Origin of the sequence: Pontibacter sp. MBLB2868 (assembly GCF_051904785.1) — a bacterium.
Classification (GTDB): domain Bacteria; phylum Bacteroidota; class Bacteroidia; order Cytophagales; family Hymenobacteraceae; genus Pontibacter.
Genome location: NZ_CP196710.1, coordinates 2,361,703 through 2,419,373 on the forward strand (window position 1 = coordinate 2,361,703; position 57,671 = coordinate 2,419,373).

Below are 57,671 nucleotides of genomic sequence, written 5' to 3' on the forward strand. Positions count from 1 at the left end.
AGCCAATCTGGAAGTTGCCACTGGAGTAGAAGTCATCATTAGAAAGCCCTTCTACAACTACTCCCTGCCCCTCTTGCTGCACCTGAAGCAAGGGCCACTTTAAATTTTTGTCTTTTGTTAAATGAATAAGCGGCTGAACAAATTCCGGTTTCATGTTTCCTGAACAGCCTACAAGCCGTGCCTCCTTTCCAGAGCCACTCAGCAAATAAATCAGATTAAAAGGTATGTCTTTCGAATCATGGTACAGGGCTGTACTTGCTGCCTGGCAAGCCTCCTCCAAGGTTTGAACCAGGTTCATGGCATCGGATATTTCTTTCAGCGTTTTTAGCCTTCGCTGGCCCAAAACAGTGCTCGTAACCTCATTACATGCACAGAATACACCTGCTACTTCTCCCTCATCGTTAAAGATTGGGCTATAGGAAAAAGTCCAGTAAGTTTCTTCAATAAAACCTTGCCTGTCCAGTAAGACCAACATCTCTTTGGCATAAAACTGGTTCGCGTTTTCCAGTATACCTTCGGCTACAACGCCCAGATGCCCCCATATTTCTGCCCACATATCTCGTGCGCTTGCACCGAGTGCCTCCGGGTGCTTTTTCCCGAGGGCAGGTAAATACGCATCGTTATGAAACATGTAAAAGGAATCCGACCACCAGATAAACATTGGGAAAGCCGAATTTAACATTAACCGGATATTTGCCTGTAGGCTTATAGGCCACTTAGCTGCAGAACCAAGAGGATGATTATCCCAGTTATAGCTTCGCATCAGAGTGGCCATCTCCCCATCTCCACTAAACATGTTCGGAGAGGTGCGATCGCTTGGTTGGCTTGGTTGCTGTAACATGTACTAAGTAGAGGATGGGTTAGAGGATGGGTTAAAGGATAGTAGAATCTAAACTATCGGCTAGTCTAAGGTATAAAAAATAAGTGGCATTCGGAAGAATTAATTAAATGCAGGCACATGACAGGCTAAATGAAATTGACTGCTAAAAAGTTTATCTTTCTTTTACATAAAACTAATTTTCAGCATAAATTTTGTTGTTTTGTATGTTTAAAGATTTGAAAGAACGTTTTTATTTAATATGAAAAGAATATTTAGCATTTTTTCGCTTTGCCTGTTAATGGCAAGCCAGGCTTTTGCATGGGGACAGAATGGACATCGTGCCGTAGGCCTTGTTGCAGAGCAACACCTTAGCAAAAAAGCGAAGAAAAATGTCCTGAAATTGCTGGACGAAAATACATTGGCAGAGGTGTCTGTCTGGATGGATGATATCAAAAGCGATCATGCTTATGACCATACTCATGACTGGCATTGGGTAACTGTACCAGACGGACAGACATATGAGCAGGCTGAGAAAAACCCTAACGGCGATGTAATTGCTGAGATAGAGGAAATCACAAAGACGCTTAAAGCAGGTAACCTGAGCAAAGAGAAAGAGCAGGAATATGTAAAGTACCTCGTTCACCTGGTAGGTGATATCCATCAGCCACTACATGTGGGAGGCGGAGACGACCAGGGCGGTAATGCAGTTAAAGTACAGTGGTTCTATCAGCCGTCAAACCTTCACCGCGTTTGGGACAGCGACATGATCGATAATAAAAACCTGAGCTTTACTGAAATAGTACGATTTTTGGGTGAGCCGAGTAAAGACCAGATAAAGAACTGGCAATCTTCTACTGTTAGAGATTGGGCGAAGGAATCTATGGGATACCGGGAGCAGGTTTATACCCTGCCAGAAGACAAGAAATTGAGTTACCGATATGCCTACGACAACTATGACCTGGTAGAACAGCGCCTGTTACAAGCTGGTATTCGCCTGGCAGGTTTGCTGAACGAGATATATGGATAAATACAAGAAATGAAGTATAAACTGGTTAGAAACCCTCATAAATTTTAGCCATACTTCGAAATAACATCTTAAAAGGGCCGTTCCATACTTATCTGGGCGGCCCTTTTTATATAGTGTACAGGCCCGGGGCAATGTATTACGTAATGACTTGCTGCAGTTAATTATATGTATTTATAACGAGCAAAAGCAGTAGTTATACATTTCAGTATTGCGTTTTATTTTGCAAATTCACACAATTTACCACGCGCCAAAAACAAACTTAAATGCCTAGATTCCTAATGCCCGCTTTAAAAGAATTCGAGTCTTTGGTCACTGAAGGCAAGATCAGCACTTTTCATGTTTTCATCAGGCCGGATGGCATACTGCTCAGGTCAGCCGGAAACGAGAAAAAAGTTAAAATACCTTTACACAAAGACATCTTATCATCTTTAAGAGATTTCTTTCTAGGAATAGACGTGATCGAGTTCGGTTCATTCGATTACACCAACCTTAACTGCTTTATGGCGTCTCTCCGTACTCCTCAGTTAATCAGGAAGTAGCCGTTGAGTATTTGTTGATTCGCATGGGAGGGTTACTACTTGTCCGTGTCCTGCAATGCTTTTTTGTAATCTATCACAGCCCCAATAAGCGAGGCATGCACAAATGTCTGTGGTATGTTGCCTAGATACTCCCCTGTATCCGGGTCACCTTCTTCCGGCATAAGCCCGACATCGTTCATAAAAGCAAGCGCGGCCTCCATTGTGGTTTTAAATTTCTTCCAGTTTTTACGCATTACCCAATACTGAGCTACCCAAAAAGTGCCGGCCAAAAAAGCTCCTTCTTTTCTGAAGTCAAAATCAACCAGGTGGCGCCGAAACAGGTTGTTCGTGCAATAATCCCGTTCCAGTACTTCTATTGTTTTCAGTACTTCGGGGGTGTCAGCTGCTGTATAATCCCATATCGGAAAAAGGATGGCACTTATGTCTACAGCTTCTGCTCCGGCATAAACGGCATATGCCCCTTCCGAAGTGATACAATTAGCCTCAACAAAAGCACGGATATTTGCCGACGCTTCGAGCCACCGTTTTTTTTCACGCTCATCCTGGCTATGCGCTGCTATAAATTTCAGACTGACAGCAGCCACTACCTTGCTCGATGTATAGTGCTGCTTCTGTGTTTCTTCCCACAAACCATGATCTTTTTCCATCCAATGGTCTGCCAGGTAATCGGCCAGGCCGCTTACCGTTTCCCAATGCTCATTGGTATCAAAACTATTGTAGATAAGCTTAGCTGCCAGCAACACATTACTGATTGCGTCCAGTTGTAGCTGGTCGTTTGCATTGTTGCCGATCCGGATGGGCTGGCTATCAGCATACCCCGAAAAATTTTGCAGGACACTCTCACCAGGGGCAGGCTTGAAATCAAGCGTAAAAAAAGGTACTACAGGTTCTTTTACCTGATGCATGGCCGAACAGATAAAACTGAGAAATTTACGTTCCTCTACGCCATCTGAACCAGCGCGGGTTAGTGCGCTCACAATCATGGCAGCGTCACGGAGCCACACGAAGCGGTAATCATAGTTGCGTCCCCCTCCTTTTACCTCTGGCAGCGAGGTGGTGCCGGCGGCAATTATTCCTCCATTTTTAACATACGTCATTAGCCTAAGTACACGCAGCGAACTTTTTACTTCCTGCTCATAGGGGCCTTTGTAAGTTATGTGCGAGGTTACCTCTTCCCATTTCTCTCTGGTAGTCTTTCGCGCTTCCATTAAAACCTGTTCATTTACCTGCTGCCTGCGGTTGCATAACATAAACCAGGATGCTTCTCCTGCCGGGACACTACAAATGATATGGTTACCCTCTATTGCCAAGGGGTGGGAAGCGTACAAAAATTGCTGGTCGTTTATACTTACAACACTTCCTTCAAAGGCCAATTCTGGTACTAGCTTCCCATAATCTGGTTTTGGCGCAAGTATCACTTTAACGGCCTCCGGCGCACTGGACAGGTTACGGCAAATTCCGGACAAGCTGCCATTCATGGGCATCCAGTCTTCCAAAAGCAACTCTCCATGAGGGCTTTTAAAACAGGTTCTCAGAATGGTGCTGTCCTCTAAGTAATAGCGATACGAAAAGCTGAGTTCGTTACATAAAATTTGCCACGCACCTCCTTTTACTGTGTCCAGTAAGCTGGCAAACAAAGAAGGTGCATCAAACCGAACCGGGCAGTACCAGACCACGCTTCCATCTTTTGAAATATAAGCGCATGTCTCGCGGTCTCCGATCACTGCCAGATCTTTAATATTTATTTCTGATCTAGTCATAAGCATCACAGCGCATAAAAGTATACCACAGTTTAAATGTAGCCGTACCTGGGGACATGTTGGTGTAGATCTATGTACGCAGGAAAAACAACCGCTCCTTTTTTTACCTTTTACTTCGTTTTAATCCTTACCTGTTATTGAGCTTTAGCTGGTCGCGTAACGGGCGGAATTCATTTCGGTTTTTTGTCCAGTAATCTATCATCATAGTCGCTTTCCGGACAGCACGGCTTACCTCCTCTTTTCCTCCATCCAGTATCCGTACTTCCTCCCAGCCGGCTATTTGGTACGGGAAAGCAGCAGTGTAAAACACACGAAGTATACGAGGGTAGTTTTTATACTTTACGGTAAGTGCCATCAGATCATTCGCAGCAAAACCAGCAATGCTATCGCGGGCATTGCTTATACTGATCGTTGCTTCTTCAGCTTCTAGTTTCTCATGAGTGAAGCGTTGATCGAGCAGCCCCGGAATAAGCTTGACCTCGCCGGTAGGCACCTGGTTTGGATCAAGCCGCAGCAGAGTCCATAAGTTATCTTCCGGCATGGCATCAATCATCAGTTCCTGATCGCTTTCGCTTTCAAAATAAGACAATAACTTCGCTTTATACCCTTCGTTCTGCCGGTTAAGCTGAGTAAAAGTATGTCCGCACCACTCCTGCGAGCTAGCTGATACTTTTACTGCCGGAATACTATCATATACTGGTGTAAAAACCGAAAGCATCATGGAGTATGGGTAAATGCCAGTAACGAACTTCTTGGTCATGTTCATTTTTAATACCTTCTGGGCATCTGCCTGGTTTGCTTCAGGATTATCGAGTTTTACCTGTTTCTCTCTGGAGAAATCCTCTGTTACAAAAATTAATACTGATTCGGCATTCCGTGGCTCTCCATACCTGTACTGAGTCAGGTCATAAGAATTAAGCTCAGCTTTGCCTTGATACCAATACGCTCCAAAGGCATCATAATTCAATTGCCTTTTAGTAAAGCTGGTAGTGTTTGAACCAGACGGCTTACAACTAATCAAAGAGGTAAAAAGGATGAAATAAAGGAAGTATTTTAACATTTGTCGCAATATTTTTCTAGTAAACTTTAACGAGGTTTAGATCCGTTCGCGCAAAAGAGCTGCATCTATTTGTGCTTTCAGGCCATCCAGGGTACGTATCTGGTTCAGTTCAAGTGCATCCAAAAGGATCTTTATCTTCCCCTCCCCGTTTTGGAGCGCTATCAAAGGGAAATTCTGTACCAGAGAAGCGTGTTCCCACTCATTCCTGTACACAAACTTAACTTCCAGGGGTAGTTGTGACAGGTAATCCGCCCACTCCTGCCGCATCGAAAAATTACCGTGCGTTAAGGCGCATAAACTACAGCTATAGGTAGTTGGTGATATGATCTTGTGGGCAAAATCTGTTAATTGGCTGAAGAGCCCCTTATCAGCATTATATATGATAAACAGTACCTGTTTCATAGTTTGTTATTGCCTCCTGTATGATTGCCATGACTGAAAAAACACCAGCAGATAGCCTACCGCCAGCATCACATGAAAGATCAGTAACCCATACTCCTGCTGCACAATGCTCCAGATGGCTACGGCTAAAAACAGCAAGCCCAGTATACCTTCCAAATAGGTTGTAAGTGACATTTTTAACGTGAGATAAAAATTGTCCTGCCACTTATACTGCCCTTCTTCCAGGTTGAATTTTGGAGTTCGGATAAAAGGTGATTTCCGCCCGCTCCAGCCTTCCCAAACTGCTACAGCATTATGCAGTGCCAACCCCATAGATACCGACAAAAAAAGCGGGAAGTAGAGCAAAAACTCCTTAACCCGTTTAGGTCTGTTTCCTGATGTATTGACAATTGTATTAGCCTGGAAGTACACCAGACTAAGAATAAGAAAGCTTAGCAATGTAAATACCCCTACCTCAAAAACGACAGCAGGAAGCTCCTTGTTAACTTTAGCCCACAACAGGGGCACGCTCACCAGCGAGGCCACTAACACAGCAACAAAAACAGTGCTGTTCAGCAGGTGTGCCAGGGCATGATACTTTGTGCGTAAGGAGGCTCCCGAGGCAAGCACAGCCCCCAGGTGCTTTACAGCTGCCTCCGCCCCTCCTTTTGTCCAGCGGAACTGTTGCGACTTAAGTGCGCTCATTACCGGAGGCAGCTCCGCAGGTGACTCAACATCAGGTAGATATATAAACTTCCACCCTTTTATCTGAGCCCTGTAACTAAGATCCAGGTCTTCAGTCAGGGTGTCGTCCTGCCAGTTACCTGCGTCAAGTATGGTGCTTTTACGCCAAACACCTGCTGTGCCATTAAAATTAATATAGGCTCCCTGGCTGTTTCTCCCTACCTGTTCGATGTAAAAGTGCGCATCAAGGCCAAATGCCTGAAGTCTGGTGAGCACAGAATAATCTTTGTTGAGATGCGTCCAACGGGTTTGCACCATCCCTGTCGACATCTTCTTAAAGCACGGCACTACCCGTTTCAGGAAATAAGGCTGAGGCACAAAGTCAGCATCAAAGATGGCTATTAGTTCCCCTTTAGCTAGATCAAGGCCATACTTTAAAGCACCTGCTTTAAAGCCGCTCCGGTCTGGCCTCCGGACATGATGGAACTGTAACTGAGGATAGGCTTTTATTTTCTGCTGTATGAGGTCAGAAGTCTCATCATCACTATCATCCAGAAGTTGTATTTCAAATTTATCAGCAGGATAATCCAGAGCGGCAACAGCATCTATCAAGCGCTCAACAACATATTTCTCGTTGTACACCGGCAATTGCACCGTTACCATTGGCCAAATTTCCGGTACATGTGCAGCGGCAGGCGTTGCTTTCTTCCTGGCTTTCCGAAACCGGTACAGCAAATGTGCTTGTGCAACACTATAAAAAAGTATAAATAGCATGGCAAGGGCATAAAGTAGTACCAGCACTAGCAAGAGCAGCTTCATTAACTCAGAATGTTTAAAGAATCATTCCCGGTTAAAACAGGGATATCATTAATTCGGTTGTGTTCAGGTCCGTTTTCAAGTTTCAGCACGCCTCTCGGGCAAACAGAAGCGCATACCCCACATCCCACACAGGATGCCCGCACGATGTTTTGTCCTCTCTGAGCATACCAGCGCACATCAATTCCCATTTCGCAATAAGTAGAACAGTTACCGCAGGATATACACTGGCCGCCATTTGTAGTGATGCGGAACCGTGATTTAAAACGCTGAACAATTCCAATATAGGCAGCCAAGGGGCACCCAAACCGGCACCACACCCTATTACCCATCAATGGGTAAAAACCTACGCCAATAACACCGGCAAAGGCTGCACCAATTATAAAGCCATACCATTCATGCAGCTTATTGGTCCACTGGCCTACCAGTTCAAAACCTGAAAAGTAGTTGGCAATGGTAACGGCCGTCATTACCACGGCAAATACAAGCACGCCATACACCATCCAGCGCTCCACACGCCATGCAGTTAAAGATTTGTCTGAAAGCTGGCGGTAAGGATCACCGGCAGTTTCGGCTAAGCCGCCACAGCCGCAAACCCAGCTGCAGTACCAGCGCTTACCATAAAAGTAAGTCATCAGGGGTACTCCTAAAACGATCAGCAAAATCCCCCACACCAGCATAAACATGCCGATACTGCCGCTGTTAAGCATACTTTCAATCCGGTAGTCGTAAAAGAAAGTATAATCCAGGGGCCAGATATTCTTAAAATCATGCCAGGGCTTGTTAAGCAGCACCAGTATTTCAGGGATAAGAAATGCAAAGCTCAACTGGAAGAACATAACGGAGGAAGTCCGGAGCAACTGGTATTTATTACCCCTGTACTTTCTGAACATCCTGACACCCATCACCAAGATGGCCAATGTATAAATGGTGCCGTAGAGGAACCACTGACTGGCCGGACTACCTGACAATACTTCACTTAGCGGGTCCACGAGAAGCGTCCAGTTTACGATGTACTCCGGAAACCAGTAAAGCACCACGTAGATAAGTATAAGGTAAGTACCTAAGGTTATCCCGATCAGCCCCCTGGACTTATTAGAGGAAAACATTACACCATTATGTTTAATGCCTGCAGGGTCATGGCTATACTTAGGCAGGATGTTCATGAGAGCGCCAGCAGTACCAATGACCAATGTAAGCAAGAGTAGCAAAAGCTTATTGTTTTTTACAAAGCCTTCACTTGCCGCTTTCGCCACTGCAAAAGAATAGTCATCCCAGATCACCCGGTCCCATTGCTCGTTCAGGCGCTGCTCTTCATTGTAAGCATCAAGGTAATGGTTAAAATCGTTCGCAAAACCGATGTTGGATATATATGTTTTCCCTAACATTGGCTTCAGTTCATGTTGCAGCACCTCTGCGTGTTCTTGTTTCAGTACACCTTCTAATTTCTCCGCAGTTAGCCTGAACTGCCCCATAAAGAGCACCACATTAAACAGCACCAAAGCCAACAGAAATATACCTAACCCAACTTTTTGTATCGGTCTCATGCTTTTTACTAAAATCGGAGTGAAGCAAACAGCCCCCTTTTTGTTGCTTTTACAGGCTTCAGATCAGCATTAAACTGCTGGTTGTATGCCTTCAGAATCTCCTTATGATACTTATCGTAAAATTCAGGGTCAAAATCTGCCAGGTGCAAACTTCGCATCACTTCCTCCACTGTCCAATGCTTACGCAATGCTTCATCAAAAAAATCGTGCCTCAGGCGCATACCGAATGTATTTACACCTTGCATTTGTCCGCTAGTGCTGTCAAACACCACCCTGAAAGCTATCTTGCCACTCTCGTGTTCCCAATAAAAAGAAGTCAGGGGTGGCTCCCAGTGGTTGGGAACAATGCCGTATGTCTGGTATTCGATATCCAGGAATTTAGCAGAGTTAAACCACGGGCCGGGCGTATATGCCACTGGCTCATGCGTCAGGTTATGTGCAAGTGTTTCGCCGTGCATGCGCCCTGTATACCAAACCTGTTCTATACTTTTACGCTGGAGTGGCTGTGTCCTGAACTCAGCGCAATCTCCGATAGCAAACACATTCGGAATATTGGTAGCAAAATAAGCGTCTACTAATATCCCCTTGTTCACCTCCAGTCCTGTATCCCGCACCAGGTCAACGTTCGGGCTTACCCCTACGGTAAGTCCTACAAACTGACAGGGTATTTCCTCACCCTTTTTTGTTACAACTGCCTGTACGCCGCCGGTTCCGTCATCCTGAATACGGATGAGTTCTTCCTCAAGCCTGAGGTCAATGTCGTGCTCACGTATATGGCGGCCCACAAGCTTTGCTTCCTCCAGAGGCAGTACGTTATGCCAGAATTCCTGCTCTCTTACCAACAGGGTAACAGGTATGTTACGACTGCGAAGCATCTCGGCCATTTCGATACCGATCAAACCGCCTCCAACCACCACGGCACGGTTACAGTTCTTTGTGTGGGTATCCATTACCTGCAGGTCCTGATAGCTGTAAAGCCCCTGCACACCCTGAAGGTCCTGCCCGGGCCATCCGAATTGATTTGACTTTGAGCCTAAAGCCAGCACCAATATATCGTAGCTCAGCGGCTCCCGGCTTTTAAGCGATAGTTTTTTTTGTTCAAAATCTACCCCTGTAACCCAATCATGCACCAGGTGCAGGCGGTTCTTCTCCCAGAACCAGTCTTCGTAGGGTTTTGTATGCTCATACTTCATGTGGCCCATGTAGATGTACATGAGTGCCGTGCGGGAAAAAAAATGCTCCGTTTCACCGGATATTATGGTGATCCTGGCATTGCTATCTCGCTTGCGTACATGCCTGGCACAGGTTATGCCAGCAATACCGTTTCCAATAATAATAATGTGACGGTTACCGGATTTGATACAAAAATTATCCGTTCCAGTTTTATCTTTCATGCATATTGAGTGTTGCGCCAGGTTATAAGCTAGCCGAAGTTAAGTCATTTAAAGCTCACATGTATGTTTAGCCACAAAACCATGTGTTGCTTTTCTTTATTACAGCGTGCCGCCTGTAACCCTACCCCGTTAACAATAGAAACAGTTTGCTTGTTACAACTTTACTGAAGACCTCCCTGTACAGTAGCCCAAACAGGCAGAAACAATCCGGGGTAAGCTGTTAAAATGTGTCCGCAGAAAGTGGAGTATCACTGTGCATGGTGGCCCTCCTTTAAGTTACGTTATGCCCCATATAATTGGATCTGTGCACCTGCAGTCTCTCATTTCACAACTTGCTAAACTGATTGCATCATGTTAAAGTATAACACTTAAAATAGTAACATTCAACGTAAAACGATGAACAAGAAAAAGCACGACTTCGAATATTACGAAGAGGAAACAGTATCTACTACCTCGCGCGTAGCGGGGGCAATTGGCAAGGGGCTCGTTGCTGGTTTGATTGGAACAGCTGTGATGACAATTGCCCAGGTGATCGAAATGCAGTTGTCAGGCAGAGAGTCAAGCGACACGCCTTACAAAGCTGTAAAAAAGGTATTTGGGGTGAAAGCAGAGACAGAAGAAGATAAAGAAACTATTACCAACTTAACACATATTGCCTACGGTACATTATGGGGAGTTCCGCGGGCTTTACTGGCTGAATTTGGTGCTGGTGGTATTGCCGGTACGCTAACGCATTTTGGTGCGGTATGGGGCACAGAACTCACCATGCTCCCTTCTATGGACGTAGCAGAGCCTGTTACCAAATGGGAACCAAAAGCGATCAGCGAAGATGTTCTGTTCCATGGCATCTATGCCTTAACAACAGGATTAGTTGCTGATGCACTAGTAGACAGTGAGGACGAAGCCTAAAGCTACACTCTAAACCTGTTGAGGATATATTTCAGAAAGCACGCTTTGCAGCGTGTTTTTTTTATTACCGTACCACTCTTAAACCTGTTCTTAAATGCTGCATTTTTAAGATATAATAGAAACCCTATACCTTTCAGGCACAATCCTTTCTCCCTTAAATTCTGAAAAACTACAGCTTATGTTAATAAATCATTAACTATATATAAATATTGAGATAGGTTGTGTTACTTCGTTTGCTTTATCTCACTTTAAAAACGAAAAAATGAAACACAACTACTTGTTTAGATGGCTCTTTATCTTCACAGCCTTCGTCAGTTTTACTGCCTGTGCGCCTGAGCAGGATACGGTTCAACCAAAAGAAAATTTATCCGCTTACCAGGTACAGAATGTTACATCCACCATCTCTACAGAAGATTTTGAGACCGGCACCAAAACCAGCTATGGCGCTGCATCTGTTAACTTCACTAACGGTTCATGGAATTTTGATGAGGCCCTGATCGGCACCAGTTCTTCCGATAGCAAAAACGGAGCTCAGTCAGCACGCATTCGTGATCTGGGTAAGTTATCGATGGAGTATGACTTACCGGATGGCGCTAAATCTGTTTCATTGAGTTACGCCAAGTTCGGACGCGATAAGAACTCTGAATTTGAAGTATACTACTCATCTAACGGCGGCACCAGCTGGACATTGGCCGGGCCTCGCACAATAGCAAGCAAAACGAACCTTACTGCTGTAACCTTTACGCTGGATGTGCAGGGGCCTGTGCGTTTCGAGGTGCGTAAAGTAAGCGGCGGTAGCAACAGGATAAACATTGATGACATTACTGTTGAATCTAACCCTGCTCCGGCACCAGGCACTACAGGCGATGTGATAGAAGATTACGAAGCTGGCTCGAAAGGTAGCTATGCGGCTGGTTCTGTAAGTATGGCAACAGGCAGCTGGTACCTTAACGAGGCACTTGTTGGCACGCTGGATAGTGACAGAAAAACAGGAACAAAGTCAGTACGTATCCGCGACCTTGGTACGCTTGAAATGGAGTATGATGTTCAGGGAGCGCAGTCAGTTTCAATTAGCCATGCCGTGTATGGCACCGATGGCTCCAGCACCTGGGAGTTACAGGCTTCTACCAACGGCGGCACCAGCTGGACAACGGTTGGCAACACAGTCACCTCCGCTTCTATTGACCTGGCGACAGTAAGTTTTAGCGTGAGCTATACTTCAGCTGTTAGATTCCGTGTAGTAAAGCTTAGCGGCAGTGGTAACAGGATCAACATTGATGACTTCATGATCAGTGGCACTACAGTAGATACAGGTGGTGGCAGCACAGGAGGCGGTAGTACAGGTGGCGGTAGTACAGGCGGTGGAGATACTGGTATAGGCGCAGTACACCTGACCATGGGTAATCCTTCAAATGCCTTAACAGATGTGAATCAGCCAAACAATTACCTGCTCCGCAAAGATCAGTATGTGATGTCCTATAGCCGCGACAGAGGCACAGCCAACTGGGTAAGCTGGCATTTGGATGAATCGTGGCTAGGAAGCACGCCACGACAGGATGACTTCCGCGCCGACATCATATTACCTAGCGGCTGGTACCAGGTAGGCGCTACAGACTATTCTTTAAGCGGATTTGACAGAGGCCACATGTGCCCATCGGCAGACCGTACCCTCACAGTAGAGGATAACTCTAATACTTTCCTGATGACAAACATGATCCCGCAGGCACCAAACAATAACCGCCTGGGCTGGGCAAGTCTGGAAAGCTACTGCCGTTCACTGCTTGCAGGTGGCTACGAGATTTACATTGTATCTGGTGGCTACGGTGTAGGCGGAACAGGCTCCAATGGGTATGCTACTACTATAGCCAACGGAAACGTAACAGTTCCATCTAACACCTGGAAAGTGGTTGTGATCATTCCTGATGGAGACAACGATGCAGCCCGTGTAACAACCGGTACCCGCATTATTGCTATTGATATGCCAAATGATCAGTCTGTATCTTCTGACTGGAGAATTTTCAGAACATCAGTAGATGCTATCGAAGCAAAAACAGGGTATGATCTACTGAGCACAGTAGCTGACAATGTTGAAAATGTGATAGAGGCATCAGTTGATACGTTATAATCAATAAGTTTTAACTTAACAGAGATAAAGCAGGCACGCTCCATAAGGAGCGTGCTTTTTTTGCCCCTATAGCCATTACCGTATGCCACTTTCTTTATTTTTAACGCCTTGGCGCATTTTTTGCTAATTTCACTGCCGTTGCACCAAAAGCCATACTTTTTCGTTTGTATGCAACGTGGCTTTTAATTGTGCCAACAGAGCAAACCTGGTACCATACAGAACATGAGGCGTACGCTGAAAAAGATCATAAAATACTTCATCACAAAAATTTTTGTACCTATCATACGGTTTCTGCATGCCGAGTTTTCGGCTTTCTTTCAGAGCCAGAGACCAAAATTAACCCGTACATACTGGCGTCAGAAATGGACGCACTGGCAGGAAAGCCATCAGCGTTCTGATTATAAATTCCTGTTACGTGGTTTTTATAAGCTTGCCCTTGTGGGGCTGTTGGCTTTTGTTGTGTTTTACCTCTCCGTATACATGGGGTTCTGGGGCGAAATACCTTCAAGACGCGAATTAAAAAGTATACAGAACAATACCGCCTCAGAAGTATACTCTGCAGATGGTGTGCTACTGGGCCGTTATTACATTCAGGATCGCACCAATGTAAAGTATGCCAATATCTCACCGGCTGCTATCAAAGCGCTTGTTGCCACCGAAGATGCCCGTTTTTATGACCACAGTGGTGTTGATGCACGCAGCATGGGCCGCGTTTTGGTAAAATCGCTGCTTATGCAAAATGAAAGCTCCGGAGGGGGAAGTACCTTAAGCCAGCAGCTTGCCAAAAACCTTTTCCCGCGTAAGGATCACTGGTTTTGGGATATGCCTGCCAATAAGCTTCGTGAAATAATTATTGCACAGAAATTAGAAGCTGTTTATACTAAAGATGAGATCCTGGAGCTATACCTGAACACGGTACCGATGGGTGGTAATCTGTATGGCATAGAACGCTCTGCCCAACGCTTTTTCAGCACTTCGGCAGAATCATTGAAAACAGAAGAAGCTGCTGTGCTGATCGGCATGCTGAAAGCTACCACAACCTATAACCCACGCCTTAACCTGGAGCGGTCCGTTCAAAGGCGCAATGTGGTACTGAGCCAGATGGCAAAGTATAACTACCTGACCACCGCCCAGGCAGATTCTTTAAAAAAATTACCACTCAAGCTAAAGTATAACTACACCACGCATAACGACGGACTGGCGCCATACTTCAGAGAGCATCTGCGGCAGGAGCTGGTACAATGGGCAGCTAGCCAGGAAAAGAAGAACGGGCAGCCTTACAACCTGTACACGGATGGCCTGAAGATCTATACGACCATTGACGCTGGCATGCAGCGGCATGCCGAAGCCGCTGTGCGAAAGCGCATGGCACTGTTGCAAAAACAGTTTGATGCCCATTGGCGCGGACGCTCTCCCTGGGGACGTAATTCTGACGTAATTCAGGTGGCGATGCATCGTTCTGACCGTTATAAAAAAATGCAGGAGGCAGGCTTATCAGAGGCTGAGATCAATGAGACTTTCAGAAAGCCTGTGCCCATGCAGGTATATGGCTGGAACGGCACTGATAAAAAGACGATGAGCCCGCTTGATTCCGTTGCTTACTATCAGCGCTTCCTGAATACAGGTTTGTTTGCGGTAGAGCCTCATTCTGGTTTTGTACGTGCCTGGGTTGGCGGCATTAATCATACTGTGTTTAAGTATGATCACGTGAAGGCCAAACGCCAGGTGGGTTCTACTTTCAAACCCATAGTTTATGCCGCAGCCCTTGAAAAAGGCATGAAGCCATGCGACTACTTTCCGAACGAGCGCGTTTCTTATCCCGAGTATGATGACTGGTCGCCACGAAATGCTGATGAGCAGTATGGTGGGGAATATACGATGCGAGGTGCTTTGGCACATTCTGTAAACACGGTTTCTGCCCAGCTTATCATGAAAACAGGAGTCGACAGAACCGTAGACATGGCGCATCGCCTGGGTATAAACTCAGATCTGCCAGCAGTTCCTTCGCTGGCATTGGGAACTGCCGACCTCTCTTTACAGGAAATGGTTACCGCATACGCTACATTCGCAAACCGTGGATATCGGGTAAATCCGGTTTATATCACCAAAATCACAGACCGGAACGGAAAGGTGCTGCGGGAGCACCATGATGGAGCAAACTCAAAAAGAGTATTGTCAGAGGAGACAGCTGCTATTATGCTGCAACTGATGCAGGGCGTAGTAGAAGAGGGCAGTGCAGTTAAGCTGCGTTCTCAGTTTGGCCTGAAAATGGACATTGCCGGTAAGACCGGAACTACACAGGACCATGCTGATGGATGGTTTATCGGCATCACACCAAAACTGGTAACCGGTGTATGGGTAGGTGGAGAAAGTCCGGAGGTGCGTTTCCGTACGCTGGCACTGGGGCAGGGTGCACATACTGCCTTACCAATCTGGGGCGAGTTTAACCGCAAAGTCGCCATCGACCCGGTTTATAAGGGATATTATTATGCACGCTTCGATCCACTGCCACCTCACTTACAGGATATACTTAACTGCCCTTCGTACCGGGCTGAGCCTCCTCAGGAGAACTTTTTAGAGCGCGTGTTGGATAGGGTTACAGAAAAAGTTGGCCAAAGCTATGAAGACTGGAAAGCCAAATGGAAGCAACGTAGAAAAGAACGAAAGCGAAATAAAAACAGGAACAGATTTTAATACATAGCAACAGAAAGCCCACTGTAATAGATACAGTGGGCTTTCTGTTGCTGCCTGACTCACTATTTTAAAGCAACTTTCTCTTTCTTCATGGCTTGGTATACCACCTCCAGCACATTGGTGCGGGTATTTAGTTTGCTCAGTTTCGGGTTCTCCCTTGTCGGGTTCACGCGGTTAGACAGGAATACGTAGACCAGGTTGTTCACCGGGTCTATCCAGGTATAGGTGCCCGTGAAGCCTGAGTGTCCGAAACTCTCTGCCGGGGCGCTTGGCGCTGCATTCGAGTTCTGCGCCCCCGGCTTGGCGGGCCTGTCAAAGCCCAGGGCACGGTAGTTACCCTGGTCGCAGAACTGACACTTGCTGAACGCACTCACCGTGTGGTCTCCGATGTAAGTTCTGCCGGCGTAGGTGCCGTCATTTAAATAAAGCTGCATCAGCTTGGCCAGATCGTTGGCCGTACCAAACAAACCAGCGTGTCCGCTGATGCCACCCAGCATGGCCGCCCCCTCGTCGTGCACCGTGCCGTGCAGCAGTTGCTTACGGAAATGTGGCTCGTACTCCGTTGGCACGATACGGGAGAGTGGGTAGTGCTGGTAAGGGTTAAACGTGAGTGTAGAAGCGCCAATCGGCTCGTAAAAGTTCTCCTTCAAATAGGTCTCAAAATCTTCTCCTGTAATGTTCTGCACCACCAACGGAGCAAGTATAAAGGAGAGGTCGCTGTACACGTAGCCCGGCTTTTCGTTGAGCGGCGAAAGGGCAATGCTCTTATAAATTTTGCAGGCATATTTCCGGTGGATGTACAGGTTATCGGCTACCTTGATCGGGAATCGCTTCGAAGGCTTATCTTTGAAAGTACGCCACTTGAACTTGCCGTTCTTTTTCACCGTCTCTTTCCAGAAAGGAATCCAGGCCTGCAGCCTGGCCTGGTGCGTCAGGATATCTCTATACTTTAAATCTGCCTTGTTAGTACCCTGCAGCATGGGCAGGTAGTAGCCCAATGACTTGTCCACATCAAATTGCCCCTCACTCTCCAGCTTCATAAAAGCTGCCAGCGAAGTGCTGATCTTGGTCACAGAGGCTAAATCGTAAAGGTCAGTATTTTGCACCGGGGTCTGGTTATCATAGGTGTGGTAGCCGAAGGCTTTCTGGTAGATCACCTTGCCGTCTTTAGCTACCAAAACCTGTGCGCCGGGTGTGGCTTTTTCTGCAATGGCCTGCGCTACCAGCGAGTCGATCCCTACCAGATCCTGCGTTCTTAAGCCAACAGCCTCCGGTGAAGTATAAGCAAAGCGTAATCCGCCATTTGTTGCCAAACCATCATTTATCTGAAAGGCATTGCTCACGGTAACTGGCAGCTTGCCCTTAGCTCCTACTCCACCAAAAATCATCTGCGAGGCGACATCCTGCGTCAGGGCGGTTTCCTGGTAAGCGGCTAGCACGGCATCGGCATTCTTTAGATCCTCAAACTCAGCCAGGCTGTACACATTCCCGAACACACCCACAATAGTTGGCTTGGAACGGATCAGGTCCTTGAGGAACAGGTTCATCTCGGCGGTTACACCGAAATTACTACTTCCCGCTTTCAGGTTTAATCTGTGCACGCCAGCAATGACCAGGTTATAAGCCTGCAGCTTTCGCTTCAGCTCCAGTAACTCGGAAAGAGAACTGTTTGGTGACAGGAAGAAGGTATCTACCTTAGTATAGCGGGCAAGTCCGCGCTGGAAATCCGTTTCTTTGTTAGTGCCAATGGCAAGAGCAGCTACTTTCAGTGTATCAAGGCTCCGTATTGGCAGGATGTTATTCTTATTTCGCAACAGCGTAAGAGAGGCCTCTACCAGTTCCCGGTTCAGGTACTGGGCCTGCGGGTTGTTGAGGTCCTCGATCAGGTGCTCCGTCTCGATTGGCTCCCAATTATCCAGCCCCACCCACTGTTTGGCGGCCAGTACTTTGCGGCAGCGCGCATCCACCTCTTCCTGTGTGATCTCGCCATTGGCAATCGCTTTCTTCACTTCAGCAATGGTGGTTTTTACATCCATGGTATTCAGCAGCACATCGTTTCCGGCCAGCAACGCCTTCACATCCACGATGCCCGGCGGATAGAATTTGGCCACTCCCTGCATGTTCAGGGCATCGGTAAACACCAGTCCTTTAAAGTTAAGCTCTTTTTTAAGTAGGTCACTCACGATAGGGCGGGATAATGTGGAGGCAAGATTCGGGGTATTGTCCAGCACCGGGATGTTCATGTGCGCCACCATTAAACTACTCAGGCCACTTTCCATCAGCTCACGGAACGGGTAGAGCTCTACTGAGTCAAGTCGGATCTTAGAAAAGTTGATCACAGGCAGCCCCACATGCGAGTCTACGTCGGTATCCCCGTGGCCCGGGAAGTGCTTGGCATTGGCCAGCACGTGCTCATCCTGCATCCCGTGCATGTAAGCCAGTGCTTTTCTGGTCACGTTATATTTGTCTTCTCCAAAAGAGCGGAAGCCGATCACCGGGTTGTTGGCATTGTTGTTGATATCCACCACCGGGGCAAAGTTTACGTGCACCCCCAATCGCTTACACTGCCAGGCGATCTCTTTACCCATTTCGTAGATCAGGCGTAGGTTCTCGATTCCCCCAAGTGCCATCTGGTACGGAAACTTAATGGTACTGTCCAGTCGCATGGCAAGCCCCCACTCCGCATCTATACTTACCATGAGCGGCACCTTGCTTTCCTGCTGGTAGCGGTTGGTCATCTTCGCCTGCCTTACAGGGCCTCCCTGGAAGAAGATCAGGCCACCCACTTTATAGGTGTTAATGATGTTGCTGATCGAGTCGATGTGGGCCTGGTCCTTGTTGGAGTACACCGGGATCATGATCAGCTGCGCGATGCGCTCTTCCGGCGTCAGGGTGTTAAAAACAGAATCTACCCACGGGGAGTGCAGGTCGTTCAGAAAGCCCGGAGTAATGGCCGGTGCTTCGGCTTTTGCATTCGTTTTGGTAGCAGCGGCTTTTCCCTGAACCACTTTTTTCTTCTGAGCCTGCACTTGTAAGAAGCCAAGCATCAGCAGAAAACAAAGGGTGAAGAATTTTACGTGAGGATTTTTCAAAATTGAAACTGATATTAGAATATAATGGTTTTGTACAAGTTATAGTTATTCTGGAAATCATTCAGGAAATACAAATACCTGCCTGAAATCATGTTCAAAGTATGATACTACCTGAGAATTTCCTTTTTCATTCCGCAGAAAATATTACATTTATGGCTGAGTTTTTGCAACTGTTTGCATAGCTCAACTAACACTAACCTAAATTAAGCTAGCTAACACTTTAAAACCAATGACTAAACTACAATCAACAAAAAGCATCCCAAACTGGAAAAACCGTTTAACGATTCTGCTGTTTGGTGCTGCTTCCTTGTTTGCTGCTGAGGCATCTGCCCAGTACAACCCTGATGCTCCTAAAACGAAGCCTTTTATTGATAAGGCTAACATGGACCTTAGCGTAACACCAGGTAATGATTTCTATACTTATGCCAATGGTGTATGGTTAAAGAATAACCCGGTGCCGGCAAAAGAAACCCGCTGGGGTAGCTTTAATGAGCTCCGTGACTTTAACATCAACGCTGTAAAAACAATTCTGAACGAGGCTGCCAGCAACAAAAACGCAAAGGAAGGCTCTATCGAAAAGCGCGTAGGCGATTTTTATGCGGCTGGTATGGACAGTGCCGCAATTGATAAATTAGGTTATAGCCCTATCAAAGGCGACCTGAAAAGAGTACGCAAAGTAAAGGATGTAAAAGGACTGCTGAACGAAGTAGCTTACCTGAGAACATCGGGCGCGGCTTCACCAATGTTCGGCTTCTATGTAGGCCAGGACCGCAAGGACCCTAACACCATGATCCCGCAGCTGAGCCAGGGTGGCACAACCCTTCCTGACCGTGATTACTACCTGAAGGATGATGCCAGAAGCCAGAAAATACAGGCTGCTTACAAAGAGTACATTACAAAGCTTTTCACGCTGACAGGTACTTCTGAGGCTGCTGCGAAAAAGAACGCAGAAACCATTTTTAACATGGAGAAGAAACTGGCAGCTGCGCAAATGGCACGTGTGGAAATGCGTGACCCATACAAAACATATAACAAGTTTGCAGTAGCCGATTTCAGCAAGACCACTCCGAACATGGACTGGAAATCGCTGATGGCGAAGATGAAAGTTACAGGTGAGGACACCATCCTGGTTAACAACCCTAAGTTCTTCACAGAACTAAACGGTCTGTTAACAAGTGAGCCAACCGCAAACTGGAACACTTACCTGCAGTGGAACGTGCTGAAGTCTGCCGCGCCATACCTGAGTACTGATTTCGTGGATGCAAACTTCGCCTTCTCACAAGTGCTGTCAGGCCAGAAAGTACAAACTCCTCGCTGGCAGCGCATGTCGTCTTTAACTGACGGCACGATCGGTGAGTTGCTGGGCCAGCTGTACGTGCAGAAGCACTTCAAGCCAGAGGCTAAAGCCAGAATGAACGATATGATCGCTAACCTGATCAAGGCATACGAGATCCGTATAAACAACCTGGAATGGATGAGCGATGTGACAAAGGAAAAGGCACTTGCTAAGCTACACGCTTTCAGACCTAAAGTTGGTTATCCTGATAACTGGAAAAACTACGATGGCCTGGCTATCAACCGCAAGACTTTCTTCCAGAACGTGCGTAACTCAGGCCAGTGGGCTTATAACGACATGGTTGACCAGCTGGGTAAGCCAGTCGACAGAACTAAGTGGGGCATGACACCTCCAACTGTTAACGCATATTATAGCCCGGTAATGAACGAGATCGTGTTCCCGGCAGGTATCCTGCAGTTCCCGTTCTTCGACCCGAATGCGGATGATGCGGTGAATTACGGTGGTATTGGAGCTGTGATCGGCCACGAGATCTCTCACGGTTTCGACGATTCTGGTAGCCAGTATGATAAAGATGGATCTTTACGTAACTGGTGGACAGCAGAAGATCAGGCTAAATTTAAGGAAAAAGCTGCTGCCCTTTCCGCACAGTACGATGCTTATACCGTGCTGGATACGATTCATGTAAACGGAAAGCTGACACTTGGTGAGAACATCGGTGACTTAGGTGGTTTGAGCGCCGCTTACGAAGCTTTCAAGATGACGAAGCAGGGACAATCAAACGAAAAGATCGATGGCTTTACGCCGGATCAGCGTTTCTTCCTGGCTTGGGCACAAGTATGGCGTACGAACATTCTGCCTGAAACTGCGGCACAGTTGATCCTAACAGATCCGCACTCTCCGGGCCAGTACCGTACTGTTGGAGCACCAGTAAACATGGATGCCTGGTATGAGGCGTTTAATGTGAAACCTGGTGATAAACTTTACAAGAAACCAGAGGATAGAATCAGACTCTGGTAAGTATATTCAAGTACTGATGTAATCAGTGCAACTTATTAAAGGAGGGGCTTGATGGAAACATCAGGCCCCTCCTTTTTTTGTTTCCTACTTCACACTCTTCACTTATGATCGGCTACACTTGCCCCTTAAATATGTTGATTTTGCTATAATTTTTCGCTTAGTTCGTGCTGCTGTAGAAATCCGGGGCACATAAAACAGTGGAATCAACTCCGTTTCTGGCGCATTTAACTTATAAATTCACCCAAATTAAGCCCCTTTCATGGAGCAAGTCACTTCGCAGGCACCTCTTATCACCAACGATGCAGTTGTTCTTGGTATACTGGTCATCATTCTGGCACTGGTTTTCAAAACATCAGCCAGTAACCGGCCTATTTTCAAAAAGTTCTACTCTGTGGTACCATCGATACTACTGTGTTACTTGATTCCCAGTTTACTGAATTCATTTCATATCATCTCCGGTGAGGAATCAGGTTTATATCACATGGCATCCCGATACTTGTTACCTGCCAGTTTGGTACTGTTTACGATCAGTCTGGACCTGAAAGAAATTTGGAAACTCCGGCACAAAGCTGGCCTCATGTTCCTGACAGGTACTGTCGGCATTATGTTCGGAGGACCACTAGCCATCCTGATCGTATCTTCATTCGCCCCTGACATTGTAGGTGGAACAGGTCCTATGGCTGTCTGGCGCGGTTTGTCAACCATTGCCGGCAGCTGGATCGGTGGTGGTGCTAACCAGCTTGCCATGTTCGAAGTGTTTAAACCCGACCCTAACCTTTTCTCGGCTGTTATTGCAGTTGACGTGATTGTGGCGAATATCTGGATGGCGATTCTGCTTTACGGAGCAGGTATCAGTGATCGGATAGACAGGTTCTTTAAAGCAGACAGTTCAGCCGTTAACGAGCTCAAGGACAAGATCGAAAAGCACAGGCTAAGTATCATGCGCATCCCTAATTTATCAGATACGGCAATGATTGCAGGGGTTGGTTTAGGAATTACCGGTATTGCCCACTTCTCAGCAGACATCATTGCCCCCTGGCTGGAGATTCACGCCCCATACCTGGATAAATTCAGCCTTACATCCGGCTTTTTCTGGATTGTGGTTATAGCAACAACGTTGGGTGTAATTTTATCCTTTACCAAAGCACGTGACCTGGAGGGTGTAGGCGCCAGCCGGATTGGCAGCCTGTTTTTATACATCTTGGTGGCTACAATAGGTATGCAAATGGATATTACTGCTATTGTTAGCCAACCAGGCTTATTTCTAGTGGGTATTATCTGGATCATGGTGCACATGCTGTTGCTGCTGATTGTTGGCAAACTAGTGAAGGCTCCATTCTTCTTCCTGGCCGTCGGAAGCCAGGCAAACGTAGGAGGAGCAGCTTCAGCGCCAATCGTAGCAGCGGCTTTCCATCCGGCTCTCGCACCTGTGGGCGTATTGTTATCTATTCTGGGCTATGCCCTGGGCACTTATGCTGCCTACCTCTCTGGTATTATGATGCAAATGGTGGCTCCGTAGGCTTTTTTCATTTTATAGTGTATGAGAGTGATATTTGTCACTGCATTTCATTTAATAACATCAGAAATTAGCTCAGTAATCATCAGAACAGAATTATGAAAATAGAACAGATCTATACAGGCTGCCTGGCACAAGGCGCCTACTACATCGAAAGCAACGGTGAAGTAGCTATTATCGATCCGCTTCGCGAAATCAAACCATACTTAAAAAAAGCCGAAGAGAATAAAGCACAGATAAAATACGTACTGGAGACACACTTCCATGCTGATTTTGTTTCCGGACATATTGACCTTGCCAACGCCACAGGTGCTAAGATCGTTTTTGGCCCAAATGCTGCTCCATCTTTTGAAGCTTACATTGCGCAGGATGGAGAAGAACTATCAGTAGGTAGGATAACCATAAAAGTGCTGCATACGCCCGGCCATACGATGGAATCTACTACCTACCTGCTGAAAGATGAGAACGGAAAAGACGTTGCAATTTTCACGGGTGATACGTTGTTTATCGGCGACGTAGGGCGTCCGGACCTGGCGGCGAAATCAGACCTGACAAAAGAGCAACTTGCCGGCCACCTATACGATTCCCTACGCAACAAAATTATGCCCTTGGCTGATGATGTAGTTGTTTATCCGGCACATGGCGCTGGGTCTGCCTGCGGCAAAAATATGAGCAAGGAAACCTGGGATACCTTAGGCAATCAGAAACAGACGAATTATGCACTTCGTTCTGACATGTCAAAAGAGGAGTTTATCAGTGAAGTAACGGATGGCCTGCTCCCCCCTCCCAACTATTTCCCTTTTAATGTACAGTTAAACAAAGAGGGCTATAATAGTTTTGACGCTGTACTTAATCAAGGCTTGCAAGCTTTATCTCCGGAGGCTTTTGAGGCGGCTGCCAATGAAACAGGCGCTTTGGTACTGGATACGCGCAAGGCGCAGGATTTTGCAAAAGGCTTTATCCCGAACTCCATTTTTATTGGTATTGACGGCGGTTTTGCTCCCTGGGCTGGTGCTTTGATACCGGATATAACGCAACCTATCCTGTTTATAGCAGATGAGGGACGTGAGGAAGAAGTAGTTACACGGTTGGCACGTGTGGGCTTTGACCATACCTTAGGTTATTTGAAGGGTGGTTTAGGCGCCTGGAAGGCTACAGGAAAAGAGGTGGATAGCATCGAATCAATACCTGCTCAGGAACTGGCCGCTCGTTTTGAACAAGACAACAGCATACAAATTATAGATGTGAGAAAGCCAGGTGAGTTCCAGGCTGAACATCTTGAAAGTGCCTCAAATAAACCGCTGGACTTTCTGAACCAACACCTGCCGGAATTACCGAAAGAGGAGACCATGTATATTCACTGCGCCGGTGGTTACCGCTCCATGATCGCAGCATCCATACTTAAGGCACGCGGTTTCGACAAACTAGTTGATGTACAGGGTGGCTACAAAGCTATATCAGAGACAGATCTCCCCCGAACAAGCTTTGTTTGCCCAAGTACGCTTAAATAATCTGTTATTATTGCAGAGCTGGCAAGTATAGATCTTGTCTGCTCTGCAGTTATAACAAGCCCCTTACTCCACCAGGATGCCCATTTTACCCATCTGGTAGTCCCGCATTGCCTGCATTATCTCTGTTTGGGTATTCATTACAAAAGGCCCATGCGATACAACAGGCTCATTTAATGGTCTTCCTGCCATTATCAACAATCTGGTGTCTTTCTTAGCCGTTATTGTGCAACCTTCACCATCGTTGTTAAGCACAAGCAGGTGATGCCCGTCTACTTCCCCGAATCCGTCATACTTTATCCGTCCATCTAAAAGGTAAATAAAGGAATTAAAGTCTTTTGGAATAGGAAAACTGTATGTAGACCCTTCCTGCATCTCGACGCGCAGTGCCAGAATAGGAGTAGGTGTTTTGATTGGACCTGCTGTGTCGCCAAAATCTCCGGTCACAACCTTTATTTTCACCTTCCCACCCTCCATTTCCAACACAGGGGTGTCTTCTGCCTGTAAGGGTATATATTCCGGTTGGTTCATCTTATGCGATTTTGGCAGGTTTACCCAAAGCTGAATGATCTCCTGCTCTCCACCACGATCCTGAATGTCAGCCGGTGGTCTTTCGCTGTGCACAATTCCCATCCCCGCCTTCATCCACTGTGTTCCGCCCTCGTACACAACGCTGTCGTTGCCACGGGAGTCGCGGTGGTGTACTCCGCCTTTGTAAACAAATGTTACCGGCGAAAAGCCTCTGTGTGGGTGTGGCCCAACGCCTGAGCGATGCGGTACTGCCCTTTCAGGAATTTTAGCAGCATGATGATGTAACAGCAAAAAAGGGTCAATTTGCTCTACTTTTTGTGTTGGGAAGGGCTGCCGCACTGGCATTCCACCCATATCTACTACCTCCGCATATAACATGCGTTCAACTGTTCTGTTTTCCATTTTTTGTATTTCTTCTGTCCTTGTACTTTACCTGTGCACGCATTTTCTGGTTTAGGATTCCTCTCCTTCCTTCTATATTATTTTACGTTGGTCTAAATCCGGTAGTACAAGATGTAGCGTAAGTGAGGCAAACATAAAATAAAGCAAAATGAAAAAATCAATTTTTACCCTTGCGCTCATTGCCGGTACTATTGTGCTAAGCCCACAACTTGTAAAAGCTCAGAACACTTTAAAAGTGGGAGGTGAAGTTATGTATCCTACAAAGGACATAATTGACAATGCTGTCAACTCAAAAGACCATAAAACATTAGTGGCTGCAGTTAAGGCTGCTGGCCTGGTAGAGACGCTAAAAGGGAAAGGCCCTTTCACTGTTTTCGCTCCTACAGATGATGCTTTTGAAAACTTGCCTGCCGGCACCGTAGAAACACTTTTAAAGCCTGAAAACAAAAAAACACTGGCTACAGTGCTTACTTACCATGTGGTAGCGGGCAAAGTAGATGCAGCTGACTTGATGAAACGCATTAAACAAGGCAACGGGAAGGCTACTTTAAAAACGGTTAGCGGCGGCACATTAACAGCCTCCATGAACGGGCCTAAAAATGTAGTGCTGGAAGACGAGAAAGGAAATACAGCTAATATCGCTGTATATGATGTTTACCAATCAAATGGAGTAATCCATGTGCTGGATAAAGTGATGCTACCTAAGTAACAACCACATGTGTTCTGTAAAAAGCGCTTCTTTTTGAGAAGCGCTTTTTTTATGCCTGTCACTAAGAGATTATACCCTTCTGCAGTGCGTATTTTATCAGGGTCGCTGTGTTATTGGTCTGTGTTTTCTCGAGCAGCTTCTGCCGGTGTGTTTCTACAGTACGCTTACTTGTAAAGAGTTTTTCTGCGATATCAGCATTTGTCAGCCCCTCTGATATAAGCTGCAGAATTTCCAGTTCTCTTTTCGTCAGAAGCTTCTTCTCCTTATCGTTATAGCCTGCTATCACTTCTTCAGCATCCAAACTCGTTGACTTCTTTCGAAGCATTTCCAACGTAAGGTGGGAGCAGATATAATGGTTGCCAGTGGATACCAGCTTAATTGCAGTAATCAACTCTTCTTTACCGGAGCTCTTAAGAAGATATCCTGTTGCACCTGCTTCCAGGCTATCATGTACAAACCGTTCGTTCGTCAGCATAGAAAGTATTAATACCTTTAGCGACGGGTAATGCTGTTTCAGGTGTTTAATTATACTTATAGAGTCAGTACCTGGCATGTTCAGGTCAAAGACAACTACATCTGTGTCTGTGGTGGCAAGCAGATTCAGTAGATCTTCACCACTTGCTGCTTCACCAACGATAGTAATGTTTTTTTCTTCTTTCAGAAGAGCTTTAATTCCATCACGAACGATTTTGTGGTCATCGGTGAGTATAACTTTAATCATTCTATTTGTTTTACAGCTTAGGTTACCTGCCAATACACTAAAAAAGGCAGGAAATAATGGTATCTGGGTTTATTTTGAAATTGGACGTTTTACACTCAATTTCAATATTATTTTAAAGATTGCCTTTTTAATTTTTTTGTACAATTTAAATCCAAACAAAAAGGGGATATTCTATAAAAATACGTATTTATAACAGTAATAATTCCGTACAAATTTTCCTTTTATTTTGCCTGAACAAATGTATCTTTGGTCAGAATACCGGCATACAGTCTTTAAATTGCTTTTTTAAAAAGTACAAAATATCCAATAAAACTATTTTACCCTTTTCCTGTTCTTCGTTACCTCTCTTGTTTTAGTTGTTTTGAATTATTAACGCAAAATTGTACGTTTACTACGTGTTTGATACGGTTAACTAACCACTGCTACCTGCTTCAATTTTGAGGGAAATACCAATAGATGAAAAGATTTAAGGCTGATATTGAACAAGTAGATGGGGTTAGCATCGTAAGGCTGACAGGTGAATTAGACGCCAACACGGCTGTTGCTGCTGATGATGCCTTACAAAGTGCAATTTCGGATGATTGCCATGGGCTGATACTTAATTGCCAGCAACTACAGTATATTTCGTCTGCAGGCCTGGGGGTTATGCTGGCTACTTTACACGCATGTAACCACAAAAAAATAGGACTGGCTTTTTGCTGTCTTCAGCCCAGGATCAAGAATGTTTTTGGCATACTGGGGCTGGAGAAACTGATCAATACAACAGACACTGAAGAAGAGGCGATACGGCTCGTAAAAAGCACTACCTAACTTTATTAGCATGATGATCACAAACTGCGTTCTGGAGGGCGAGATATATCATATTTATCTTCGAGGCACTCTGGATTCCACTAATGCGAATGCCATAGTTACCGCTGTCCGGCAAGGGTTACAGGCCGGAGCAACGGAAATTTGGGTTGACTGTAAGCAGTTAGACGAGATATGCCCTATTGGCCTGGAATTTCTTACACTTTTGCAGCATTGGTTACAGGAGCAACGAAAGAGTTTATTGCTGCTACACCTGAACCATACCATCATGCAGCTTTTCCAGCGCGTACAGCTTGATGCTACCCTACCTGTATACCCTACTATAGAGTCAGCTTACAACAAACGTCTGTTTATCTAGCGTTACCTTTCCGAACCTGCTTGTTTGAGGACCGCGAACATAACACCAGGTCTGGAATCTACACTTATCTGTTAAAGGGCCTACCGGATCAATAACGGTTTCTGTAGTTTCTACTGTTAAAACCTCTTGCTTCAGGCATATACCCGTCATCATCAATGCTTCTGTTATAGGAGTTGCCAGCCATGGAGTCGAAGCCGCTATAGTTACCCGAAGCACTACCATAGGTTTCACGGCCAAAGGAGCCTCCCCTACTGCCACCGGAATAGCCAACACCACCACCATAGTTTTTGCCTCCGTAAGAGCTACCCAGGCCATAGCCGGAACTACCCTGTGAGTAGCCATACTCTTTGCGGCTGCTGTAGTCCGGAACTCCTCTGTGCGAGTGAACGGATTGGCTGCCGTATCCGCCCCCATAACCTGAAGAAGATACATAGTCATCTGCATTTCCGCCGCCGCCGCTCATGGCTCCATAATCTGGTGAACCGCCAAAGCTACCATGTGAGCTATAGTTTGCTCCTCCGAATCGGCTACCGCTATAGCCCCCCATCCTGTCTGAACCATAACCCTGCTGCCTTTGGGCATTGCGCTCCCGCTCCATTCTCCTACCTTCATCATAGCGGTCAGAGGAGCCTCCAAAACTGGAGTATCCATACCCCTGTCTTATATCATCCAGGTTGTGGCGCTCTCCCTGAACGTTGTCATAGTAATCCTGCTCCATCTCGTAATCATGATCTCTGTAGCTTCTAAACCTATCACTGTTACGATCATCCTGCTCATGCCAATTGGCGTTACCACGATTGTAGTTTCCAGAGGCGCTTCTGCTATCGCCTTCACTATTCCTGTAATATCTGTGTCTATTATCGCTATTCATTGTCCTGCTATTTTATTAAACACCCTATACTTTTCTAACGCATTTACCAGCTATCTGTTTATCCCTTAAACAAGAAGAGGCCCGGATTACTCCGGGCCTCTTCTTGTTTATTTGGTATCGCCTGAAATATCAACAGCTCGTCTTTTAATCCCGAGGTCCATATCCGGTAGTATAGTAGCCATAAGTATTCTGACCAGATTCGTTACCAGCTTTGGATGCATTGGATGTACTTCGCACCTGCTGAGAACCAGAGTGGTATGCTCCTGCCTGATGGCTGCTTTCGTAACTGTAACCAGTACCTTTTTGCTCGTTAAACCTGTTTTTTGAAATTGGATTTCCCTGCGCCGGCCTGTTTGCAAAGCCCTCATCTCCGTATGGGGAGTATCCATAGCTTTTGTTACCCACATCTTTTTGATATCGCTGTTTACCATGCATTCTATTACCATACGTAGAAGTACCGGAACTTTCTTTATCAAGTGATACAGTATAGCCTCTGCTCCTGCTGCCATAAACATGATCAGCTGAAACTCTGTGACCCGCATTACCTAATGCTTTATTCCAGTTACTTTTAAACGGATCGTACAAATCTCTGTACTCTTTCCGTTGCCTGCTCTCCTCCGACTCGTCGTTATACATTTGATCAAACGAGTCATATCCATAATGCTCCTGCTGATAATTTCTGTTCATGGCTTTACACTATTATAAAATTAACAATTACTTGGACTTTAAACGCAACTTCTACTACGCGGTTTTAGTTTCTTAACCTGTAGATAAAAAGTGTCTGTCAAAATTTGCCAGAAGTAGGGGCGTCATTATTTTAAACGCAGCTTTTTTGATTGTGGCCGTACAAATATTGGATTAGTTTACCGGGGTTCTGACATACATCTGGAACTATACAAGCTCACAAAAGCCATCGTATGGCACTTAACCCGCTGGATTAGCAAATTTCCCCGACTTTAGTAAAGAGCCAGAATTTCACTGATTACCAAGTTTATACTTTAAGCAAAATATATTTGCCCCTACTAAACGCCATTCCTGCACCATCCCGGTTACCTGTCTCTAATCCGCACCTCGATAAAAAAAGAGTGTAGTGATCTCTCATAAAATAGAAAGTCGTATGTACCTGGTTGAAATTTTTATAGCGGAAATTTTACTGAAGGTAATTGTAGGTGGTGCGAACTGACTACACGGATAACAATTCAACGGCTGACAGGTTAAGCATTTTGAATAAAACGAAACGTAAAATATCCTTGAAATAGCTATGTTGCCTTAGATGTAGACCTTACATTTATAATGTAAAACAGGCACTAAAATGCAGAATATAACATGAGTGATATAACAACAGATATATGTATTGTAGGAGCAGGCCCGGTTGGTCTGTTTGCAGTTTTTGAAGCAGGTTTACTTAAAATGCACTGCCATGTGGTAGATGCCTTGCCAGTTGTAGGAGGGCAGTTAACTGAAATATACCCAAAAAAACCCATCTACGATATTCCAGGTTTTCCTGAAATACTAGCTGGTGACCTGGTACAAAATCTGCAGAAGCAAATTGAACCTTTCCATCCGACTTTTACACTTGGAGAACGGGTGGAGCACCTCGATAAACAGGAAGATGGCTCATTTATAGTAACGACTGTGGCTGGCACCAAAATTGGCTGCAAGGCAGTGGTAATCGCCGGTGGACTTGGGTCTTTCGAACCACGAAAGCCGGCTATTGAACACCTTGATAAGTATGAGAACAGAGGTGTAACTTATATGGTCCGGGACCCGGAAGAGTTCAAAGACAAGCGTGTTGTATTGGCTGGCGGCGGCGACTCCGCCCTTGACTGGGCTATATACCTTGCCGGTATCTGTAAGGAGTTGACCCTAGTGCACAGAGGTACTTCCTTTAGAGGGGCTCCGGAGTCAGCGGCAAAGGTTACCAGTATGGCAGAGGAAGGACAAATAAAGTTAATATTAAAGTCTAATGTAACTGAGGTACATGGCGAAAGTGGTCTGGAACGGGTAACAATAATGATCAACAATGAAACGCCTTATGAAGTGGAGGCGGATTACTTTATCCCGCTGTTTGGCCTCGTTCCTAAGTTGGGACCACTGGAGAACTGGGGCCTTGAACTGGTAAAAAATGCTATAGAAGTTGATACAAAGGATTATTCGACCAACATACCGGGAGTGTATGCTATAGGCGATATAAATACCTACCCGGGTAAGCTTAAACTCATTCTTTGCGGTTTCCATGAGGCTGCACTGATGGCACAAAGCGCCTATAATATTATATACCCGGACAAGAAGTTTGTTCTAAAGTATACTACCGTTAACGGAATACAAGAACTTTAAACATGAAAGATACGATCACCATTTATGTAGAGCAGCAGGACGGAGAACGCATTGCCTTAGAGGCTCCCACTGACATGGGGCTATCGGTAATGGAAGTCCTGAAAGCAAATGAATTTGATGTGCAGGCTGTATGCGGCGGAATGGCAATCTGCGCCACATGCCATGTTGAGGTACTGCAAAGTAATGATCTTCCCGAAATGAGCGATGATGAAGCTTATATGCTGGAATCGTTACCTCATGCAACTGATGCCAGCCGCCTCTCCTGCCAGTTAAAGGTTCACCCTGACCTGGACGGGCTGGTTGTCAGAATAATGCCTGAAGCCTGACTTTAGAAGGAAGTGGTAGTATGATAAGGCAAGTACTTTAACAGCAAAAGGGCACAAAAAAGTGGTAAAACGGCTCTCAGCACCCAAAAAGAACCTTTTTACCACTATTTTTGTCCGATAGTTCTCTGTAAGCGCTAACGCATTACAAAGACCGGCAACCTTTTTAGCTCAACCAACTGAAAGTAATAAAGTTGCCTTTGTTATCTACTACTACCGTTTGTAATTTAATTACGCCGCACTTCAGCCTTGTGTTGTAATATTTACAATTTTTAAGTGTTAAATGCCAAAATAAAGTATTTAAATCTAAAACCTACGTATAAATACAAGAGCAGGTAGTACTGCTTGAAAGAAAATGTAATTTCCTGACTACAGGGAGCAGCCTTAGCTTTCCTATTCAGGTTTCAGGATTTATTTCATTGCTAAAACCGCTGGTATACTTCAACAAAGAAAAGGGTACGGAAAAATAATTCTCCGTACCCTTTTCTTTGATGAAGTATAGAATTTACCAGCCACTAGCCAGCACATCTGCGATATGCATGGTTCTGATTGGTTTATTCTGTTTTTGAATATAGGCCTCCAGGTGCATGAGGCAGCTACTATCTGTAGACACAATATAGTCAGCGCCTGTGGCTATAGCATTTTCAACTTTTTGTTCTGCCATGGCCGTCGAGATCGCTTCAAACTTTACAGCGAATGTACCTCCAAAGCCGCAGCAGGTTTCATTATCTTCCATCTCCACCAGTTCCAGCCCTTTCACGCCTCCCAATAAAGCTCTTGGGCCTGCTTTGATACCACATTCCCGGAGCGCACTACAGGAGTCGTGGTATGTATACTTGCCATCCAGTGCTGCATCCGCAATATCAGTGATCCCCATAACGTCCGTCAGAAACTCCGTGAATTCATACACCTTTTTTTGCATGGAGCGGTATTTTACCAGGTTCGATGACTTTACAAAGATATCTTGGTACGCATTCCTAACCATGCCCACGCAGGAGGCAGAAGGAGCCACAATGTAATTTGAAGTTTCATTGGAGAAATCATCGAGAAACTTGGTAGCAACCTCGCGGGCCTCGTTAAAGAAACCGGCATTAAAAGCCGGCTGACCGCAGCAGGTCTGGTTGGGATTATAATTTACCTCGCATCCGATCTTCTCCAGCACCTTCACCATGTTCATGCCAGTCTCGGGAAAGAGTTGGTCCACAAAACATGGAATAAAAATATCTACAACTATTCTACTTGCCATAATCAGGAAAATACAGCGCTTGACGCTGCCATCGCTCTATCAAAAGCTGTTTTGTTAAGATTCAAATTTAAACCAATATTTTCGAAGTAGCTGACTAAATTTTCAGTGGCCATATTGCCAACTAACTCATCCTTTGCCATTGGGCAGCCACCATAGCCCCGCATTGCGCCATCAAACCTTCTGCATCCGGCTTTATACGCAGCATCAACTTTTTCTAGCCATGTTGTTGGCGTAGTGTGCAGGTGAGCACCGAACTCTATACCTTTAAAAACTGGTATCAGATGCTCAAACAGATAAGTAATGTTATCAGGGTTAGAAACACCGATAGTGTCCGACAACGAAATGATCTTTACCTCCAACTTGTGCAAATCTTCTACAAACCGAATCACTGTTTCTGCATCCCAAGGATCGTTATACGGGTTTCCGAATCCCATCGAGATATAGGTAACCAAAGTTTTACCATGTTTGTGGCAAATGTCCTGAATCTGGGCCAGTTGCTCCATCGCCTCGGCAATGCTTTTATTGGTATTGCGCTGCTGAAACGTTTCGGATACCGATAGCGGAAAGCCAAGGTACTCGATCTGATTATGCTGCGCGGCATCTTCAGCGCCACGTACATTGGCGATAATAGCCAATAGTTTAGAAGTGGTTTCTTTCAGATCAAGATTAGCCAGCACTTCGGCTGTATCACTCATCTGGGGTATGGCTTTAGGAGAAACGAAACTACCAAAATCTATGGTGTCAAAGCCTACTTTTAGTAACGAGTTAATATAGGCGATCTTCTTTTCTGTTGGTATGAACTCTTTAATGCCTTGCATGGCATCACGAGGACATTCAATTATTTTCATAGGAGTATTTCTTCTGTCAAAAACCTGCTCAAAGGCTATCAGTCAAATATACAAATTTACCGTTGCACCCATTCAAAAAGAATTACCCAGTTTCATAGCTGGATAATTATTACTATCTTAATAACAGGTAATCAAGATTACATATGACTTATATCCGAAATAATACGATCCTTATTACAGGTGGTGCTTCAGGCATAGGTAAGCTAATGGGGCAAATGTGCCTTAACCGTGGTGCCAGTCGCCTAATTATCTGGGATATTAACTCTGAAATGCTGCAGGAGGTTGCAGATGCCCTGACCAAAGAAAAGTATACCGTTTCCACTTACCAGGTTGATGTGGCTGATCCTGAACAGGTACAGCAGGCTGCAGCACATATTCTGGGCACAACTGGTGCTCCAGATATTATCATTAATAATGCTGGAGTGGTAGTCGGGAAAACATTTTGGGAGCATTCTTATTTAGATATACAAAGAACGATGAATATAAATGCGTTAGGTGTAATGTATGTTGCCAAAGCTTTTTTACCGGACATGCTATCCCGTGGGTCAGGCCATATTGTAAATATAGCCTCTGCTGCCGGTTTACTGCCAAACCCGCGCATGAGTGTTTATGCATCCAGTAAGTGGGCTGTTATCGGCTGGTCAGAAAGCCTGCGCCTTGAATTGGAGGAGTACTATCCTGCTATACACGTAACAACGGTTACCCCCAGTTACATCGACACAGGAATGTTTGGCGGAGTTAAAGCACCATTGTTAACTCCACTACTAAAGCCAGAGAAAATGGCAGCAGCCGTGCTGGATGCAGTGGAGAAAAATAAGATACTGCTGCGGAAACCATCCATCGTTTATTTGCTGCCGATATTGCGCGGAATTCTTCCAACCCGTGTTTTCGATTTTTTGATCGGCCGCCTGTTTAAGATCTATACTTCAATGGAACATTTTGCAGGCAGACCGGCTGCAGATGCTGTACCTACATCCATACCAAAAACATAAAACTATGGCCACTTCCACACAAATCTCACGTGCAATCATACCCCCTGCCGAAACATCGCGGGTACACATACAGCAGTTGGTGCAAAAGCAACGGGAGTTCTTTAACAGGCAGGGTACCCTCGATCTGGAGTTTAGAAAACAACAGCTGAATAAACTTCTGCAGGCTGTCAGGCAGAAAGAGCAGCAAATTACGGAGGCTCTTTACGCCGATTTCCGTAAACCTCCTTTCGAGTCTTTTGCAACGGAGATCGGATTTATAGATCTGGAACTGAAGCATACCCTGCGTAATCTTGATAAATGGGCTAAGCCAAAAGGAGTAAAAGAGACACTCCTTAATTTCCCGGGCAAAAGCTATATTCTTCCCGAGCCATACGGACTCACCCTCCTCATCGCACCCTGGAACTACCCTTTTCAGCTGATGATGGCACCACTGATCGGAGCGGTGGCAGCAGGCAATTGTGCCCTACTAAAACCATCGGAACTAACGCCACACATATCTGCAGTAATTGCAGACCTTGTACAGGAAAACTTTGCAGAGGAACACATTGCTGTAGTACAGGGCGGCGTGCCCACTACGCAGCACTTATTAGAGCAACATTTCGATTATATCTTTTTTACGGGCAGCACAAAAGTTGGAAAAATCATTATGAAAGCTGCTGCTGAAACACTTACCCCGGTTACCCTGGAATTGGGAGGAAAAAGCCCTGCTATTGTAACTGAAGATGCAGACCTGGAGCTTGCTGCACGACGCATTACATGGGGTAAATTTGTAAATGCCGGGCAGACCTGTGTAGCCCCCGACTATGTTCTGGTACAGGAGCAGGTAAAAGAGGAATTTGTACAGCTACTGGCACAGACCATTAAAACATTTTACGGTGATTTTCCTGCCGAAAGCCCTGATTTTGCCCGCATTGTAAATAAAGACCACTTCAACAGGCTAAAAAGCTACCTGAATGACGGAAATATCCGGGCAGGGGGCGAAACCGATGAGCACGACCTGTACATTGCGCCTACTGTAATGGACCAGGTGACTTGGCAGCAGCCGGTAATGCAGGAAGAGATCTTTGGCCCTATACTTCCTGTACTCACCTTTCGCAACCTACAGGAGGCTATACAAACGGTGAATAAACGCGAACGCCCTTTGGCATTGTATGTGTTCTCCTCCTCTAAAAGCAAGCAAAACCTTGTGCTTGATAGTATACCTTTTGGTGGCGGTTGTATAAACGACACCCTCTCACATTTGGCTAACCCTAACCTACCGTTCGGAGGTGTTGGCAGCAGTGGCATGGGCAGCTACCATGGGCAAACCAGTTTTAACCTGTTCTCGCATCAAAAGAGCATCCTGAAACGAGGTACTTGGCTTGACCTCCCGCTTCGCTACCCCCCTTATGGCAACAGGCTCTCCATGCTTCAGAAGTTTTTCCAGTGGCTTTGAGAAAATACCTGCCGGATATGGACCGCAGGTAAATAAATAAGCACTTGCTGCGTATACATGCCTACATCTTACTGAACTTAAAAAAAGCTATGGAAAATCTCACTGCTTATCTTGACGAATCATTAGTACCCTTAGAGCAAAAGGTAAAAGAATACTTAGAGATTGAGCGGGAGATAACGCTGCTGGAGGTGAAAATAATAAACCAGCAAACTAAAATGGCTGCCTCCGATGACACAGACCACAAGGAGTCGCCTGCTGAAAGTGCGCAACCACAGGAGAGTGACCTGGGTAATAAGGAGCAGATGCTGGAAGAGCTGCTACAGCGATATAATGAAAAGAAAAAAGAACTTATAAATATGCTACCGGAGCAAAATAAGTTTATTGAGGTTAACCTGGGCTATGGGCCAAGTATGATCGGCTATTTTACTACCGATCTGGAAACACACCAGGAGCTTAACGAACCGATTTTAAGGATCGTGCACTAAAACTGGTGACTCTCCCACTTTTCAGCTTTTATCAACAGACACTACACTTGCCTTACACAAACAGATTTAAATGGGCTTACTGCTTCTATACCTTTGTATCGCCTTATTCTTTTCATTTCTTTGTTCTCTTCTCGAAGCGTCTTTACTCAGCATTACTCCTTCTCATGCCACTATTATTGGAAAGGAGAATCCTTCTCTTGGCAAAGATCTGCAGCATTTCAAAGAAAACATTGACAGGCCTCTGGCCGCCATATTAACTTTAAATACTTTCGCACACACTGTCGGAGCGGCCGGAGTTGGCGCTCAGGCACAGATCATCTGGGGAGAAGAATCGCTTACAGTCGTATCCATTGTTCTGACTGTTGCAATTCTGATACTCACCGAGATCATCCCTAAAACACTTGGCGCGAATTACTGGAAGCAGCTGACACCATTCACCGTTCGCGCCCTTAAACTGATGATCTACTCCCCTCTTTACCCTTTTATCGTGCTATCTCAGTTTATTACCAGGCGTCTCAAAGCTGAAAAAGGGCGAAGCGTACTTAGCCGCGCCGATTTCACGGCGATGGCAGAAATGGGGGTTAAAGAAGGTATATTTAAAAAGGGCGAGTCGCAGATCATACAAAACATACTTCGCTTCAACAAGATCATGGTACGCCACATCATGACGCCAAGAACAGTGATCGTTAGCGCACAGGAAGACATGACCATTCTCGACTTTTTCAAAGGGTTTCCGGATCTGCGGTTTTCCCGGATACCAGTCTACAAAAAAAGTCTTGATGACATCACCGGCTATGTGCTTAAAGATGAAGTCATGTATAAATTGATCAATAATGAAGGTAGTACGCCATTAAAATCTATTTCACGCGACATACAGGTTGTCACCGAGCATATGCCAATCCCTTCCTTATTTAACCGGTTGCTTGACAAGCAGGACCAGATCGCATTAGTTGTTGACGAGTATGGAGGCACTGCAGGGCTTATCTCAATGGAAGATATTATCGAGACACTGCTGGGGATGGAAATAATTGATGAGCTGGACCAGATTGCAGACCTGCAGACATGGGCAAGGAATAACTGGGAGAAGCGGGCCAAACGTATGGGCTTTAAACCAGAATGATCTAAATACTGAAACTGCTGCCCTACTACTTCTGAAAACATGTAACAGCATAAAAGCCCCGGAGCAACAAATGTTGCCCCGGGGCTTTTATGCTGTTACATGTGCTGCTTATTTAAACTGCTCTTCCTCAGTTGAGCCTGCCAATGCAGCAGTAGAGGCCATACCTGCTGTTACCGTATTCTGCACAGCATCAAAATACCCCGTGCCTACAAACGACTGGTGCTTCACAGCTTTAAAGCCATCCTTAGCCAGGGCAAACTCACGCTGCTGCAACTCAGAATATCCTGCCATACCACGGTGCTTATAGGCTTTTGCTAATTCAAACATACTTGTGTTCAGGGCATGGAACCCGGCAAGCGTAATAAACTGGAACTTGTAACCCATTTCTGCCAGCTGTTCCCGGAAGCTTTCCATCTCTTTCACACTCAGCTTTGCAGCCCAGTTAAAAGAAGGAGAACAGTTATACGCCAACAGCTTTCCGGGAAATTCACGGTGAATTGCCTCAGCAAACTCTCGTGCCTGCTCCAGGTCCGGGTGCGATGTTTCCATCCAGATAAGATCAGCGTACGGTGCATAAGCCAGACCACGGGCAATGCCTTGCGCTATGCCATTGCGCACGTGGTAAAAGCCTTCGCTGGTTCGCGGCTCATCAAGTATAAAGCTATGGTCCCGGGGGTCAATATCACTTGTGATCAGGTTGGCTGCGTCTGCATCGGTTCGGGCAACCAGCAAGGTAGGCACACCCATAACGTCAGTAGCCAGTCGGGCAGCAACAAGTTTATTAATAGCTTCTTGTGTTGGCACCAGAACCTTGCCCCCCAGGTGGCCGCACTTTTTAGCAGAAGACAGCTGATCCTCGAAATGCACGCCTGCAGCACCGGCCTCAATCATCATCTTCATTAATTCAAAAGCGTTTAGGTTTCCGCCAAAACCAGCCTCAGCATCCGCTACAATAGGTACCATAAAATCAGTTTCACCTTCTCCGTTTACGCTTTGTATCTGGTCGGCCCGTAGCAGAGAGTTGTTAATTTTCTTTACCACATTCGGCACTGAATCTGCAGGATACAAGCTCTGGTCCGGATACATCTGGCCGGCTAAGTTTGCGTCAGCGGCAACCTGCCAGCCACTCAGGTAAATTGCATTCAAACCGGCCTGCACCTCCTGCACTGCCTGGTTGCCTGTAAGGGCCCCCAAACCGGCTACGTAAGGCTCTGAGTGCAGCAAGCGCCACAGTTTTTCTGCTCCGTTCTTTGCCAACGTATAAGCAATCTGTACCGATCCCTGAAGTTTAACAACCTCTTCGGCACTGTATGGTCTCGTGATTCCGGCCCAGCGTGGGTTCTCTATCCAATCTCTCTCTATTTGCTCTATTCTATCTTTCTTTGTCATGGCGGTTTAATTTATAGGTGATGAATGATTTAATTAATGAAAAGTGCGACATGCATTAGTCTATGTATTTGTAAGCTGGTACAGTCAGAAATTCTACAAAACACTTAGATAGAACCAATTCTGAGAAGAGGTGTGAAGCTCTCTCGAAGTGGCAGTTTTTGAACATTGCCAGTCCTATTTCCTCCTTAATACCTTCTGTCTCCTCCTTTATCAATTGCAGAACCCGCTCTTCGGTAATCTCCCTGCCATCGTTGGTTTTGGTATTTGGATGGTGGAGCCACTGCCACACCTGTGCTCTTGATATTTCGGCGGTTGCAGCATCTTCCATCAAGTTGTGAATGGCTGCCGCACCAGTGCCGCACAACCAATTGCCAATGTACATGATGCCCACGTTTATATTCAATCGCAGGCCTGCTTCGGTGATCTTGCAATCTTTGATCGTAAAGTCCGTCAGGTCCTGCGCCTTTACATACACATCCTCCCGGAGCACCTCTTTCTGATGCGGCTTATCACCTAAAACCTTATCAAATTCCTCACGGGCCACCTGCACCAGGTCAGGGTGTGCGACCCACGTTCCATCAAAACCGTTTTTAGCTTCAAAAGCCTTATCAGCCTTTACTTTTTTGAAAGCGTTTTCATTAACGATCGGGTCACGACGACTTGGAATGAAAGCAGCCATACCACCCATGGCATGTGCCCCACGCTTATGGCAGGTTTGTACCAGTAAGTCTGTATAAGCTTTCATAAATGGCACTTGCATGGTCACGTCTGTTCTATCCGGAAATAAGACCTCTTCATGTCTTCTGAATTTTTTGATAGCGCTAAAGATGTAGTCCCAGCGCCCTGCATTCAGCCCCACTATGTGGTCACGCAATTCATATAAAATCTCATCCATCTCAAAGGCAGCTGTTATTGTCTCGATAAGTACTGTCACTTTTATAGTACCTACCGGAAGGCCTAAGGCCTCCTGTGCTGCAATAAACACATCGTTCCACAACCTTGCCTCCAGGTGATTTTCCAGTTTAGGCAGGTAAAAATATGGTCCTGTACCCCGCGCCAGCAACTCTTCAGCATTATGGAAAAAGAATAATCCAAAGTCGAAGAGTGAGGCAGAAATGGGATTTCCGCCTACTGTCAGGTGTTTCTCTACTAAATGCCAGCCCCTTGGCCGCACCTTCAGCACTGCCACCTCCTCATTGAGCCGGTATATTTTGCCGTTGTGCACTGTAAAGTCTATGTCACGTCTGATAGCATCCCGGAGGTTGATCTGCCCCTGCACCACATTTTCCCAGGTTGGGGAGTTGGCATCCTCGAAATCTGCCATAAAAACACTGGCACCAGAGTTCAGCGCATTGATCACCATTTTCCGGTCCACGGGCCCGGTTATTTCCACCCTCCTGTTTTGCAGGTCATCAGGTATACTCCCAACTTTCCAACTTCCTTCCCGAATGGCCTTAGTCTCTGGCAAAAAACTGAGTTTTTCTCCCTCATCAATTTTAAGCTGACGCTCCTTTCGTAAATCCAGCAGCTCTTCTCTCCTCTTGTTAAACTTAAGATGCAGCATTTCAATAAATTCAAGTGCTGCAGGTGTTAATACTGCATCAACCCCCTCAAGTTCTTTTGCTTTTACTTCGGTCGTGTTTTCTAAAATCATGATACTTACATGGTTAGTGGTGGAAATTCTTGCTATTTTACTTATCAATACGCGAACTTTTTATTTTTGGCGAATTTTCGCTAAATAAATTTTTACGTTTTTTAGGAGATTATCGCAAAATTCTCTTATTTAGATGATAATTAAAGATCTGAGATATTATGAAACTGCAGGAAGACGTCATCAGAATGATATTTGGTTTGAAAGTGAAGCAGTTGCGGAGCGATAAAGGCATGTCGCTTACTGATTTGGCCACAGCTACCGGCATATCTGTTTCGTACCTTAATGAGATTGAGAAAGGTAAAAAGCACCCTAAGCCAAGTAAAACCGCCGTTATTGCCGATGCTCTGGGTGTAAGCTATGATTACCTGGTTTCCCTTAAACTAAACAAGCGCCTGCAACCTGTTGGGGAATTATTGCAGTCAAATATTCTGTCGGAGTTGCCGCTGGAGCATTTTGGCCTGGATATGAGCCGGGTACTGGACCTGTTTGCCACGGCACCTACAAAGTTAAGTGCTTTTGTAAACACGCTTCTTGAAATTGCGAGGGCTTTTGATCTGCGTGTGGAGCAGTTCTATTTCTCCGCGCTTCGATCCTACCAGGAGTTGCACGACAATTATTTTGATGAGATAGAACTGGAGGCAGAACGATTTTCAGAACAGTTTCAGCTTGATGCAGAGGGTATCCCTAGTTTTGATAACCTGGCAGCTATACTGCTTGAGCAATTTAACATAAAAACTCAAACAGAAACTTTTTCAACTTGCCCGGAGCTAGTTAACCTCCGGTCTGTTTTTATACCTGGCCAGGATTCTCAACTGCTGCTGAACCCTGCCCTTACCCTGCAACAAAAAACATTTGCTTTGGCCCGTGAGCTGGGCTTCCAGTATTTACAGCTCACAGAGCGGCCATATACTTCTACCTGGGTTAAGGTAGGTTCGTTTGAAGAGGTGTTAAACAACTTTAAAGCATCTTATTTTGCCGGTGCCCTGCTGCTTAACCAGGACAGGTTGGTAGAAGATGTGCAGCAGTTCTTTTCTCAGCCCAGGTGGAGGCCAGAACTCTTGCTGCAGCTCATGGATAAGTACCAGACCTCTCCTGAAACACTGCTGCAGCGCCTCACATCACTCCTCCCCAGGTTCTTCGGCATTAAGCAGTTGTTCTTTCTGCGTTTCCACCACACACCTGAAACCGATAGCTTTTTCTTAACCAAAGAGCTGCACCTGTCAGGTTTGCACAACCCACATGCCTCTTTTCTGAATGAACATTACTGCCGCCGCTGGATATCGCTGACGCTGTTTGACAAGGTGGAGCGAGAGGCACATTCCGGTGAAACCCTGGTTGGTATTCAGCGATCTTCTTACATCAATTCTGAAAATGAGTACCTGGTACTGGCTCTCGCGCAGCCAGCCGAGAATCGCCATGGCACTATCAGTATTGGCCTGCTTATCAATGAAAATCTGAGAAACAAAGTTAATTTCCTGAACGACCCTGCCATACTTACACGTGAAGTGAATGAGACCTGCGAGCGCTGCCCAGCCATAAATTGCCTTGAACGCGCCGCACCGCCTGTCATACTTGAAAAACAACTTTGGCAGGAGCAGGTTATGGAGGCTATTGAAACAATAAAACGCAGGACTGAATAAGATTCCGGTACATTATAATTGCTTGTCGGGTTTTGATGCAGTAAAATCAAAAATATCCTCGCGATCGTTTTAGCCTGATAATTAAAAAAATCCTATCTTCGTTATGTAGGAGCCGGTGTTCTGCCGGCATTGCAGGAGAAGAGTTAGTTGTAATATGTCCCAGATCTATTTACGCCAGTCCATTTCATTTGAAGAGCAGCATGCTCCGCTCTCGCTTTACGAACTGCACCAGCAGATTCGTGAGGAGCTGGAAGTGGCTTTTCCGGAAAGTTACTGGGTGGTGGCGGAGGTGGCACAGGTAAACGTTGACCGGCGCAAAGGGCACTGCTACCTGACACTGGTAGATAAAGGTGATGATGCCCGGCAAATGCTGGCACAGGCAAGGGCTACCATCTGGGGAACTCGTTACCAGATGCTGGGCCGGTACTTTGAAGAAAAAACAGGGCAGCCCCTGAAAGCCGGTTTAAAAGTATTGCTACAGGCCACTGTACGCTTTCATGAACTCTATGGCTTAAGCCTGGATATCTCTAACATTGACCCCAACTACACCATCGGCGATCTGGCAAGGCAGCGCCAGGAAACCCTAAAGCGCCTTGAAGCGGAGGGTTTGCTGGAAGCAAACAAAGCGCTGCAGCTGCCTCTTGTGCCGCAAAGGCTGGCCGTTATCTCCTCGGCAACAGCGGCAGGGTACCAGGATTTTATACATCAGCTGCAGCATAACAGCTATAGCTATACGTTTGAAACAACGCTGTTCCCGGCAGTAGTACAAGGAAATGAATCTCCTGCTTCTGTGGCTGCGGCCATGGCGAAAGCTGCAAAATACTGGGACCAATTTGATGCTATCGTGCTTATAAGAGGCGGAGGCTCTCAAACTGACCTCAGTTGCTTTGATGATTACAAGATTGCCGCTGCCATCGGGCATTCACCATTGCCTGTGATAACTGGCATTGGGCACGAACGTGATGAAAGTATAGCCGATCTGGTGGCTAACACACGCCTTAAAACACCAACTGCTGTGGCTGGATTCCTGATCGACAGGTTCCGGGAAGCTGAGGAACTGGCCGAAGGCATTTTTGACAGTATCCGGATGTTCTCTGCGCAACAACTAAAGATAACATCTGACAAACTAGAGCGACTAAGCCTTCGATACAATAACACTTCTAAACAGCTGTTACAAACAAATAAAGACAAGCTTGAGCAACTCTCCCGCGGGTTATTGCTTAAGCCTAAATCATACCTGGAGGCACAGCGGCATGCGGTGAGCAACCTGGAGAAGGACATTGACTCTGAAACCAAAGCGATGCTCTACCAGCACGAAAAGTACCTGCAGGAACTCTCGGTATGTGTGGAGGGCAAAAGTCAGCGTTACCTGCACATGAAGGAACATGACCTGAACACCCTGGTGCACTGCCTGGAAACAGAGGCAAAAAGCAAACTGCAGCAAAGACAGGTAAGCTTTACCAAAAACAGCGACAAGCTGGAGTATAATACCCAGAAAAAACTGCAGCACGAAAACCACCGCCTGCGGTTACTGGAAATGAGTATAGAAGCTAATAACCCCGAAAAACTACTTTTACGCGGTTATACGTTAACTTTGTTGAACGGCAGAATTATAAAAAGCACGAAAGATATAAAGAATGGTGACGTACTGGAAACCAGGATGAAGGACGGTACGCTTCATAGTATGATCGTAAATGTTGATAAGAATGAATAAGGATCTGAACGAAATGACCTATCGGGAGGCTACACAGGAGCTGGAGGAAATATTGCGCGCCATTGAGAACGATGCAGTTGATGTGGATGAACTAACGCAGAAAGTACAGCGTTCCTCTGAGCTAATTAAGCTTTGTAAGCAAAAGCTGCGCAAGGCTGAGAAAGCAATTGACCAGGTGTTTAATGAAGAAAATTGTGAGGAACCAGCTAAATCCAGGGCTTCAGATAGCAAAGCAACTCCAAACGGAAACACGTTGTTTTAGCAGGTACCTTTATTTAAAAGCAACAAAGCCATCCTGAGAATTTCAGGATGGCTTTGTTGCTTTTATTAATCAATCTTTAACCCGTCATCATAGCCCCGCCGGTTGCTTGTTCGGCACTGGAGTGCTGCAACAACTTGGAAAGCATCCACCGTGCTTCCTGGCAGGTATCCAAATGATATTTGGCTACTGACTGTCCGTTACCGATTTTCACGGTATAGGCCGTGCGTGGCATGGCTTTAAAAATATCTTCATCTCCCCAGTCATCGCCAATAGCTAACACAAACTTGTGCGGATACTTGCTAAGCCAGTAACTGGTTGCCTTTCCTTTGTTTATCTCCTGTGCCTTTACCTCCACTGCCATTTGGCCATCCAGCACCTGTAAGTTGCTGTTCGAGGCCAGGAAGTTCAGGTGGTTAACTAATTCGCGTGCACGCAAATCTCCCAGGCCTGTTTCCACCTTGCGGTAATGCCATACTAAAGAGTAGTCTTTCTCCTCTATAAATGAACCCGGCGTACGGTCTACATACAGTTCCAGTATCAGGCGTATGTCATTCTTCCAGTCGTCCATGAGGCTGAGAACTGTTTGCCATCCGGTACTTTTTTGTTTGATCCAGACGCCATGTTCGGCAATAATATCAATGTTAAGGTGGCCAAGCCAGTCTTCCATATTATCTTTCTCACGACTGCTAACAACCACCACTTTGTTTTTAGGGTTGCTGCTCAGGCGCTGCAGCAGATCTATCAGATCATCGCTTGGCCTTGCCATGAGTGGCTTGTTCGTATAATCTACCAAGGCACCATCATACTCCAGGAAGAAGAGACGTGAACTTGCAGATTCGTAAGAGTGGGTAAGTTCCTGGAAAGTAGCCTGATCGAGGTAACTGGTTGCCATAGACAGCTGCTTGATCTTGACGTAAGACAGCCTGTCCATGAACATACTTACCCAATGATGGATATTATAGCGTTTGATGGTATCCTGCATGCTCTTCATATGCACCTTCTGTTCCTCCACAGGCATCGTAAGCGCCTTATACAAGGATTCTACCATCTGGTTAATATCGTTCGGGTTAATGAGAATAGCATCTGACAATTCTTTAGAAGCCCCTGCCATCTCACTAAGTATCAGCACTCCGGTCTGGTCTTTTCTGCTAGCCACATATTCTTTACAAACCAGGTTCATACCATCGCGCATAGGAGTAACCAAAGCAACGTCTGCCATCACATAAAGTGCAGAAAGGGTCTCTAGCGGGTAAGAGCGGTAGAAGTACTGAATCGGGTTCCAGTTGATGTCGCTGTATTTACCGTTGATACGGCCTACCATTTCATCCACCTCTTCCTTCAACTCCTTATACTTTTCAACTTCATCACGGCTTGGCACCACCAGCATCACCAGCGTTACTTTACCATGGAACTCAGGGTATTTCTCCAGGAATTTTTCCAAAGCTTCTAATCGCTTCGGGATACCTTTTGAGTAATCCAGCCTGTCAATTGAAATAATTACTTTTTCAGCAACAAGGTTATTCCGATAAATCTGCGCTCTTCTTGCTACCTCTTCTGTATCAGCAATACCGGAATACTTATCATAGTCGATTCCCATCGGGAAAGAGTCTACCAAAAGAGAGCGCGAGTTAAGGTTTATCCAACCGTGCATGCTACCATACCCCAAAATGCGGTTTACAGAGCTCAGGAAGTGACGCATATCGTCATAGGTATGAAAGCCTACCAGGTCTGAGCCCAGCATACCTTCCAACAGCTCCTTGCGCCAGGGCAGCAGGCGGAAAACTTCGTAAGATGGAAACGGGATGTGCTGAAAGAAGCCGATGGTACAGTCCGGGAGTTTCTCACGTAGCAGAGAAGGAAGCAGGAGTAACTGGTAATCGTGCACCCAGATAGTATCGTCTGGTTCGGCCTGCGCTACCACTGCCTCACAAAATTTTTGGTTCACCTCTACATAGGTTTCCCAAAGTTTTTGATCATAAACAGCGTACTGGCTGAAATAGTGGAAAGTAGGCCATAAAGTTTCATTGCTGAATCCTTCATAAAACTCCTTTATTTCGGTTTCAGTAAGAAAAACAGGCTGCATACTTTCTTTCTTAAGGTCTTCCACAACCTTCTGCTGCTTTTCAGCCTCCTCCACTACTAAACCTGGCCACCCGATCCAGACATTATCGCCTTCCTTGTAAATGGACCCCAGGCCGGTTGCTAAACCACCTTCGCTTGCTTTAAATAATAATTCGCCCTCCTTTTCCTGGAGTTTTACTGGTAATCTGTTTGATACAATGATCAGTTTTGCCATTTAGAAAAGTCTTTTTACAAGCATCATATAAAGGTAAGACGGGTGCCTTCTTACCATAAAAGTATAGCCTGCAATTCAGTTAAACTGTAGTTTTTATTATGTACATCGACCTTTTTACTCTTACGGATAGTTTTAAGACACGTTTTATCTATATATATATTTTGCTATTAATATTTTCCTCCCAACGTATAATATAAGTTTAATTTAATACAGAACCTCAACATCCATTACGTAGTACTTTCAAGGCAAAGCGTACAAAAGTGTTTCAAGAACAGTTGCCGCTTACACAAAATAGAACCAAATAATGAACAGAACCACCGACTTTATCTATCAGCTTGATGATTTTGCCCTTGGGATAGTCATTATCGTAGCAGCTGTTGTAATTGGTTTTCTTGTAAAATTTATTGCCTTCAAACTCCTGGAGGTCTATAATAAACGTGATAATCCTTTCCTGGTACGCTCGCTCACGCAGCACCTTAGTCAGCCTTTCTCTTTGTTTGTGCCGCTGTTGTTTGTCTCCTTTGCCATACCTGCCCTGCCTTATTCAGATGAAACCGTCTATCTGTTTAAAAGAGTAACAGAAGTCCTTAACATTATTGCTTTTGCCTGGATACTCATTAAGCTCACAAACGTAGCGCGCGATGTGGTACGTAAGAAGTACCAGATCGGCAAAGCTGATAATTACCGGGAGAGGAAGCTATATACCCAGCTACAGTTTATCAGGCGGATAGCCATTATACTGATCATTTTTATAGCGCTATCCATGATCCTGTTGAGTTTTGATGCCGTTAGAAAGCTGGGCACAGGATTGTTAACATCTGCCGGCGTGGCAGGTATTGTTATTGGTCTTGCAGCGCAAAAATCCATTGCCAACCTACTGGCAGGGTTGCAGTTAGCATTTACTCAGCCCATCCGGCTTGATGACGTACTGGTTGTAGAAGGGGAGTTTGGGCGTGTGGAAGAGATCACCTTAACATATGTTGTACTAAAGCTATGGGACAACCGCCGACTGATCCTGCCTCTGAATTATTTTATCGAAAAACCTTTCCAGAACTGGACCCGCACCGGCTCAAACATCCTGGCAACGGTATACCTGTACACAGATTACACTATTCCGGTTGATGAGCTTAGAAAACAATTTGAGGTAATACTGGCTGGTACAGAATTATGGGATAAGCAGGTTTCTGTGCTACAGGTAACAGACTCGACAGAAAAAACACTACAGTTGCGTGCCCTGATGAGTGCCAGCAGCTCGTCACTTGCCTGGGACCTAAAGTGCCTGGTAAGAGAGAAACTTGTGCAATTCATTCAGCAACATTACCCCAATGCTTTACCAAAAGAAAGAGCTGAACTGCTAGGCAGCAACGACTTTGGAAACATTAAACAACTTTAATCGACTTACTATTTCATAACACCCTCACTTATACCAAGTAAATGAATTATTTTCAAGGCTTAGATCCTGATATAGTGGAATGGGTTATTATACCTCTTCTAATATTTTTCGCACGTATCTGCGATGTTACCCTCGGCACGCTCCGTATTGTTTTTATCTCAAAAGGAGATAAGTTTATCGCTCCGCTCCTGGGTTTCCTGGAAGTGCTGATTTGGTTGGTAGCCATCACACAGGTGATGGAGAACTTAAACAATGTGGCCTCCTATTTAGCCTGGGCCACGGGTTTTGCAACCGGCAACTTCTTAGGCCTGCGCGTAGAGCAAAAGTTAGCCTTAGGCCAGATGGTGGTTCGTGTGATCACTGTAGAGCCCGCCGATAAATTGATTGATCGCCTGACAGGCCATGGCTATCGCCTTACCTGTATTGATGCCCGGGGTACGCGGGGCAAAGTAAACCTGCTCTTCCTGATCGTAAAGCGTAAGAAGTTAAATAAAGTGATTGATATTATACGAGATTATAATCCGCAGGCTTTTTATTCAGTAGAAGACGTACGCTCTGTATCTGATTTTGAACTTGCTAAAGATGATACAGCACGACGCATTGATTTCCGAAGGCTTTTCCCACTCAGGAAAGGCAAATGATACCCCTTTCAACCAGAAAGCAAAAAAGCCGCAGTAACTACTTACTACGGCTTTTTTGTTTCAGGCAGGTTATGACAAAAACCTGCTCAAACACTATATATTATTAGCTTCTTAGCTTAAAGTAAGTCACTGCCAAAGGATGCACTTTCAGGTTGATAGAATTCTCACGACCATGGAACGGCTCCGGTACAGAAAAAATAGGCTGATCGTTGTGCACGTTACTGCCCCCAAACCTGCTATCGTCGGAATTAAATATCTGCACCCACTCCCCTTCATGCGGAACACCTAAGCGGTAATGCTCGTGCACAACCGGAGTAAAGTTACAAACAACCAGGATCTCCTCACGCGGGTTATCACCTTTGCGCATGAAGCTGATGATGCTGTTATGGGCATCATTATAATCTACCCATTCAAAGCCTTTGTAATCAAAGTTATGTGTATACATTGCAGGTTCTGATTTGTAAAGCGCATTCAGCTCACGTAGCTCCTGCTGCACCCCCTGATGGTAACCAAACTGCAGTAAATGCCAGTCAAGGCTGCTGTCGTGATTCCATTCACTGGTTTGCCCAAACTCACAGCCCATAAACATCAGCTTGGCTCCGGGGTGGGCATACATATAGGCGTAAAGTGTGCGCAGGTTTGCGAACTGCTGCCATTCGTCGCCAGGCATCTTACGAAGCAATGCTCCTTTGCCGTGCACCACTTCGTCGTGGGAGAGCGGCAGCATGAAACGCTCTGAAAAAGCATAAATGATACTGAAAGTTATTTCTCCCTGGTGATGCCTTCTGTATATCGGGTCTGTTGAGAAGTAGTGCAGCGTGTCGTGCATCCATCCCATCATCCACTTCATGTCAAAGCCAAGGCCCCCACTCTCTACTGATCCCGTTACTGCAGGCCAGGCAGTTGATTCCTCTGCAATAGTTAGTATCTCAGGGAAGTTATCATGAACGGCTTCGTTAAAATCTTTCAGGAACGAGATGGCCTCCAGGTTTTCCCGGCCTCCATGTTCATTCGGAATCCACTCCCCTTCTTTTCGGCTGTAGTCTAAGTATAACATCGATGCCACCGCATCTACACGCAATCCGTCAATGTGGTATTTATCCAGCCAGAACAGCGCATTACTGATCAGGAATGAGCGTACCTCGTTGCGTCCATAATTAAAAATATAGCTGTTCCAGTCCGGGTGGAAACCCTTGCGAGGGTCTGCGTGCTCAAACAAATGTGTTCCGTCAAAATATGCCAGCCCGTGTTCATCTGATGGGAAATGTGACGGCACCCAGTCCATGATCACCCCAATGCCGTGCTGGTGCAACACATCTATCAGGTGCATCAGGTCTTGCGGAGATCCGTAGGTGCTGATCGGTGCAAAATAGCCTGTTATCTGGTAACCCCATGAACCATTAAAAGGGTGGAACATGACAGGCATGAGCTCTACATGCGTGTAACCAAGATCTTTAATATAATCAGGTAGCTCTTCTGCCAGCTCACGGTACGTTAGCGGTCGGTTATTATCCTCAGCTTTGCGTCGCCAGGAACCTATGTGTAATTCGTAAACGCTGTATGGCTGAGGCTGCCCTATCTTACTTTTCCGGTAATCAATCCAGTCCTGGTCGTGCCACTCATAATGTATGTCACTCACCACAGAAGCTGTTTGAGGAGGCACCTCACGGCAGAAGGCGAAAGGATCGCTTTTTTCTACATGGTATAAATGGTATTTCGATTTGATGTGGTATTTGTACATCGTACCAACCTGTACATCCGGTATAAAGCCTTCCCAGATGCCGGAACTGTCCTGGCGCACGTGCAGCTGATGGCTATCACGGCTCCATTCGTTAAACTCACCCATCACGCTTACCTGGTCTGCATTAGGGGCCCATACTCCAAAATACGTTCCCTGCCGGCCGTTCTGCTCCATCGGGTGTGAACCTAATTTCTCGTACAGGTTGGAGTGCTTGCCCTCCTTAAAAAGGTACACATCGAATTCGGTGATACGGTTGCCGTACTGTACAGACATTTCGGAATGGTATACAGGTGCCTGCTCTTCTTCCACGTTCACAACTTTGGTTTTTCTGCTACCGCCATGCTTGATGGTTATCATTTCCTGCACATTATCGGCGTGGGCAATTGGCACAACAAGATCTTCTGCTGTATCCGACGCCACTTTAGATGCCGCCTTCTTGGTTGCAGCCCTGGGCTTTGCAGCAGCACCTTTAGCTGACGAAGAGTCAGACTTAGCCTTTGTTTTACTAGTCGATGACTTGTCGGCAGGTACCGATGTTTTGGCTGCCTTTTCAGCAACAGGGCTATCCGCAGCTTTTTTCCTGCCGCGTTTTGCAGCTGGTTTTTCCGTAGCTTCTGCTTTAGCCTCTTTGGCAGCTTTAGGCGCTGCCTTCGTGGTTTTTTTAGCAGTAGAAGCAGTGGATTTTGCCTTTCCTGTTGTTTTGTCTGTAGTCTCGGTTGTCGTGCTTTCTTTTTTCTTAGCCATTCTTATACTTCCTCATGATGTATTTAATGCCTCTGATCGGGATGAGCACCCAATCCGGACGGTTATTCAATTCATAGCCGAGTTCGTAGATCGCCTTCTCCAGTAAAAAAGTCTGGATCAGGATCTCGAAATCCTCTTCTTTTGGTGGCACTACGCCTGTACCCATGGTCTTGCCCAGGTACGTATGCATAAAAAAGTTGCTGGCATAGTGGTACCACTGTTCGGCCCACGCCTCCAGGTAATCGGCATCATCTTTTCGAAGCCCCTCCTGTTGGAAGTAGGCACTGTAGGCAGCGTAATGGAAGGAGCGTATCATGCCCGCCACATCGCGCAAAGCAGATCGTTTCAGGCGCCGCTCACTAAAAGAGCGCGCAGGCTCCCCTTCAAAGTCAATTATGTAAAAGTCCTTACCAGTGAACAGTACCTGCCCCAGGTGATAGTCTCCATGCGTCCGGATCTTGAGCGTATCTATCTTTCTTGAGAAGATCAGCTTCAGCCGCTCTAAAATTTCCTCCCGCATTTCCAGTACTTCCTGTGCCTCTCCCCGCACGCTATCCGGCAGGTTTGGCAAATGCTTCCGAAGGCTATCGAAGTTACTGCGCACCAAAGAGGTTAGCGATGAGAAAAGAGACCGTTGGTAATGCAGTGAGAACTCCTCTGGTATAAAGTCGCGGTGATCTTTGATGGAACCTAGTGCCAGGTGCATTTCAGCGGTACGGCGGCCAAGCAAATCAACCCGCTCAACATGTGCGCCGCCTAACTGCATCTGAATCTCTTCGGGTACATCTGCAAAGGCCAGTGGTCTGGAAAGTGAACCTACCGGAGGCTTGATTTTAGCACGTTCGTTATGGGCAAGTATGCGCTCATACATACGCTTCAGCGAATCTCCAATGTAGCTCCAGGCATCTCCCTGGTTGGGTACAAGCTCCTGAAGCATCACCAGCACCATAGGCAATTTGCCCGGCTCCTGCTGCTCAATGGCACCCAGGAAACGGGGCACATGATCAAAACCGACCTGCTCGGTCAGCATCTGCACCACTTCTACATCCGGGTTAACCGCTCTGTCCAGTTTACGGTAAACTTTCAGGAAGAAAATGTTATCGTAAATGATGGAGGTATTGCTCTGCTCTGCGCTTAATATCTTCGAAGGTAATTGTCCGGCGAGGTTACGCAGCTCCGTAGCTACATTCTTATCCCCGTATCCTACCAGTTCCGTGTTATCATCCCCTTTAACTTTCTTGCGCTTGGCGATCATCTGCAGGAGGAGCTGTCTGAATTCCTCCTTGTAAAGGGCATCGTAAAGTATCCCTTCTTCATTGTCCATGGCAACACGCGCAATAACGCTGTTCGGGTGCGTGCTGCGCAGCTCTTCCTCCTCTTCGGCGGTAGCAAAGGCAACGGGTAACTGGTAAAGTTCCGGTAAACCTTCATTATAGCTCACTTCCACAAACAGCCAAGATACAGCCTGTTGTTTGCTCAGTTGCACAGGCGTATTGCTCACTACCTGCATCCGTTGTACGGTACGCGCTTTGCCACCAAACCAGCGGCGCTGGCTGATGTACTGCGGCAATACCCGCCCCTCCAGGTCTTTCAGCGTCTTAGCGTCCAGGGTATGGCGTAGCGAACTTATCTTGATCGCTGGTCGCGTACGTTGTTCATCTGTCTGTTGGAATGCCTCCTGTGGCTTTAGCTCCATCCAGTAGTAACCGTGTCCGCTTACCGTAAATAAATAAGCATCATCCTTAACGCTCGGGAACTGGTTCTTACTAAACACCTCCACCGGGATATGCCCCTTATACTCCTGCAGATCAAGCTCTACCGCCTCAGGAAAACGGGACAGGTTAGCTATCACCAGGATTGTTTCATCCTCGTATTCACGGATAAAAGCGAGCACTTTAGAGTTGTTGGGAGAAAGGAATTTTATTGTTCCCCTACCAAACGCTTTGTAGCGCTTACGCATGTTAATGGTACGGCGCATCCACCATAGCAATGAGTTGCTGTTGTGGTTTTGCGTGTCCACGTTTACTGACTCATACTTATATTCCGGGTCTATAATAATTGGCAGGTATAACTTCTGCGGATTGGCATCAGAGAAACCAGCATTACGGTTATCGTTCCACTGCATCGGTGTACGGACCCCATCTCTGTCGCCTAAATAATAGTTATCGCCCATGCCAATCTCATCGCCATAGTATACCACCGGCGTACCGCGTAACGAGAATAGCAGAATGTTCATCAACTCTATCTTGTCACGGTCGTTACCGAGCAGTGGCGCCAACCGGTGCCGGATGCCTAAATTGATCCGTGCCTGCGGATCTTTAGTGTATACTTTGTACATGTAATCCCGCTCCTCGTCCGTCACCATCTCCAGTGTAAGTTCATCATGGTTTCGCAGGAACATTGCCCACTGGCAGCTCTCCGGAATGGCCGGGGTCTGGTTAAAGATGTCGATAATAGGATACCTGTCTTCCATTTTAAGCGACATGAACAGGCGGGGCATGATCGGGAAGTGATAGTTCATGTGGCACTCATCACCATCTCCGAAGTATGCGGCAGAATCCTCTGGCCACATGTTGGCCTCGGCCAGCAATAATTTGCCAGTATACTTCTTGTCTACGTGTGCACGAAGCTTCTTCAGGAAGTCATGGGTTTCCGGAAGGTTCTCTCCGTTTGTTCCTTCACGCTCAAACAGGTAAGGCACAGCATCCAGACGAAAACCATCCACGCCCAAATCAAACCAGTAGTCCAGCACCTTAAACACCTCCTTTTGCACCGCAGGATTATCATAGTTCAGGTCGGGCTGATGCGAGAAAAAGCGGTGCCAGTAATATTGCTGCGCAATGGGGTCCCAGCTCCAGTTACTTTGCTCTGTATCTGTAAAAATGATGCGTACATCTTTGTACTTTGTCGGATCATCAGACCATACATACCAGTCCCTGAATTTAGATCCTTTTTTGGCGCTTCTTGCCCGCTGAAACCACGGATGCTGATCGGAGGTGTGATTTATAACTAACTCAGTAATAACTTTAAGGCCTCTTTTGTGCGCTTCCCGCACAAAAACCTTAAAATCCTGCATGTTACCGTAGTTCGGGTTAATGCTGAAATAGTCTGCAATGTCGTAGCCATCATCGCGCAGCGGAGAAGGATAAAAGGGCAGCAGCCATATAGCTGTTACACCTAGATCTTCGAGGTAATCAAGTTTCTGCATCAGCCCTTTAAAGTCGCCGATGCCATCACCGTTTCCATCTTTAAAAGCCTTGATATGCAGCTCATAAATGATGGCGTCTTTATACCAATGGATATTGTCGTCTAATACGAGTTTTTCGTCTGCCATAATTGTGGTCAAAAGGGTTCTGCTTATTCGTTGGTGTGGTGGTCTGTTGGTAGCCAGTTATCATCTAAATTTTCGTGCCCCATGCCGGGGCTGGCGCTTTCGATCCGGAACACGTGCACAGGCATTTCATGCGGCCTCAGCTCTACGTAGTTCCATTCGTCGTGCCAGGTATACTTTCTTTCGGTGAGCAGGTCGTGCACCAGGAAGTTATCGCCGGTCTTCATGTTCAGTTTCCAGAGCGGCACTTTTACCCAGCCAGCCTGTGTATTGTGCGGGTCCAGGTTTATCACCATCAGCATCTTGTTCTTGAAGTCGCTACTCCATTTGGTGTAGCAAAGAAGTGCAGAGTTATCGGTCTCCCCGAAGGCAATATTCCAGGTGGTTTGCAGGGCAGGGTTTACTTTCCTGATCTTATTTATTAGTGTGATCACCTCACGTATTTTTGTGAGTTTACCCCAGTCCCAGTGTTTGACCTCATACTTCTCCGAGTCCAGGTATTCTTCTTTGCCCGGCACGGGAGTGGCAATCCCGAATTCATAAACCGGTCCGTACAGGCCGTAGTTCGATGACATTGTTGCTGCCATCACAACCCGTGTGATATGCGCTGCCTCGCCACCTTCCTGCAAGGCTACCGGGTTAATATCGGGAGTGTTGGGCCAGAAGTTAGGCCGGTAGTATTCCCGCAGCTCTGTTTGTGAGAGCTCTTCCATGTATTGCCTCAGCTCCTGCGCAGAGTTACGCCATGTATAGTACGTATACGTCTGTGTAAAGCCGATCTTCGCCAGCCTCTCCATTACACGGGGGCGGGTAAAAGCTTCAGACAGGAAGATCACCTGCGGATTGTTTTTATGAATATCAGCAATGACCCACTCCCAGAAGGCGAACGCTTTGGTATGCGGATTATCTACCCTGAACACATACACTCCCTGTGCGATCCAGTGTAACAATACCCTGCGCAACTCTTTCCAGAGGTTTTGCCAGTCTTCTGTTTCAAAGTTTACAGGCAAAACATCCTGATACTTTTTTGGTGGATTCTCAGCATACTGCACTGTTCCGTCTGGTCGCCACTTAAACCACTGCGGATGCTCTTTTACATACGGATGGTCAGGGGAACATTGAATGGCAAAATCCAGGGCCACTTCTATCCCATATTCCCGTGCCTGGTCTACAAACTCTTTAAAATCCTGTAACGAGCCCAGCTCAGGAAGTATGGCATCATGCCCTCCCAGTTCACTGCCTATAGCCCAGGGTGAGCCGGGTTCACCGGGCTCAGAAGTTACCGAATTATTCTTTCCTTTTCTGAAGGCATGGCCTATAGGATGTATAGGAGGTAGGTAAATAGTGTCAAACCCCATTTCTGCAATGCGTGGCAGTAAGCGTTCGCAGTCTTTAAAAGTGCCGTGCTTACCAGCTTCCTGTGCCGCCGACCTTGGGAAAAACTCGTACCAGGTACTGAAAAGCGCTTTCTGACGCTCTACATCCAGTGGCAATAGTTTATCATAGGTGGTTACGTTCTGGCGTTCGCAACAGGCATGCATCAGCTCACTTACCTCCGGGCTTGTAGCAAGCGCCACGCCATCGGCAGCCGAAGTAGCATTCTGAAGCTCTTCAGCCCACTTTCGCAATCGCTTTTGCTGCCCGGGCTTCGAGGTTGCGGCTGCACGATCTAACTGCTGCGCCCCTATCTGAAGCTCCACGGTCACATCCTGGTTTGCTTCGAATTTCTTTTTCAGGCCCTTTTGCCAGGTGTAAAAATGGTCTACCCATCCCTGAATTGTGTACTCATATCTCCCCATGGACTCCGGAGCAAAAGATGCTTCCCATCTGTCGTTGCCCAGAAACCGCATGGGCACTTCTTCCCACTTCTTTTTGCGCTCATGCCGATAAAGCAGGGCTGCCTTCACCTCGTCATGGCCATCGCCGAATACATCGGCTGTTACCGTGAGCTCTTCTCCCACTACGCGTTTAGCCGGATACTTTCCGCAGTTGATTTGGGGTTTTACACTTTCTATTACAACTCGTTTGGTTCCTTCTAATCCTTCCATGCAATATGTTTTGCTTTGAATTAGATAGGTACTGTTGTTCTAAAAATATGTTTCGGACAATATTCTATTACTATCATTATGCAGCATTACCAGGGCTATAACAGTATCGTAACATAAAAACCTGTGCGCTCTCATATATCCTCATTTCACTAAAAATCTACAACCAATTACCCTGTAACCCAGTTAATACGAGCTGTGAAAACACGTGATTTTATGTCCATATTAAGAGAGATCGGAGCGAAATTTAATCCAGAAAAAGGCACTGTTTTTACGGTGTGGGCCCCAGAGGCAAGTGATGTGGAAGTAAAGCTGCATGCTCCACTTTCCCAAAAGTTATCCCTGCAGCGGGAGGACTTCGGTTACTGGACTGCCTTAGCTGAAAATGCCAGCCCTGGTTCACGTTATAGCTATGTGCTGGATGGAAAAGAAGAACGCCCGGACCCGGCATCACATTATCAACCGGATGGCGTTCATAAGGCTTCTGCCGTTGTAGACCATACCAGCTTTAACTGGACAGATAGTAAATGGAAAGGTATACCGCTGGAGCAATACATTATTTATGAGTTACATGTAGGCACTTTTACAGACGAAGGTACATTTGAGGGAGTTACTGAAAAACTGGCGGAGCTAAAGAACCTCGGGGTTACGGCCATCGAACTAATGCCAGTGGCGCAATTTCCCGGTAACCGAAACTGGGGCTATGATGGTGTTTATCCTTTTGCAGTTCAGAATTCTTACGGCGGGCCTGATGCACTAAAAAAACTGGTAAATGCATGTCACCAGCAGGGCCTTGCAGTGGTGCTCGATGTGGTGTATAACCACTTTGGGCCTGAGGGTAATTACCTGCGCGACTTTGGCCCTTACTTTACGGGTAAGTATCATACTCCCTGGGGCGATGCCCTTAATTTTGATGAGAATCACGCTGATGCTGTTCGTAACTTTTTCTTCCAGAATGCCCAGATGTGGTTTCGGGATTATCATATAGATGCACTGCGGTTGGATGCTGTACATGCCATTTTTGATATGAGCGCCAGGCATTTTCTGGAAGAGTTACAGGAGCATACAAAACAGCTGGAAGCGCAGGAAGGGCGACCTTTTATACTTATCGCAGAAAGCGACCTGAACGATGTACGGCTGATCAATCCTTCTGAAAAAGGGGGCTACGGACTGGAGGCCCAATGGAATGATGACTTTCATCATGTGATCCATGCCATGGTTACAGGAGAGCAAAACGGTTACTATGCAGGTTTTGGCACCACTGAGCAGCTGGCAAAGGTAATGACGAAGGTTTTCGTGTACGATGGGCTATATTCAGAGCACCGTAAACGCACGTTCGGAAGTTCTGCAGAGGATAACGCGGCACAGCAATTTGTGGTGTGCTCTCAAAATCATGACCAGGTAGGCAACCGGATGCTCGGCGAACGGTTGTCACAGCTAGTGGATTTTG

Annotated in this window: 43 protein-coding genes (2 of these 43 only partly in view); 23 read left to right on the forward strand and 20 right to left on the reverse strand. The window is 46.1% G+C overall.

Annotated elements, in window-relative coordinates:
• Positions 1-841 carry the 5' end (the start) of an ATP-binding protein gene (locus ACSX1A_RS10050; protein WP_439883499.1) on the reverse strand. 1,280 nt of this gene lie to the left of the window's left edge, so the window shows 841 of its 2,121 coding nt (coding positions 1-841); its start codon is at positions 839-841; the stop codon falls past the left edge of the window.
• A gap of 238 nt (positions 842-1,079) precedes the next feature.
• Between ACSX1A_RS10050 and ACSX1A_RS10055 the strand changes: the two genes are divergently transcribed.
• Positions 1,080-1,847 carry a S1/P1 nuclease gene (locus tag ACSX1A_RS10055; protein ID WP_439883500.1) on the forward strand — a complete coding sequence of 256 codons (768 nt, stop codon included), beginning with the start codon at positions 1,080-1,082 and terminating at the stop codon, positions 1,845-1,847.
• A gap of 263 nt (positions 1,848-2,110) precedes the next feature.
• A complete protein-coding gene (locus ACSX1A_RS10060; protein WP_439883501.1) occupies positions 2,111-2,386 on the forward strand; it encodes a hypothetical protein in 276 nt (91 codons plus the stop codon).
• 35 nt (positions 2,387-2,421) lie between these two features.
• Here the strand turns inward: ACSX1A_RS10060 and ACSX1A_RS10065 are convergent, their stop codons facing one another.
• The 6 genes from ACSX1A_RS10065 to ACSX1A_RS10090 form a co-directional block, all read right to left on the reverse strand.
• Positions 2,422-4,146 carry a glycoside hydrolase family 15 protein gene (locus ACSX1A_RS10065; protein ID WP_439883502.1) on the reverse strand — a complete coding sequence of 575 codons (1,725 nt, stop codon included), beginning with the start codon at positions 4,144-4,146 and terminating at the stop codon, positions 2,422-2,424.
• 127 nt (positions 4,147-4,273) lie between these two features.
• Positions 4,274-5,206, reverse strand: a complete 933-nt coding sequence (locus ACSX1A_RS10070) for a hypothetical protein (RefSeq protein WP_439883503.1) — start codon at positions 5,204-5,206, stop codon at positions 4,274-4,276.
• A 36-nt stretch (positions 5,207-5,242) separates the two neighbouring features.
• The gene (locus ACSX1A_RS10075) at positions 5,243-5,608 is read right to left on the reverse strand and encodes a hypothetical protein (RefSeq protein ID WP_439883504.1); all 366 of its coding nucleotides are present in this window, start codon (positions 5,606-5,608) and stop codon (positions 5,243-5,245) included.
• A gap of 6 nt (positions 5,609-5,614) precedes the next feature.
• Positions 5,615-7,090, reverse strand: a complete 1,476-nt coding sequence (locus ACSX1A_RS10080; RefSeq protein ID WP_439883505.1) for a cellulose synthase family protein — start codon at positions 7,088-7,090, stop codon at positions 5,615-5,617.
• Positions 7,090-8,634 (reverse strand): 4Fe-4S binding protein, encoded by a 1,545-nt coding sequence (locus ACSX1A_RS10085; RefSeq protein WP_439883506.1) that lies wholly within the window; start codon positions 8,632-8,634, stop codon positions 7,090-7,092. The genes ACSX1A_RS10080 and ACSX1A_RS10085 overlap by 1 nt, the downstream gene beginning before the upstream one ends.
• Before the next feature lie 8 nt (positions 8,635-8,642).
• Complete coding sequence (locus ACSX1A_RS10090) at positions 8,643-10,028, reverse strand: NAD(P)/FAD-dependent oxidoreductase (protein ID WP_439883507.1); 1,386 nt, start codon at positions 10,026-10,028, stop codon at positions 8,643-8,645.
• A gap of 396 nt (positions 10,029-10,424) precedes the next feature.
• Between ACSX1A_RS10090 and ACSX1A_RS10095 the strand changes: the two genes are divergently transcribed.
• The 3 genes from ACSX1A_RS10095 to ACSX1A_RS10105 all read left to right on the forward strand — a co-directional run bounded on the left by ACSX1A_RS10095 (position 10,425) and on the right by ACSX1A_RS10105 (position 15,756).
• Positions 10,425-10,937 carry a hypothetical protein gene (locus ACSX1A_RS10095; protein WP_439883508.1) on the forward strand — a complete coding sequence of 171 codons (513 nt, stop codon included), beginning with the start codon at positions 10,425-10,427 and terminating at the stop codon, positions 10,935-10,937.
• Between the two features lie 262 nt (positions 10,938-11,199).
• Entirely contained in the window at positions 11,200-13,062 is a 1,863-nt protein-coding gene (locus tag ACSX1A_RS10100; RefSeq protein WP_439883509.1) for a DNA/RNA non-specific endonuclease, read from the forward strand.
• Between the two features lie 222 nt (positions 13,063-13,284).
• Positions 13,285-15,756 carry a penicillin-binding protein 1A gene (locus ACSX1A_RS10105; RefSeq protein WP_439883510.1) on the forward strand — a complete coding sequence of 824 codons (2,472 nt, stop codon included), beginning with the start codon at positions 13,285-13,287 and terminating at the stop codon, positions 15,754-15,756.
• Positions 15,757-15,818: 62 nt separating this feature from the next.
• Here the strand turns inward: ACSX1A_RS10105 and ACSX1A_RS10110 are convergent, their stop codons facing one another.
• The gene (locus ACSX1A_RS10110; protein WP_439883548.1) at positions 15,819-18,803 is read right to left on the reverse strand and encodes a glycoside hydrolase family 3 N-terminal domain-containing protein; all 2,985 of its coding nucleotides are present in this window, start codon (positions 18,801-18,803) and stop codon (positions 15,819-15,821) included.
• Positions 18,804-19,230: 427 nt separating this feature from the next.
• Between ACSX1A_RS10110 and ACSX1A_RS10115 the strand changes: the two genes are divergently transcribed.
• The 3 genes from ACSX1A_RS10115 to ACSX1A_RS10125 all read left to right on the forward strand — a co-directional run bounded on the left by ACSX1A_RS10115 (position 19,231) and on the right by ACSX1A_RS10125 (position 24,189).
• Positions 19,231-21,162: a M13 family metallopeptidase gene (locus tag ACSX1A_RS10115; protein ID WP_439883549.1), complete on the forward strand. Its 1,932-nt coding sequence runs from the start codon at positions 19,231-19,233 to the stop codon at positions 21,160-21,162.
• Between the two features lie 259 nt (positions 21,163-21,421).
• Entirely contained in the window at positions 21,422-22,681 is a 1,260-nt protein-coding gene (locus ACSX1A_RS10120; RefSeq protein WP_439883511.1) for a DUF819 family protein, read from the forward strand.
• Between the two features lie 95 nt (positions 22,682-22,776).
• Complete coding sequence (locus ACSX1A_RS10125; RefSeq protein ID WP_439883512.1) at positions 22,777-24,189, forward strand: MBL fold metallo-hydrolase; 1,413 nt, start codon at positions 22,777-22,779, stop codon at positions 24,187-24,189.
• A 63-nt stretch (positions 24,190-24,252) separates the two neighbouring features.
• On the opposite strand, the gene ACSX1A_RS10130 is transcribed toward ACSX1A_RS10125, so the two are convergent.
• A complete protein-coding gene (locus ACSX1A_RS10130) occupies positions 24,253-25,119 on the reverse strand; it encodes a pirin family protein (protein WP_439883513.1) in 867 nt (288 codons plus the stop codon).
• 148 nt (positions 25,120-25,267) lie between these two features.
• Between ACSX1A_RS10130 and ACSX1A_RS10135 the strand changes: the two genes are divergently transcribed.
• On the forward strand, positions 25,268-25,828 hold the full coding sequence (locus ACSX1A_RS10135) for a fasciclin domain-containing protein (protein WP_439883514.1): 561 nt from the start codon (positions 25,268-25,270) through the stop codon (positions 25,826-25,828).
• 61 nt (positions 25,829-25,889) lie between these two features.
• Here the strand turns inward: ACSX1A_RS10135 and ACSX1A_RS10140 are convergent, their stop codons facing one another.
• The gene (locus ACSX1A_RS10140) at positions 25,890-26,549 is read right to left on the reverse strand and encodes a response regulator (protein WP_439883515.1); all 660 of its coding nucleotides are present in this window, start codon (positions 26,547-26,549) and stop codon (positions 25,890-25,892) included.
• Between the two features lie 456 nt (positions 26,550-27,005).
• On the opposite strand from ACSX1A_RS10140, the gene ACSX1A_RS10145 reads away from it, so the two are divergent.
• Positions 27,006-27,359 (forward strand): STAS domain-containing protein, encoded by a 354-nt coding sequence (locus ACSX1A_RS10145; protein ID WP_439883516.1) that lies wholly within the window; start codon positions 27,006-27,008, stop codon positions 27,357-27,359.
• A gap of 10 nt (positions 27,360-27,369) precedes the next feature.
• The gene (locus ACSX1A_RS10150) at positions 27,370-27,714 is read left to right on the forward strand and encodes an STAS domain-containing protein (protein ID WP_439883517.1); all 345 of its coding nucleotides are present in this window, start codon (positions 27,370-27,372) and stop codon (positions 27,712-27,714) included.
• Between the two features lie 88 nt (positions 27,715-27,802).
• On the opposite strand, the gene ACSX1A_RS10155 is transcribed toward ACSX1A_RS10150, so the two are convergent.
• Both ACSX1A_RS10155 and ACSX1A_RS10160 read right to left on the reverse strand, forming a co-directional pair.
• Positions 27,803-28,585 (reverse strand): hypothetical protein, encoded by a 783-nt coding sequence (locus ACSX1A_RS10155; RefSeq protein ID WP_439883518.1) that lies wholly within the window; start codon positions 28,583-28,585, stop codon positions 27,803-27,805.
• Between the two features lie 144 nt (positions 28,586-28,729).
• Positions 28,730-29,272: a hypothetical protein gene (locus ACSX1A_RS10160; RefSeq protein ID WP_439883519.1), complete on the reverse strand. Its 543-nt coding sequence runs from the start codon at positions 29,270-29,272 to the stop codon at positions 28,730-28,732.
• 639 nt (positions 29,273-29,911) lie between these two features.
• Between ACSX1A_RS10160 and ACSX1A_RS10165 the strand changes: the two genes are divergently transcribed.
• Together ACSX1A_RS10165 and ACSX1A_RS10170 are read left to right on the forward strand one after the other, a co-directional pair.
• The gene (locus ACSX1A_RS10165) at positions 29,912-30,922 is read left to right on the forward strand and encodes an NAD(P)/FAD-dependent oxidoreductase (protein WP_439883520.1); all 1,011 of its coding nucleotides are present in this window, start codon (positions 29,912-29,914) and stop codon (positions 30,920-30,922) included.
• Between the two features lie 2 nt (positions 30,923-30,924).
• Complete coding sequence (locus ACSX1A_RS10170) at positions 30,925-31,248, forward strand: 2Fe-2S iron-sulfur cluster-binding protein (protein ID WP_439883521.1); 324 nt, start codon at positions 30,925-30,927, stop codon at positions 31,246-31,248.
• A 502-nt stretch (positions 31,249-31,750) separates the two neighbouring features.
• Here ACSX1A_RS10170 and ACSX1A_RS10175 read toward each other — a convergent pair.
• Together ACSX1A_RS10175 and ACSX1A_RS10180 are read right to left on the reverse strand one after the other, a co-directional pair.
• Positions 31,751-32,491, reverse strand: coding sequence for a (Fe-S)-binding protein (locus ACSX1A_RS10175; RefSeq protein ID WP_439883522.1), 741 nt, complete (start codon positions 32,489-32,491; stop codon positions 31,751-31,753).
• 2 nt (positions 32,492-32,493) lie between these two features.
• Positions 32,494-33,339, reverse strand: a complete 846-nt coding sequence (locus tag ACSX1A_RS10180; RefSeq protein WP_439883523.1) for a hydroxymethylglutaryl-CoA lyase — start codon at positions 33,337-33,339, stop codon at positions 32,494-32,496.
• A 143-nt stretch (positions 33,340-33,482) separates the two neighbouring features.
• On the opposite strand from ACSX1A_RS10180, the gene ACSX1A_RS10185 reads away from it, so the two are divergent.
• The 4 genes from ACSX1A_RS10185 to ACSX1A_RS10200 all read left to right on the forward strand — a co-directional run bounded on the left by ACSX1A_RS10185 (position 33,483) and on the right by ACSX1A_RS10200 (position 37,371).
• A complete protein-coding gene (locus ACSX1A_RS10185; protein WP_439883524.1) occupies positions 33,483-34,331 on the forward strand; it encodes an SDR family oxidoreductase in 849 nt (282 codons plus the stop codon).
• 4 nt (positions 34,332-34,335) lie between these two features.
• Positions 34,336-35,766: an aldehyde dehydrogenase gene (locus ACSX1A_RS10190; RefSeq protein ID WP_439883525.1), complete on the forward strand. Its 1,431-nt coding sequence runs from the start codon at positions 34,336-34,338 to the stop codon at positions 35,764-35,766.
• An 89-nt stretch (positions 35,767-35,855) separates the two neighbouring features.
• Positions 35,856-36,251, forward strand: coding sequence for a hypothetical protein (locus tag ACSX1A_RS10195; RefSeq protein WP_439883526.1), 396 nt, complete (start codon positions 35,856-35,858; stop codon positions 36,249-36,251).
• Positions 36,252-36,321: 70 nt separating this feature from the next.
• A complete protein-coding gene (locus ACSX1A_RS10200) occupies positions 36,322-37,371 on the forward strand; it encodes a CNNM domain-containing protein (protein WP_439883527.1) in 1,050 nt (349 codons plus the stop codon).
• A gap of 108 nt (positions 37,372-37,479) precedes the next feature.
• On the opposite strand, the gene aceA is transcribed toward ACSX1A_RS10200, so the two are convergent.
• Both aceA and aceB read right to left on the reverse strand, forming a co-directional pair.
• A complete protein-coding gene (gene aceA / locus ACSX1A_RS10205) occupies positions 37,480-38,760 on the reverse strand; it encodes an isocitrate lyase (RefSeq protein ID WP_439883528.1) in 1,281 nt (426 codons plus the stop codon).
• A gap of 55 nt (positions 38,761-38,815) precedes the next feature.
• Positions 38,816-40,414 carry a malate synthase A gene (gene aceB / locus ACSX1A_RS10210; RefSeq protein WP_439883529.1) on the reverse strand — a complete coding sequence of 533 codons (1,599 nt, stop codon included), beginning with the start codon at positions 40,412-40,414 and terminating at the stop codon, positions 38,816-38,818.
• Between the two features lie 158 nt (positions 40,415-40,572).
• On the opposite strand from aceB, the gene ACSX1A_RS10215 reads away from it, so the two are divergent.
• From ACSX1A_RS10215 to xseB, 3 genes are all read left to right on the forward strand, one after another.
• Positions 40,573-42,054 (forward strand): helix-turn-helix domain-containing protein, encoded by a 1,482-nt coding sequence (locus ACSX1A_RS10215; protein WP_439883530.1) that lies wholly within the window; start codon positions 40,573-40,575, stop codon positions 42,052-42,054.
• 154 nt (positions 42,055-42,208) lie between these two features.
• The gene (gene xseA / locus ACSX1A_RS10220; RefSeq protein ID WP_439879554.1) at positions 42,209-43,768 is read left to right on the forward strand and encodes an exodeoxyribonuclease VII large subunit; all 1,560 of its coding nucleotides are present in this window, start codon (positions 42,209-42,211) and stop codon (positions 43,766-43,768) included.
• The gene (xseB, locus tag ACSX1A_RS10225; RefSeq protein WP_439879555.1) at positions 43,761-44,030 is read left to right on the forward strand and encodes an exodeoxyribonuclease VII small subunit; all 270 of its coding nucleotides are present in this window, start codon (positions 43,761-43,763) and stop codon (positions 44,028-44,030) included. The genes xseA and xseB overlap by 8 nt, the downstream gene beginning before the upstream one ends.
• 76 nt (positions 44,031-44,106) lie before the next feature.
• Here the strand turns inward: xseB and ACSX1A_RS10230 are convergent, their stop codons facing one another.
• Positions 44,107-46,326: a bifunctional alpha,alpha-trehalose-phosphate synthase (UDP-forming)/trehalose-phosphatase gene (locus ACSX1A_RS10230; RefSeq protein ID WP_439879556.1), complete on the reverse strand. Its 2,220-nt coding sequence runs from the start codon at positions 46,324-46,326 to the stop codon at positions 44,107-44,109.
• 304 nt (positions 46,327-46,630) lie between these two features.
• Between ACSX1A_RS10230 and ACSX1A_RS10235 the strand changes: the two genes are divergently transcribed.
• Both ACSX1A_RS10235 and ACSX1A_RS10240 read left to right on the forward strand, forming a co-directional pair.
• Positions 46,631-47,719, forward strand: a complete 1,089-nt coding sequence (locus ACSX1A_RS10235) for a mechanosensitive ion channel family protein (RefSeq protein WP_439879557.1) — start codon at positions 46,631-46,633, stop codon at positions 47,717-47,719.
• A 41-nt stretch (positions 47,720-47,760) separates the two neighbouring features.
• On the forward strand, positions 47,761-48,360 hold the full coding sequence (locus ACSX1A_RS10240; RefSeq protein WP_439879558.1) for a DUF2179 domain-containing protein: 600 nt from the start codon (positions 47,761-47,763) through the stop codon (positions 48,358-48,360).
• Between the two features lie 103 nt (positions 48,361-48,463).
• Here ACSX1A_RS10240 and glgB read toward each other — a convergent pair whose 3' ends face one another.
• The 3 genes from glgB to ACSX1A_RS10255 are packed head-to-tail and all read right to left on the reverse strand — an operon-like array spanning position 48,464 to position 56,224.
• On the reverse strand, positions 48,464-50,845 hold the full coding sequence (gene glgB, locus ACSX1A_RS10245) for a 1,4-alpha-glucan branching protein GlgB (protein WP_439879559.1): 2,382 nt from the start codon (positions 50,843-50,845) through the stop codon (positions 48,464-48,466).
• On the reverse strand, positions 50,838-54,179 hold the full coding sequence (gene treS, locus ACSX1A_RS10250; protein ID WP_439879560.1) for a maltose alpha-D-glucosyltransferase: 3,342 nt from the start codon (positions 54,177-54,179) through the stop codon (positions 50,838-50,840). Before treS ends, glgB begins: the two co-directional genes overlap by 8 nt.
• A 23-nt stretch (positions 54,180-54,202) precedes the next feature.
• On the reverse strand, positions 54,203-56,224 hold the full coding sequence (locus ACSX1A_RS10255) for an alpha-1,4-glucan--maltose-1-phosphate maltosyltransferase (RefSeq protein ID WP_439879561.1): 2,022 nt from the start codon (positions 56,222-56,224) through the stop codon (positions 54,203-54,205).
• Between the two features lie 213 nt (positions 56,225-56,437).
• Here ACSX1A_RS10255 and treZ point away from each other — a divergent pair, with 213 nt between their 5' ends.
• Positions 56,438-57,671 carry the 5' portion of a malto-oligosyltrehalose trehalohydrolase gene (gene treZ / locus ACSX1A_RS10260; RefSeq protein WP_439879562.1) on the forward strand. Its footprint extends 611 nt past the window's final position, so only the first 1,234 of its 1,845 coding nucleotides appear in the window; the start codon lies at positions 56,438-56,440; its stop codon lies off the right edge, out of view.

Bases quoted from the DNA above. Each gene is read 5' to 3' on its own strand.
- ACSX1A_RS10055 (WP_439883500.1), top strand. From the start codon at position 1,080: ATGAAAAGAATATTTAGCATTTTTTCGCTTTGCCTGTTAATGGCAAGC.
- ACSX1A_RS10060 (WP_439883501.1), top strand. From the start codon at position 2,111: ATGCCTAGATTCCTAATGCCCGCTTTAAAAGAATTCGAGTCTTTGGTC.
- ACSX1A_RS10065 (WP_439883502.1), bottom strand. From the start codon at position 4,146: ATGACTAGATCAGAAATAAATATTAAAGATCTGGCAGTGATCGGAGAC.
- ACSX1A_RS10070 (WP_439883503.1), bottom strand. From the start codon at position 5,206: ATGTTAAAATACTTCCTTTATTTCATCCTTTTTACCTCTTTGATTAGT.
- ACSX1A_RS10075 (WP_439883504.1), bottom strand. From the start codon at position 5,608: ATGAAACAGGTACTGTTTATCATATATAATGCTGATAAGGGGCTCTTC.
- ACSX1A_RS10080 (WP_439883505.1), bottom strand. From the start codon at position 7,090: ATGAAGCTGCTCTTGCTAGTGCTGGTACTACTTTATGCCCTTGCCATG.
- ACSX1A_RS10085 (WP_439883506.1), bottom strand. From the start codon at position 8,634: ATGAGACCGATACAAAAAGTTGGGTTAGGTATATTTCTGTTGGCTTTG.
- ACSX1A_RS10090 (WP_439883507.1), bottom strand. From the start codon at position 10,028: ATGAAAGATAAAACTGGAACGGATAATTTTTGTATCAAATCCGGTAAC.
- ACSX1A_RS10095 (WP_439883508.1), top strand. From the start codon at position 10,425: ATGAACAAGAAAAAGCACGACTTCGAATATTACGAAGAGGAAACAGTA.
- ACSX1A_RS10100 (WP_439883509.1), top strand. From the start codon at position 11,200: ATGAAACACAACTACTTGTTTAGATGGCTCTTTATCTTCACAGCCTTC.
- ACSX1A_RS10105 (WP_439883510.1), top strand. From the start codon at position 13,285: ATGAGGCGTACGCTGAAAAAGATCATAAAATACTTCATCACAAAAATT.
- ACSX1A_RS10110 (WP_439883548.1), bottom strand. From the start codon at position 18,803: ATGCTTGGCTTCTTACAAGTGCAGGCTCAGAAGAAAAAAGTGGTTCAG.
- ACSX1A_RS10115 (WP_439883549.1), top strand. From the start codon at position 19,231: ATGGACCTTAGCGTAACACCAGGTAATGATTTCTATACTTATGCCAAT.
- ACSX1A_RS10120 (WP_439883511.1), top strand. From the start codon at position 21,422: ATGGAGCAAGTCACTTCGCAGGCACCTCTTATCACCAACGATGCAGTT.
- ACSX1A_RS10125 (WP_439883512.1), top strand. From the start codon at position 22,777: ATGAAAATAGAACAGATCTATACAGGCTGCCTGGCACAAGGCGCCTAC.
- ACSX1A_RS10130 (WP_439883513.1), bottom strand. From the start codon at position 25,119: ATGGAAAACAGAACAGTTGAACGCATGTTATATGCGGAGGTAGTAGAT.
- ACSX1A_RS10135 (WP_439883514.1), top strand. From the start codon at position 25,268: ATGAAAAAATCAATTTTTACCCTTGCGCTCATTGCCGGTACTATTGTG.
- ACSX1A_RS10140 (WP_439883515.1), bottom strand. From the start codon at position 26,549: ATGATTAAAGTTATACTCACCGATGACCACAAAATCGTTCGTGATGGA.
- ACSX1A_RS10145 (WP_439883516.1), top strand. From the start codon at position 27,006: ATGAAAAGATTTAAGGCTGATATTGAACAAGTAGATGGGGTTAGCATC.
- ACSX1A_RS10150 (WP_439883517.1), top strand. From the start codon at position 27,370: ATGATGATCACAAACTGCGTTCTGGAGGGCGAGATATATCATATTTAT.
- ACSX1A_RS10155 (WP_439883518.1), bottom strand. From the start codon at position 28,585: ATGAATAGCGATAATAGACACAGATATTACAGGAATAGTGAAGGCGAT.
- ACSX1A_RS10160 (WP_439883519.1), bottom strand. From the start codon at position 29,272: ATGAACAGAAATTATCAGCAGGAGCATTATGGATATGACTCGTTTGAT.
- ACSX1A_RS10165 (WP_439883520.1), top strand. From the start codon at position 29,912: ATGAGTGATATAACAACAGATATATGTATTGTAGGAGCAGGCCCGGTT.
- ACSX1A_RS10170 (WP_439883521.1), top strand. From the start codon at position 30,925: ATGAAAGATACGATCACCATTTATGTAGAGCAGCAGGACGGAGAACGC.
- ACSX1A_RS10175 (WP_439883522.1), bottom strand. From the start codon at position 32,491: ATGGCAAGTAGAATAGTTGTAGATATTTTTATTCCATGTTTTGTGGAC.
- ACSX1A_RS10180 (WP_439883523.1), bottom strand. From the start codon at position 33,339: ATGAAAATAATTGAATGTCCTCGTGATGCCATGCAAGGCATTAAAGAG.
- ACSX1A_RS10185 (WP_439883524.1), top strand. From the start codon at position 33,483: ATGACTTATATCCGAAATAATACGATCCTTATTACAGGTGGTGCTTCA.
- ACSX1A_RS10190 (WP_439883525.1), top strand. From the start codon at position 34,336: ATGGCCACTTCCACACAAATCTCACGTGCAATCATACCCCCTGCCGAA.
- ACSX1A_RS10195 (WP_439883526.1), top strand. From the start codon at position 35,856: ATGGAAAATCTCACTGCTTATCTTGACGAATCATTAGTACCCTTAGAG.
- ACSX1A_RS10200 (WP_439883527.1), top strand. From the start codon at position 36,322: ATGGGCTTACTGCTTCTATACCTTTGTATCGCCTTATTCTTTTCATTT.
- aceA (WP_439883528.1), bottom strand. From the start codon at position 38,760: ATGACAAAGAAAGATAGAATAGAGCAAATAGAGAGAGATTGGATAGAG.
- aceB (WP_439883529.1), bottom strand. From the start codon at position 40,414: ATGATTTTAGAAAACACGACCGAAGTAAAAGCAAAAGAACTTGAGGGG.
- ACSX1A_RS10215 (WP_439883530.1), top strand. From the start codon at position 40,573: ATGAAACTGCAGGAAGACGTCATCAGAATGATATTTGGTTTGAAAGTG.
- xseA (WP_439879554.1), top strand. From the start codon at position 42,209: ATGTCCCAGATCTATTTACGCCAGTCCATTTCATTTGAAGAGCAGCAT.
- xseB (WP_439879555.1), top strand. From the start codon at position 43,761: ATGAATAAGGATCTGAACGAAATGACCTATCGGGAGGCTACACAGGAG.
- ACSX1A_RS10230 (WP_439879556.1), bottom strand. From the start codon at position 46,326: ATGGCAAAACTGATCATTGTATCAAACAGATTACCAGTAAAACTCCAG.
- ACSX1A_RS10235 (WP_439879557.1), top strand. From the start codon at position 46,631: ATGAACAGAACCACCGACTTTATCTATCAGCTTGATGATTTTGCCCTT.
- ACSX1A_RS10240 (WP_439879558.1), top strand. From the start codon at position 47,761: ATGAATTATTTTCAAGGCTTAGATCCTGATATAGTGGAATGGGTTATT.
- glgB (WP_439879559.1), bottom strand. From the start codon at position 50,845: ATGGCTAAGAAAAAAGAAAGCACGACAACCGAGACTACAGACAAAACA.
- treS (WP_439879560.1), bottom strand. From the start codon at position 54,179: ATGGCAGACGAAAAACTCGTATTAGACGACAATATCCATTGGTATAAA.
- ACSX1A_RS10255 (WP_439879561.1), bottom strand. From the start codon at position 56,224: ATGGAAGGATTAGAAGGAACCAAACGAGTTGTAATAGAAAGTGTAAAA.